We start from the raw sequence: 57,671 nt of genomic DNA on the forward strand, positions 1-57,671 counted from the left end.
CTTACCTTGTGAATACAGAATTAGAACCATTTAGGTTTTTCTACGATACCGTCCAGCCTATACTTTTGAGCAGTTGTGTTAAAAGTCAATAGAAAAATTGATGTAGCTGTGAATAAATACTTAAAGTTGTGTGGACGTATTTATTCACAGCTACGCTAGTACTAGATAAAAGCAGAATTAGGACTATATTCCTTAGTGAACACTCTACCATCTCTTACTAAAGAGTTAGCAAGAATAAGTAATTTTCTCATGGCAGCAGTAGAAGCAACTTTATATGGTTTTTTGTATTGATCATATAGTCTATCAAAGAAGATTTTTATATAAGAATTGTACCTTTGTGCACTAAGGATACACATATACAAAACTGTTCTAATTTGTGATCTACCGCCTTGAATACACCTTTTTCCTTTACTAAAACCGCTGTCTCGATTAAATGGCGCAATTCCAGAAAGGCTAGATATTTCTTTATGTTTAAGAATTCCTAGTTCTGGCATGTAACAGATCATAGTAATAGCCAAGGTTTTACCGGCACCTGGTATACTAGTTATTGACATGTATTTTTTTTTAAGCTCTTGACTTTGATCAATTAATACCATCATTTCATCTTCCAAGATTTGAATTTGATTTTGCAAAATTACAAGCAATTCTTCTATTTGTTTGATTATGGATACATCGGTTATCTGGTGAGCTTGGGTTTTCTGTATCTTTGCCATTTCCACTAGTTGATTTCTGCGAGATAGTTTTTGCTTCAAACAATCAGTATTATTAACATTTAAAGGAGTAACACGCATGTCTGTATTATTAATATAACGTGAGATGATACTACAGTCTATTTTATCAGTTTTAGTACTAATACCAAGGCTTTTTGCGTAATCTCTAACCCATCTAGGTTGAATGACATATACTTCAAAACCATTGCTTAGTAAAGTGTAAGCGCATAGTTTTTCGTATCCACCAGTAGCTTCTAATCCAACTTTTGTTACATTATGCAAGTGTAGAAAGTCGAGCACTTGATCAATAGCTTGTACGTTATTTTCAAACGTTTTATAATAACCAAGTGGATGAATGTGGATGTCTAGTTTAGTTTTGCTAACATCAATGCCAGCAATAGTATTTGGTGAATTCATAATTCCTCCATAAAATAATATTGAATACTGCATTTTCCACCCTTATATACGAGCCTAAAAGCTCAATCAGTTGTTCGGAACTTTCAGTATATAAAACAGAGAAGAGAACCTTGCTCAAAAACGGTTCTTATAACCAAGAAGGGAAACGGTTCCTCTTCTCCATATGTCCTTATATTGCCATTCTATAACATTTATAAAGACTTGTTTTTAACATATAAGAAGGGATCTCTTATCTCTTGCACAGATTTTGTATCTAAGGCAAATGCCAGAGTTTTTCCCTTCTCCATCTAATGCTTAAGCTTAAAACATTAGATGCTTTTCTCAAGATACAAGGCAAATGCAATGATAGAGGACAACCAGAAATTAATAGATAAACTTTGCGATTTCATATCTTAATTTATACCAAGCAAAATTCAACTGAGCCAAAAAAGTTGGTTAGCAAATTCTGTTGGTTAAATCATTAACTAACTTTACTTATATCTTAAACACATTCAATTTTCACACTCATCAGCAGTTAGGCCACTTGCTCGCACAATAATATCAATAGCAACACCTTCCTTAACTAGATCTTTTGCAATCTTGATTTTCTCTGCTTTTTTAACCTTTTCTTTACCAGTTTGCATTCCTTCAGATAAAGATCTGGCTACCGTATCCAGTAATTCTTGATCCTCAATTTTTTCGCATTTACCTATAAACCCAAAAACTGGCTCATTTTCATATTCTGTTAGTCCAAGAGCTTTAATGTTAACTGATAATGTCTTTGCTATCTTATATAATATTTCAATTGGAATGTCTGTATATCCTCGTTCATAGTCGTGTATTTCTTTAGGTGTTGAACCGATTTTATTTGCCAAGTCCTCCTGAGTGTATTCCCGTATTAATCTCTGCTCTTTTATCCTTTTCCCCACTTTGTAGAGTATAGAATCAGTACAAATTTCTTTCTCTATATCATCATATTCATAAGTAGATAAGCGAGTCACTTGGGAAATAATATCAACTGAAACTCCTTCTTTCACTAGATTCTTTGCTACTTCTATTTTCGCTTCTTCTTGGCTAATTTTCTCGCTAATATATACAAACCTTACTAATGGATACAGCTTCTTGCGTAATTCCTGATCCTTAATTTCTCTATGTATTTTTGTTAGATAGACTATTTCTTTATCCTCATCTTCATACCAACTGTTTTCTCTTAGTACTGTTGGTTCTGGAAGTAGATCTATAACATTAACTGACAATGCTCCTGCTATTATATACGATTCTTTGATTGTAATAGCCTTGCACCCTAGTTCAAAGTTATGTATTTCCTTATGTGTTAAACCAATTTTGCTTGCTAATTTTGCCTGAGTATACCCTTGTACTATCCTACAACCTTCTATTTTTTTCCCCAGCTCGTAGCTTGCTGAGCCAATATGCTCTGAATTATCATAGATAAATCCTCTAAAAGCTGTTTTTCCTACAGAAGCAAACATATATTCTATCACAAAAAAATCCACTATTGGCTAAGTTTTTATGAAATCACAAAAATTTCTCAATCATATAATTTGATAAGCCTGTCGTTTGCAAGATAATATCAACAGAAATTCCTTCTTTCACTAAATTCCTTGCAACTTCAATCTTCTTTTCCTCTCTGACCTTTTCTCTACAAACATGTATACCTTTAAATAAAGACTTGATTAGCATATCGCGTAATTCTCGACTCTCAATCTTTTTGTATTCTTCTATCAAGTTTGATAGCTTTTCTTCCGCTTCACTATCCTCATCTGATTCGGGAAGTAGATCTATGATACTGATTGATAATACCTTTGCTATTTCATCTAACATTTCAAGTGAGACAGCAGCTCTCCCTTGTTCATACTCGTATATTCCTTGATTTGTTATGCCAACTTTATTCGCTAAATCTTTTTGTGTATATCCTCGTATCAATCTCCACTCTTTTATCCTTTGCCCTACTTTGTATGGAATGGGAATTTTGTTCTCCTCATACTCACCAATAGATAAGTTAGTTGTTCGAGAGATAACATGAGCAGAAACTCCTACTTTCATCAAACCCCTTGCTACTTCCATTTTTACCGCTTTTCTGCTTCTTTCCTCACTCAAACGAATAAATTTGGTTAATAAATAAAATACCTCGCTTAATTCTTTATCCTTATACCCCTTTACTAAATTTAATATTTCTTCATCTTCAAAATATCTTTTTTTATTTGGTAGTGTCTCTCCACAAACTAGACCTTTAACATTTACTGATAATGCTTCTGCTATGGCATATAACTTCTTAATTGGAATTTTACGGTTCCCTTTCTCATATTGCAGTATTACCCAGTACTTTACACCAATTTTCTCAGCTAAACCCTTCTGAGTATAACCTCGCTCTAACCTCCAACTTTTTACTTTTTGTCCTACTTCATAATCTAGACTTTTTTCCACGCAAAAAACCATATATATAATATTTTCTACTATAGCTCAAAGGCTCCAGTAAACTCTGGAACCTTAAAATAAATGAATTAAAGTTCCCTAAAGGTTTCTTTACTACCTCCACATACCCTATTTACCCATGAAGACAATACTTCATCATTGCCAATCTCTTTTATAGCATACTTTTCATTCCATATGCCACATCTAGTGAAATTACCTTTCTCTACTGCTTCTTGAAGTTTCACTCCCCCAAAAAGGCAGTTTTTTCCTATTTCTTCGCCTCTTTTTTGTAACTCAGCCCACATTTCCTTGTTTTCTACTCTGACTTGTACTTGATCATATTTTTTTACATCGTGGTACAATATAATATTTAGCTGACCAATGCTTGTAGGAAATTGTAATATAATAGAGCTTTCATCTGACATATCGATATAGTTTCTTATACCTCCCTTCTCGCTTTTAACCTCAACTGCATCATTACCAATTTTTAAAATATTACTTCCTAACTTTCTGTTTGCTTCCAGTATTTTGGCTACCTCTACCTTGCTATTATCAGAAAATTCTATATACGATGTTGTATTGTCTATCTCGATATCTATTAATTCTCCTTCTTGAACAGCACTTTCGCCAGCTTTTTCTAGTTCTTCTAGTTGCTTCTCTATCTGTGGCTGAACTTCTGGTTGTAGCTCATTATAGATTTCACCTATCAATTTATTCTCCAATAAAGTATCATGAAACTCTGCACCGCTTAGCATTAATTTACGCATTATCTTTTTTCGATCACTTTTTTCTAATTTATGAAAATGTGTACCCAATACTACATATTCAGCAAAGCTCCACTCTCCATCATTACATGCATTTAGCCTTCCTCCAGAAGCTAGTACTTTGTCTATAACTTTGTGCAATTCATTTACATTCTTTGCCTCTACCACTTCACTTTTAAACCAGCTCAAAGTTTCACTTTCACCTGCACTTGGCTTTATTTTTTGCAAAGCTGAAGCAAATGGATTCAACCCTTCTGGATAATCTGCTTGATTACTCAAAGGTTTTGTGCCATATATGTAGTCAAGCCCTTTTCCGTAGTTGATTTGAACGTCTCTATTAGGGAAGGGCACTTCTCCAAACTTTTTAGCCTTATTAATTTTGCTTACAAAGGTGGATTGCTCCTTAGTACGGCCAATTCCTATAATCGCATTTAACATCTCACCTTTCGATAATCTATCAAGATCAATGTTTAACTCGTAAGTACTTCCTTCTTGATCATCAAAAGGTACAATTATTTTATTACTCATATTAGCCTCCGCTATTAAATATACTTTACTAAGTCTACAACCGACTTTATTACTTTATTATTAATTCAATATATACTTTCTCATTAATTATAAGCAACAATTAATGTATTTGCAAATACTTTCTTCATTCAAGTAGTTAAACAGCTCATGAAAATCTTCAAACATCTGCTTTATAACAGTCCTTGCTCTTTAAAGCTAAAATACCCAACACTTGTGATGATAATGTGATCCAGCAACCTAATCCCTATAGTCTGACAAGCTTTAGCCAAGTCTTTAGTTACAGCTTCATCCTCATCAGATGGCTTTAACCTTCCTTCTGGGTGGTTATGCGATATTATTATTGACGTCGCTTTTCTTATTAATGCCTTTCTTGTTACTTCTCTTATGTAAAAAGGTACCTTATCCACTGTACCAGTGAACACTTCTTCCCCCTTTAAACGGCACTTTTGATCAAAATATATTATTTTCATCTTTTCCTCCTCTGAATAACCAATACTCACCCTCAAATATTTTACTATGGTTTCCAAGTTATCCATTACAGGTCCTTTCTTTAACTCTTCTCTTGGTACTCTCTTTGCAGCTTCCTTTAGGCATAAAATTACTGCTACTGTAGAGTCAGTTATCCCTTCTATAGTTTTCAAGTCATCTATTTCCTGGCCTAAAACTCCTCCTATTCCAAAACTATCTATTAGCTTTCTAGCAATAATTCGAGCTTCTTCCCTGTCATGCACTGCACTTAGAAACGTTTCTATTACTTCACGATCAAGTAGTGCTTTACCGTTGCTTTCTAATGCTCTGAATTCTATTTCTTCTCTACGATCTTTCTTATTATTCATAAAAATTACCCTTCACTAATAACAAAATGTTTTTATATATTTACTGCTGTTTTTTGTCAGCATTGGCATAAGGCCATAGCTTTTGAGTGAAGTCAAATCAATTTTTCAATCTTTTTTACTTATTTTTTCATCAAAAAGTAAAGATATTAATAGATACTGATTTTTTATTTTAAATTTGTTGAATTTCGTCTAAAGAGATGCCCACTGTTTTTAAAATAATATTGATAGAAATTCCTTCCTTAACTAAATTCTTTGCAATTCTCATCTTTTCTACTCTCTTCACTTTCTCTTTGCAAACTTGTATGCTTTCAAACAGAGATTTTATTAGTACATTACGTAGCTCTTGGCTTTTAATCTTTTTATATTCTTCTATTAACCTTGATAGCTCTGCTTCACTATTCTCATTTTCTCTTGTTTCTGGAAGTAGGTCTGTAATACTAATTGATAGTACCTTTGCTATTTCATCTAACATTTCAAGTGAAACACCAGCTCGTCCTTGTTCATATTCATATATTCTTTGATTTATTATGCCCACTTTACTTGCTAAATCTTCTTGTGTGTATCCTCTTCTCAACCTCCATTCTTTTATTCTTCGACCTACTTTATACGGAATAGAAATTTTTTTTTCATCATTATCATATTCATCAATAGATAAACTGGTCGTTTGAGAGATAACATGAGCAGAAACTCCTTCCTTAACCAAACCCTTTGCTACTTCTATTTTTACCGCCTTTCCACTTTCTTCCTCACTAATACGGATGAATTTAGTTAATAAATAAAACGTTTCACGTAATTCTTGATCCTTAATCTCTTTATGTCTTCTTACTAGATTTAGTACCTCCTCTTCCTCATACCTTCCCTCATTTGATACTTCTTGTCCGCAAGCTAGATCTCTAGCAGTTGTTGATAATGCTTCTGCTAATTCATATAACTTCTTAATTGAAATTCTGCGTGTTCCTTTTTCGTATTGAAGTATTACCTGATATGTTGTTCCGATTTTTTTTGCTAAATCTTTTTGAGTATATCCCTTTGCTAATCTACGATTTCTTACTTCCTGTCCTATTACTTTGTAATCTAAAAAATTAGAGCATTTATTCTCTTTTTTCACATTTTATACTCCATAACCAGAAGAGCTGTTACGTATACTTAATTGGGAACCTTTTTGACAAACTGAACTCATCTCCTTTCAAACAATTTTTCTATATCACTTAGTTTCATTTCTATATACGTTGGTCTTTCATGACCAGGATATGGAGTTTTCTCAATTTGTCTTAGTATCTCATTCATCTCTTCCAATTTCATTTTTCTTCCTGCTCCATGGCAAGCGATTGTGGCTGATATTTTATTCACCTTATCCTCTATTGGCAACGTATCTTCCATTTCCATTAACTTATCTACTATATCAACTAGCATCTCTTTTATATCTATTGTTCCCAAGATTGCAGGTATTTCTTTTATCGTTACTTTATCTTCTGATTGTATTTCAATATCAAAACCCATTTCAAAAAGCTCATCTTTATAAGTTTTAACCATCCCCATTCCAGCTTGGTTTTTAATTTCAACTGTTTCAGGAAGAAGTTTTTGTCTTTTTATGCTTGATTTTTGCTTTAAGCACTCGTGTATTAATCTCTCATGGGCTGCGTGCTGGTCTACTATAATTAATTTTCCTTTAGCCTCAGCAATAATGTAAGTATTGTAGACCTGACAGCGTGCATATCCTAGAGGATGATCCGCTATTAAATCAATTTGCTTCCTTTCTAAAACCATCGTTCCCTTTTGGGGTAGAGATTCTCCATATTTAAACGTTTCTGGTAAGCTTCGCCTTCTTTCATCTGGTGCATTGAATTCTTTCATTAGACGATTTTCTAAAAGACTTGGCCTCTTCTCATAAAACTCTTTTTGATTTTTTTTCTCTTCACTATTAACCTTCTCTTGACTATCAAACTCTTCAATACTTTGAGACTTAACATCACTTGCTGCGAACGTGCCTATTCTCGTCGATAATGCTTTTATTAGCCCTCTTCTCACTATTTCATATACTAGCCTCTTGTTCTGAAACCTTACTTCTGATTTATTTGGATGCACATTTACATCTACTTGATCGTATGGTATCTCTAAGTGCAACACTGCAAAAGGATACCTCCCACTTAGAATAAAATCTTGATACGCATATCTAATTGCACCAATAAGTAGATTGTCTTTTATTGGCCTTCCATTAACAAACGTATAGATCTGAGTTGAATTGCCACAACTAATAGTTGGTTTACAGATGTGTCCCGTAAGTTTGATTCCTTCTTCTTCCTCTTTAACTTCCAGCGAATTGCTCTGAAATTCTTCTTCTGTTTCACATAGTCTGTTAAAGAATGAAGTTTGTTTAGCATATTTTAAGAGCTTTTTATTACCGGAAGTGAGAGTAAACCCAATACTGTAGTTAATCATTGCTAAGTTATTTACAATGTCAACAATGCTTTGTGTTTCTGCCCTCTCGGTTTTTAGAAATTTTAGTCTATTTGGTGTGGCAAAAAATAAGTCACGAACTTCAATATATGTACCCTGTAATAAAGAACAAGGGATAACCTCTTCTATTTTTTCTCCTCCCTCATACCTTATAGACCATGCTTCCTTTGCTCCACTTGCCTTAGACGATAATTTCATTCTACTTACTGCTGCAATTGAAGGTAAAGCTTCTCCTCTGAACCCAAGGTGCTTGATTTCTATTAACTCACTATCGCTTAATTTTGAAGTAGCGTGGCGCATAAAGGCAAGTTCCAAATCTTCCTTTTCTATTCCATTTCCATTATCTGTCACAGTTATAAGATTGCGCCCACCACTTTCTATTTTGATCTCTATCTCTGAACTTCCAGCATCTATTGCATTTTCTACTAATTCCTTTACTACACTCGCTGGCCTTTCTATTACCTCTCCCGCTGCTATACGATTTATAGTTTTTGTGTCTAAAAGAATTATTGCCATAATACCCCACCCAATCTATGAAACTTAGAGTTCCCTCTATTTTTTGGTGATTTTTTGACCTCACAATCTCTATATTTTAGCTTTTTAGATTCCTTTCTAGCAAGTCTATTTTCCTCCTCGTTGTACATATTACCGTTGTGAGCTCTAACCCACTTCCAATTAATATCATGCTGCAAAGCAACTTCATCTAGTTCCTGCCATAATTCCTTGTTCTTTACTGGCTTTTTATCAGCTGTCTTCCAACCATTTGTTTTCCACTTGTTGATCCACTCTGTTATACCTTGTTTAATATACTGACTATCAGTGTGTAAAACAACTTTGCAAGAAACTTTCAACATCTTTAGCCCGTTAATCACAGCCTTTAACTCCATTTTGTTATTCGTTTTCACCTCCAGAGATACGTTTCTTGATAAAGACACTTTTATTTTCATACATCACCACGGCTGCCTATCCACCAGGCCCCGGATTTCCATCCATCTGTATATATTGTAACCTTCTTTTTTTCGCCCATACTTACAGGATATAGATTCAACGTAAATTTGCTACCGAAATATGTTGATATTATTTTTTGAATATTTTAAAATGTAAGGTGTGAGAGATTGACAAACCTGTCCTTGTATCTTGAAAAAAGCATCTAATGTTTTAAGCTTAAATATTAGATGGAGGAGGAAGAACTCTGAAACCTGTCCAAGATTAAGAATCTGCTCGTGAGATAAGAGCTTCCTCCTTATATGTTAAAAACAAGTCTTTATAAATGTTATAGAATGGCAATATAAGGACATATGGAGAAGAGGAACCGTTTCCCTTCTTGGTTATAAGAACCGTTTTTGAGCAAGGTTCTCTTCTCTGTTTTATATACTGAAAGTTCCGAACAACTGATTGAGCTTTTAGGCTCGTATATAAGGGTGGAAAATGCAGTATTCAATATTATTTTATGGAGGAATTATGAATTCACCAAATACTATTGCTGGCATTGATGTTAGCAAAACTAAACTAGACATCCACATTCATCCACTTGGTTATTATAAAACGTTTGAAAATAACGTACAAGCTATTGATCAAGTGCTCGACTTTCTACACTTGCATAATGTAACAAAAGTTGGATTAGAAGCTACTGGTGGATACGAAAAACTATGCGCTTACACTTTACTAAGCAATGGTTTTGAAGTATATGTCATTCAACCTAGATGGGTTAGAGATTACGCAAAAAGCCTTGGTATTAGTACTAAAACTGATAAAATAGACTGTAGTATCATCTCACGTTATATTAATAATACAGACATGCGTGTTACTCCTTTAAATGTTAATAATACTGATTGTTTGAAGCAAAAACTATCTCGCAGAAATCAACTAGTGGAAATGGCAAAGATACAGAAAACCCAAGCTCACCAGATAACCGATGTATCCATAATCAAACAAATAGAAGAATTGCTTGTAATTTTGCAAAATCAAATTCAAATCTTGGAAGATGAAATGATGGTATTAATTGATCAAAGTCAAGAGCTTAAAAAAAAATACATGTCAATAACTAGTATACCAGGTGCCGGTAAAACCTTGGCTATTACTATGATCTGTTACATGCCAGAACTAGGAATTCTTAAACATAAAGAAATATCTAGCCTTTCTGGAATTGCGCCATTTAATCGAGACAGCGGTTTTAGTAAAGGAAAAAGGTGTATTCAAGGCGGTAGATCACAAATTAGAACAGTTTTGTATATGTGTATCCTTAGTGCACAAAGGTACAATTCTTATATAAAAATCTTCTTTGATAGACTATATGATCAATACAAAAAACCATATAAAGTTGCTTCTACTGCTGCCATGAGAAAATTACTTATTCTTGCTAACTCTTTAGTAAGAGATGGTAGAGTGTTCACTAAGGAATATAGTCCTAATTCTGCTTTTATCTAGTACTAGCGTAGCTGTGAATAAATACGTCCACACAACTTTAAGTATTTATTCACAGCTACATCAATTTTTCTATTGACTTTTAACACAACTGCTCAAAAGTATAGGCTGGACGGTATCATAGAAAAACCTAAGTGGTTCTAATTCTGTATTCACAAGGTAAGCCTTACTTTTCATTTTAATAGTAACGTACGGGGTTATATATGATCAACAATTTTTTAGGCATAGACATTTCAAAAGAACGTTTTGATGTCTTTCTTTCATTCATAAGCAAAAAAGGAAAACGTGAAGCTAGGAAAAGGAGCTTTAAGAACGATGATAATGGGTTTCAAGGTCTACTGAGCTTTCTACAAAAACATAACGTAGAACAAGTGAAAGCTTGTATGGAAGCTACTGGTTGTTATAGCGGAGCTTTGGCTGAATTTCTGCACAATACTGGGCATTTTGTTAGTGTTATAAATCCTTATTGTATTAAATCTTATGCGAGGAGTAAGCTTGTACGACAAAAGAATGATCAGACTGATGCAGAAATTATTGCTGATTATTGCCAAAGACAGGAACCTTCTCGCTGGACACCGCCTTCTTCTGAATTGAAAAAACTAAAACATCTTTATCGCTGCTCGGCTGCGTTAAAAGATGAATTGACATTAGTAAATAACCACTTAGAAAAAAAAGAGAGACTGCCAAAAGAAGTTGCAAATGCTTGGGAAGACCTTGCAATGAACATAGAACAAAAAATAGAAACAATAAAAAACTCTGTACGTGAACTACTAAAACAGCACAAAGAATTGTTGGAAAATTTTCAACTTTTATTAACTATTCCAGGAATAGGAGAGGAATCAGCAATAGCTATTTTAGCTGAAGTTCCTGACATAAAGGCTTTTAGAGATGCCAGGCAATTGGCAGCATATGCAGGAGTTATACCACGAAACATAACGTCAGGTTCATCTGTACATGCCAAGCCCAGATTAAGTAAAGTTGGTTCGCGAACATTATGTAAGGCACTTTTCTTTCCTGCTATAGTAGCTAAGAATCACAATCCTATCATTATGAGCTTTTGCCAAAGATTAAAGGAAAAGGGTAAGCATAATATGGCCATCGTTGGTGCTGCAATGCGTAAACTACTCCATACTATTTTTGGTATCCTGAGATCCAAAAGTGCTTTTAATCCTGACCATATTAAAAACTACAGGGCTAGGAGGTTGACTGAAGTTTTAGTAATTTAAGATGCTACCATCTAATATAAAATAGTATTTTATATAAATTCGTTTAATGTAGTTGGTTAATGTATATGTTGATAAGTAAATTCCTGCTGTCTTATATATAAAACTAATTTACTTATCAACATATACATTAACTATAATAATCTTTATACCACTAAACAGTTGGCAGTATTTTGTGATTTTACAATACAGCTTAAGGTTCAATTTTTATAATTTTTTTGTTGACTGACGAGACGGTATCTCTCGATATTAGGTAAATCGTAATTGAGCTTTTGGGCTCTTATTTTTATTAGGAGGTTAATCTCTCACACTGAAAATAAATATTTTTAAGCTCTTCACAGCTCATTAATTCATTTGCTGGGGTTTTAAGGTGCTTTATAAGGCAGTTATAGAAAGATGATCAAAACACCTACATCTAAAGCCTAAAATGCAATTTTCGGATGATCTCTGACAGCCGTTTTTTCTTTAACATATCCTAAAGTTAAAAAAAGTAAGGTTTTATAAACTGAATGTAAAAAACTTGAATATTTTTTCAAAATTGTGTATAATTATTAATACTTTTTAAGTGGATTTTCTATGGCTTTGTCTAAATTTCTTGATGCGCGCAATGATTATGCCTTCAAAAGAATATTTGGCACCGAGAAGAATAAAGATATTCTCATTCATTTCTTGAACGATATTTTAGGCTTTACTGGCTTAGCTGCTATTCACGATGTTGAATTCTTAGCTACCATCTTGGATCCTGAGATTGCCGCTAAAAAGCAGAGTATTGTCGATGTTCTTTGTAAAGACTCTCAAGGTTCAAGATATATTATAGAAATGCAGTTCACTAAGACCAAGGGCTTCGAAAAACGTGCTCAATATTATGCTGCTAAAGCCTACTCAAGTCAAGCTGATCAAGGTGATAATTATCATAATCTCAAGGAAATTATCTTCATAGCTGTTGCTGATTGTATTATTTTTCCAGATAAGTCTGAGTACAAATCTAATCATGTCATTTTAGATCAAAATAGCTTTGAACATGACTTAAAGGATTTTTACTTCGTATTCATAGAATTACCAAAATTTACAAAGACGAAGGAAGATCAATTAGAAAATATAGTAGAAAAATGGTGTTATTTTTTCCGATATGCAGCAGAAACAAGCGAAGAGGACCTAGATAAAATAGTTGGTAGTGACGTAATAATAAAACGAGCTTATGAAGAGATGAATAAGTTTAATTGGTCAGAAGAAGAGTTACTAGCATATGAACAAATGAAAAAACGCATAATGGATGAGATTGCTGCTTTTGCTCAAAAATTTGATGAGGGTCTTAGGGTAGGTCAAGAAAAAGGTAGACAAGAAGGCATCCAAATTGGCCGTGAAAAAGGTAAAATTGAAGGTAAAATTGAAGAAAAAATCGAAGTAGCAAAAAACTCACTCAAGGCCGGTGTATCTATTGATGTTATAGCTCAAATTACCGGTCTCTCTCTTGACGAAATCAAACAATTACAAAATAGATAAAACGAAACAAAAAGGTAACCTAAAAGCTGGCCACATAATAACTGCAAAACAGCAAAATGAATTGAGGCCAGTATTTAAAGCTACTGGTCCCTCGGTAGATGAAATTAAACAAGCACATTTTGCCTTCATCTTCACTCTTTAGAATTCTATTACCTCTGTAAATGGCTACTCTCAAGAATCTATCGAAAACAACAATAAATAGCACAGATAACATTATACAGATTGCCTTCATACTACTCTATGTGTAACCATTACAATCCTCCTCCTCTACCTCTAGAAGAACCATCATGTCTTTCTACTGTTGACCTCTCCATACTACTAGAAGGATCAATTCCAGAATCATTTGATAAATCAAAGGATGTGAGAAGACTTTTCCTAGATAGTTTTTCTGATTGGAATGTTGATCTGCTATTGTTTAAGTGATCATTAAATAACTTTTCCATCTCACAACTATCAATCAATTCCCTAGGTGTCTGATGACTAAAATTGGTACAACCAACAGTAGCCCCTTTTTTCAGGAGTAATTTTGCAATGGAAAGATTATTTTCCATAACAGCTAAGTGTAAAGGTGTATTTCCTTTTTTGTTGCGACTATGAACACTAGCTTCTTTTGTCAAAAGTAAACTTGCTACATCATAGTTATCATGTAGAATAGCTAAATGTAAAGGTGTGTTTCCCTCTGAGTTGCAAATAGAGAAATCAGCCTTTTTTTCTATAAGCGATATTGCTATATTAGTGTGCCCATTTTTAATAGCTAAGTTTAAGGGTGTTTCCAACGACACACTGTCGCGCTCATTAATATCAATCATTTGCTCTAGAAGTATTTTTACAGCAACACCTCTACCATTTTCAGCAGCCAAGTGCAAAGGTGTCTTTCCTTGATTATTTTTATCCCTGACACTAATAAAATTATCTATAAGTAGCTCTATTACATCGGCCTGACCACTAAGACTTGCCAAATGCATAGCTTTATTGCCTTCAATATCTTTTTGAGAAGCAAGATTACAAAAAAAATCCTTTCCTTTTTCTTTGATAATTAGATTCAATACATCATTTTTACCAAGTCCAGCAGCAAGATGTACAATTGTACAGTATTTAGTAGATAAGTCAGGGATGGTAAATTTACCATTTGTTTCCGGTAAGAGCTTTTTTATAACAGGCAAGTCATTTTTTTGGATGGCATAAACCATATCCCTCTCTTTATTATCAAATAATTTATTACTATGGCAACCTAAATCCTGAAGTTTTTTTACAACATCCATGTGACCATTATTATCCGCTAACTCTAAAGGTGACTTGTTTAACAGATCTAAATTATCAATATTAGCACCTATCTTTATCAAATCTTCTAGTATATCCATGTTACCGATGGAAACAGCATAATGTATAGGTGCCTTACCATATTGATCATGCTTATTAATCGATTTTTTTTCAGAAAATATATTATTAGACTTTAAAAGCAGTTTCACTGCATCTATTTTATTATTCCGTAGAGCAAAAACAATAGGTTCAATATCATCGCTCGTTTTCATGTTAATATCAACTCCCTTAGAGATAAGTAATTCTATAATATCATTTTGATCATTTTCAATAGCTAATTCAAGAACGCTTTTTCCGTGTTCAGTTTTAGAATTTATCCTCTCATTCTTATTATCTACAAGTAGTGCTACTAAATCTTTGTGACCATTGATAGTAGCAATATGTATAGGTAAGTTGCCGTTTTCTTCAAAAAAATCAATATTAGGAATTACTTTTATCATTCTCTGTAATCTCTGTAATTGACCTAAGGTACAAAATGAGTGAATACCTTTATTCATAGTGTCGGGGTTTAGTTGACCTCTTGACAAATGGTATTTTACCGCACGAGAATCTGCCTCCTGAAAGGCCTTCTCTGGAGTAGAATAACGACTTGGTGTCTTCTCTAGACTCTCACGATAAAAATTCTTATTCCTCGGTGTTCGAACAGTAGAAGTATTTGAAGCTATTACACCAACTGGTCCCTTTGAAGTTGCATTAGTAGGAGTATTTGGAGCTGTTGCACTAACTGATCCCTTTGAAGTTGCATTAGTAGGAGTATTTGGAGCTGTTGCACTAACTGATCCCTTTGAAGTTGCATTAGTAGGAGTATTTGAAGCTGTTGCACCAGGCTGATCCAACAAATCTACAAGTTCGTTTTTCGCTTTCATGTACCGATTAATTTCTTCACCTCTACCTAAATATTCACAAGTTTTTATAAGTTTTTCGACATAGGATAGTGCTTTATCAAAAGACTTTTGATTATACAATTGATGAGCACAAATCTTGAGATGATCGGCATATTTCTTGTGGTATTCCTTATCAACTCCTGATTTACACAGTTGTTCATAAAGCTCTAATACTTCAATATGTAATTTAGTACTTTTTAACTCATCATAAACGATATCTTCTGTTAATGATCTTAGAACCTGTCTTGAAAGGTAATGAAGAAAAGAGTATGATGAGGTAAGCAAAAAATAGGAGGGTAAGTTGTATCCAAGTGATATAAGTGACAAGGAATGGGAAATTTTAGAGCCCTATGTTGCACAAGGAGCGATAGGACGACCAAGAAAACATAACATAAGAACAATTATTAATGCAATAAGGTACATAATGAGGGGTGGTTGCCAGTGGAGAATGCTACCAAAAGATTTTCCTCCATGGAAAACGGTGTATGACTATTTTCTCAGGTGGCGTAATAATGGAAAATTGAAAAAAATACATGACATGCTAGTAAAAGAGGTAAGAAAAATGGTTGGCAAAAATGAAACACCTTCAGTAGGTATAATTGACAGTCAATCAGTGAAAACGACTCAAAAAGGGGATCAAGAGGATATGATGCCGGTAAAAAAATAAAGGGTAGAAAACGTCATATTATTGTAGATACACTAGGTCTTGTAATTACTGCAGAAGTACACAGCGCAAGCATTCAGGACCGTGATGGTGCTACCAATCTTTTTGTTCAAGCTAAATGCAAAGCTCCAACATTACGTAGGTTTTTTGCTGATCAAGGGTATAAAGGTAAATTACAAAATCGATGTTTGTTGGAAACTGGATGTTTGCTAACGATTACCAAGAAATTGGTTGATACAGGATTTCAAGTTATTCCTAAACGTTGGATTGTAGAACGAACCTTTGCCTGGCTTTCCAATTTTAGACGCATGAGCAAGGATTACGAACATTCTCCTCTTACTTCAAAAAACAATATCTTATTTAATATGATTACTTCTATGCTTACTAAATTAGCCAATTAACTCCTTTCAAGACAGGTTCTAAGCCCTCCTTTTCACCACCTCATCTATCATCTCATTTACTTGGCTCATTATTTTGCTTGCTAAATTTTCACATTCTTCCTTTATTAGCGATTTGTCTCTCTTCCTTATTTCTCCTATCTCTATTATTTTTAGTTCCGGCATATAGCTTCCATTCAACATGTCTGCTATTTCTCCCACTAGCCCCTCTATTCCATAGCACGTCAGTTCTCTACTTTTTGTTATTCCTCCTTTTTCTCTCAAAAATTTATAGCCCTTCCCATAATAGTCCAAAAAGGTCATAAGAAAGAAGAATCGACAGCATGACGAAAAGATTTGAATAAAGGAATGTTTTTCCTGGTTCTGTTTTTTATAGCAAACCAATAATGTTCAATTTTGTTAAAATCTGGAGAATATGGAGGAAGATATAAAATTTCTGCACCAACTCCTTTAGCAAATCTTATTAGACTTATGAAAAGTAGCATTATCAAGGATAACAGTTTCTCCACTCTCTCCTTCATCCAATGCTTCCATTACCTTTTTTCTTAAGTCATAACTATTTGCTACTGGCATCCTTACCTTCCACTACTATCAATCCATATCTTACTCTTTTTGGACTATTATGAGAAGGGCTATAAATGACCTAAAGGAGAGAGGAGTAGATGATATTCTGATAGCTTGTGTTAAAAAGCTTTCCTACAGCTATAAATAGCGTATTTCCTAAAGCAGAAATGTATAGTACATCAGATAAGAAATTCTCTGAAATATGTATCGAGTGAAAGTTTTCATGAATGATCTGAAAAAAATATATCGTGCTTCAAGTAAAGAAATTGCTGAGAATTATCTTCTTGAGCTGGAAGAAAAATGGGGAGAAAAGTATCCTTTAGTTATAAAATCCTGGCAGAACAATTGGGAAAACTTATCCAGTTATTTTAAGTATTCTGGGCCAGTTAGGAAGCTGATTTACACCACTAATCCAATTGAGGGGTTGCATAGACAAATCAGGAAATTTACTAAAACTAAGGGTTCATTTACTAGTACAAATGCCTTGTACAAACAGGTATATTGTGCTATAAAAAAGGTAGAGCAAAAGTGGATTATGGCTCTACCTAATTGGGCTTTAACTATGTCTCAACTTGATATTTTCTTTCCAGATAGATTGAAAATTGAGTTGAACTAAAAATGCGGCTTGACACACTTTTTTGAACATTCCCTTTTATAGATAGCAAACTCAACCCTCCTGCTATTTCTCCTTACCTTGAGTTATAATCGTTCCACTGTTATTTGATTCACTATAACTTCAGCATTGCTATTCTCAAGTAACTTTGAAGGCTTATTACAATAGTATATGATTTCAGCAGCAATTAGACAAAAAACTCCAACTGCTATTCCTACCGCTAACATTCCTGAGTAAACTGCAATAGCTATTCCTGAAACAATTCCAGCTATTGCTAATGTGAAAGCACATACAGTAGGCAGTTTATTTTTTTCTTTACTTCGTGGAGCATCATTATTTAAATTACTCGGCTGTTGATTATTATTTTGAATACCATTTGTTTGATCTGTTGCTACAACTGAAGTTTCTGAGTATAACCTTTCTGGAACTAACGGTTCTTCATCTGTGTTGCTCTCTCTAATAGTTGCATAATTATTACTATTATCTTCTGCATTAGACTGCTCTTGAACTGCTATTGCAAAGTTTTTCATTACCGCCACTTTTAATAGTCCATCGATGATGATGCGATATTCATCCCTATTTGGTATATTTCTATTGTAATTAGGTAAAACGTTTTTAATACTTACGCTAAAGTACTTATTTATCTCTGCTAAAATTTTTTGCTGTTCAAACGTAACTTTCTCAGGATGATCAACATCTATATGTTTAAAGTATGATAAGTGATCTTGCAAAACCTCTTTCAACTCTGGGTTATCCTTGACATATTGAATTAATCTGTTGGCTAAATCTTCCATAAATGGCTCAATGTTCTCTTCTGTAATAACATCTTTTTGTGCTTCTAGCTTTTGTTCTTCTTTTAAATAATGATCATATTGTTCCAAGATCTCAGAGCTAATTTCGTCTATACTATTAATAATTTGGGTCCATGTACCTTGAATGCAGGCACTGCGACCTTCACCATATGTTGTTGACGCTATATATATTCGTTTTAGAAGAATGAACTCTTTTTGCTCTCTCCAGACCTTTTCTATGTCTAGACCACTGATTTCTTTAAATAACTTATCTATTTTTTTACTATCATCTATACCATTTAACAATTCATGTAATTCTCTTTTATCAAATTGTTCTTTATCAAAAATTCCGCTATTTCCAAGTTCTTTTTTTATTATAGGTAATTTTTCTCTTACTAGTTCTGGTTTTTTTTCCATAAGAGTAACTAGCAACTCTTTTTTCTCTTCCAGTGGAATGTTGAAATTATCAATGAGTAGTTTTATACGGCCTATAGATTCGGGTATAGTAATTTTTGCATCATCTTTTGTATAATCATATTGTAATCCTTGTGTAGGATATCCTTGGTCATATTCATCGTGGGAGTTCTTTTTTAAATAATTCTTTTTTAGTGCTTCCTTAACTTTATCAATAATATCCCCAATAAAATCTTTATCATTCGGCACAGGATTATCACCTAATGTTTTCTCCATCACATCTCTTTTTTCTTTGTCATTTACACTAAGAAGATTTAGTCTTATTGGATCATTCTGATATTGTTTAAGTAGTTCTATACTTTCTACGTAAGAAGTCGCTGCTTGCTTTAACTGTTCTTCATCTGCTTTCGTCGATGCAACCAGTTTTTTAGCAAGAAAGTTTGTTTTTTTAACTACTGGACTTGCATGGACAGATTGGCTATCTCGTGCAATGCGCAAGTCATCTCTTTTTTGTTCAGGTCTTTGTTTAGGTATCATACCACGTTCAAAGAAAAATCTTTGCATTCCAGGGTCGTGATTATAGAAATGAGATAGTGTGTGTCCTTGCTCATTTCTTGAATTAATTAGAAAAGGATATTTATCATAGTCATCCAGCAAAACCTCTATTCCCCCTGTATAACCGTGTTGTGCAAGATCAAAAAACAAACTTCTTATAGTGCTTTCATCTAGCTTGCGAACATTACTCTTAGATTTTGCTCTTGCTTGAGACCATGATTTTTTCAGACGTTTACAAAAACCCATAGGTTCGTTATTACCTTTTATATGAGTAATTTTATCTATGAATTCGCAGTATTTCTCAGATTCGGCTAAAGCTTTTGCTCCTTTTGCATCAATATTATTGTCATTTAAATAAAGTCGAGTAAGCTTTGTAAGATTACCATCAGCTAAAGCTTCTACTCCTTCTGCACCAATATTATTGTAACTTAAATAAAGTCGAGTAAGCTTTGTAAGATTACCATTAGCTAAAGCTTCTGCTCCTTCGTTAGCAATATTGTTTTTAGTTAAATAAAGTCGAGTAAGCTTTGTAAGATTACCATCAGCTAAAGCTTTTGCTCCTTCGTTACCAATATTATTATCCGCCAAATTAAGTTGAGTAAGGTTTTTAAGATTACTATCAGCTAAAGCTTTTGCTCCTTCTTTATCAATATTATTGAAACTTAAATTAAGTTGAGTAAGGTTTTTAAGATTAGCTAAAGCTTTTGCTCCTTCTTTACCAATAATATTGACACTTAAATCAAGTTGAGTAAGGTTTGTAAGATTACCATCAGCTAAAGCTTTTGCTCCTTCGTTACCAATCTTATTGAAACTTAAATTAAGTTGAGTAAGGTTTTTAAGGTTACTATCAGCTAAAGCTTTTGCTCCTTCTTTATCAATATTATTGAAACTTAAATTAAGTTGAGTAAGGTTTGTAAGATTACCATTAGCTAAAGCTTTTGCTCCTTCTTTATCAATATTATTGTAACTTAAATTAAGTTGAGTAAGGTTTGTAAGATTACCATTAGCTAAAGCTTTTGCTCCTTCGTTACCAATCTTACACGAACTGAGAGAAAGTTCTTTAATATTTTTGTTCTCTTGCAAATAGCTTATCAAATTATTGATATCTACTTTTTTATCATACAAATGTAATCTGTTGCCTTCAACATACTGACTGAAAATCATTTTTACCTACTAATGTTATTTAATTAACAATTATAACAAATTATTTTACAATTATCAACTTTACTAATATATTAACTGAACTATATTATAGTTTGCAGAAAATACTGGATTCTATAGCGTTACAACAAATTTGATCATTTACTCTTTTAAAAATCGCAAAAAAGTACATACATTTGTGAGAGCAGCTCAAATAAAAGCAGGATTGTGAAAATAAAGATGTAAAATTTTGCAACAAAATCAGGCAAATTAGTTCGTATGTAGATTTAGCGAAAGTGAGCCAATATGGTTAGTTTTAGCGTATAATGAAATCACTATATTAAAAAGTTCGTATGTATCGTTTGGTAGACCATGAGATCCCAAAACAAACTCTTCTCTCATTAGCTGATTTTGAGTGCTAAAAATAGTTATTTTGCTTGATATCTTAATAATATGTTTTGCTAAATTAATAGCATTTTACTTGCAGAAGAATTAATAAGCGTATGATAAAAACAGAATTTAAAAAAATGAAAGATCAGATTGACCTTATCAAGAGGCTTTTATTGAAAACTATTTCAAGTCTAAAATTTTCTACAATATTATTGGCCCTTTAATTTAACCAACAAGTAACAAAAACTTTTATAGGGATCACAGCAAGTAATCCTTTTTTTACCTTTTAATAGACTTATTCACTAATATTAAATTTTGCATTTCTTATAATATTATTCACAGTTTCAATATCATCATTAAAAGAGCGATATACATTTTGTAAAAAATATACATCGTCAGTAGTGTCTAAGTAGTTATAAGGATTTGTCATACGTGAGTGAATGTCAAAGAAAACGCACTTGCCATCAATCATACCTCTGTATATATATGTACCATAAGCGGTACCTGCTGCACCTTCACCTGCATAAAGATATATAAAGTGATACCCATCTATCAATATTTTATCTGGTAACACTTTTCCTGTACTGTTAACATGACGTTCGTAATTCATACATGTTGGGTAACTACTATAACATGTTTCTTCTGAAACATCACCCTTGCTAATTAGCACATCTCCTCTTATGTAATAGTGGCAGATATCAGACTTATCAATTTCGAATGAGACAACTTTTTTTGAGTTTTTTATGAGAGAGTCATTTTCGTAATGAGCTATCAGGGCAGTACTATCATCATCTATAATCATATTACCAGTTATTGGTAGCTGCAAATCACTTTCTGGATCGTAAAAAACACCCAGCTTTTCTTGTGCAAGAAGTGGCAAATAAAAAAAAAGAGCGAAAATAAAAATTCTAAATAAAGAAACACTATACATCTGTAAAATTATGATGAAATAAGAAAAACCTTTCTATTATCACATAGATTACTTTAATTTTCGTCTACTCTATTTACTGATATACGTTGGACTTATAGTTTGAAAAAAAATAAAACCAAATAGTCTATCAATCCAGTAGTTCCATTTACTTGACTCATGTCAAACCTGCATTTTTATCTCAATTATATTTTACTTCTCGGTTTGACACACTTTTTTGAACATTCCAGTAATTAATTTAAAATTAATGATAATCTTCTACTTCAAATAGATAAAGTTTTTCTCTGCTATTCTTTTCAAAACAATCTACCTCTACTAGGAAATTTACTCGATCCAGAGTGCTGTTGTAACGATACATCCGTCACTTTTGTAGTACTTAACATACTTGCAATTCCCATACGTCCAGTTTCTCTAGCAAGATCTAAAGGTGTTTTACCATTATTATCTTTAATTTGAGTATTGGCACCTTTATTAATTAGAAACCTTGCAGTGCTTTCTTTAAAATACCCATCAACACCAGCAGTATAGTGTAGCAGAGTCAAACCATTTGCATCAATTTCATTAATGCTTACTCCCTTGTTTAAGAATAACTCTATAACATTAGGGGTTGTGCGTCCTCCTCCACGAGCTGCAAGATGTATAGGCTTTTGACCATCAACAGTTTTAGCATGAATATCAGCCCCTTCATCTATTAGCAGTTTTACAGCCTCCAATTCAGCATGTTTGGCAGCATAATGTAGCGGAGTCAAACCATTTGTATCAGTATCATTAATACTTACTCCGCTGCTTAAGAAGCACTTTACAATATTAGCAGTATTAGCAGTTTTGTACCCTCCACGAGCGGCAAGATGTATAGGTTTTTGACCCTTAATGGTTTTAGCATGAATATTAGCTCCTTTATTAATTAGAAACTTTGTAAGATCTAAGTGATCAAATCGAGCAGCATAGTGTAGTGGGGTTAAACCATTTTTATTGGTATTTTCAATGCTTACTCCCTTACTTAAGAACAAATCTATAATATTTACGTGCCCTGCGTAAGCAGCAAGATGTATAGGCTCGTGACCATAAGTATTATTAGCATAAATATTAGCCCCTTTATCAATTAGAAATTTTGCTATATCTAATGTATCCTCAGATGCAGCATAGTGTAATGTGGTTCTACCAATTTCATCAGTATCATTAACACTAACTCCCTTGCTTAATAAGAACTCCACAATATTTTTATGACCTCCAATGATAGCACTATGTATGGGTTTTTTGCCACCGATTCCATCCTTAAAATTAATGTTAGCTCCTTTGCCTACAAGAAACTTTACAGTATCTAACTGACCATATCTAGCAGCAAAGTGTAATGGTGTACTGTCATTACTGTTAACATCATCAATATTCATTTTTTTGCTTAAAAAAAACTCTATAATATTATTACGACCAAACTTGGCAGCTGAATGCATAGGCTTTCTGCCACTTACATCTCTAATGTGAAGACTTGCTCCATTTCTAATAAGCTCTTTAACCTCACTAAGATTATTTTGTTCTATTGCATTATGCATAAACCCTCCTAAAATATTGTATATTACTAAAATAAGATCTTTTGAAATAGTAAATCTAAGATCTTACACTTTTTGCTCATAAAGAATTTAATATCCCCTGACGTTGATTTGATTCTTGTATCCTCTCTACCCAGGTCTTAGGTGTACTAGAAGATCTTGCAAAATACCCCTGTTCAATCGCATTATAAACCGAATATTTACCAAGTAAACAATTCTTACCTAATTCTTCTTTACAATTTGATAATTGCTTAAATAGATCTTGATTGTTCACTTTGACCATTATTAGATCTTTATTCTTCGTATCAGGAAATAATCTCACTTCTAACTCTCCCTGGCTGGTATAGAAGGTTAATACCATGTCACTATTATCTGCAAGGTTAGCGTAATTCCTTATACCATTTTCTGTTATAATCTCTACTTCGCTTTTTCCGATCTTTATTATATTTCTGCTATATCCTGCTTCTTTCTGATTTAGCTCTAGATCTCTTGCTCCATCTGTAACTTTTGCAACATTTATTGTACTGTTCTCTGAATATTCCAAATAAAAAATAGCGTTATCCATTCTTACATCATTCAGCCTACCATTGGTGGCACTTCTCGCAACCTTAATAAATTTATGAGCATTATCGATGTACTTCGCATAAGCATCGAAGATATTATCTTTATGATGCTTAAATTCTAATTCCAGCTTGTCAATTACATCAATACTATTTCTATTGCGGAAAATTGCTCCTCTTGATACCAAGCTACACACCATGTCACTAGCAACTTCAGGATTTCTTTTCAACTTACTTAACTCGCCAATTCTTTTTAGAGTCCAATCTGCTAGACTATACCAATTAGATGCAATAGGGTCTCCTGGAGAAAAGTCTTTGTTAAAATTTAGCTGCACTCCAAATCTGATGGCCTCATCTATGACTTTTTCTAGTTTGTCCATATCTTCAGCTTTAGATACCATATTAAAATATTTATCTAATTCTCTCTGTTGATTTAACGTTAAATTATAGAATAAACCAAAATCATGTTCTGCTTTTGCTGTCGAACGAGAAACATCGTATGATGCTCCTGCTTTCAAAAATAAGTTTCTTATTTCTACACCAATAGCTTCATTAACATCAGAGATACCTGCATTACTATAACAAATAATATCAGCGTATTTAAGAAATGAATCTCCTAGAATACTTAATACCACTTTTAGGTCTGGGTTACTCTTATGTTCATCTAAAAACTTTTTTACAAGCTCTTTTAATTTATTTAAGGCAAAAAGATCTAGATGATTGAACAAAATGTTATGTAATTCTTGTCTCAAATCCTCTTGTTCTTTAGTTAAAAGGAGGTATGCCACATCGTAATGACCACCATCGATTGCAACCTGCTGTGGAGTTTTTTCTTGTTTATTACAACATATATTTGTTTTCCGAAGTAGTGAAATTACACCCTTACTATTACCACTAGCAGCAGCATAGTGCAAAGGCGTCTCTCCTTCAATATTTTTTGCGTTAGGATCTGCTCCTGCTGCCAAGAGCAAACTTACAGCTTGATCTTCCTGATTGCGACCTACTTCATATATATGAGCCCCTGAAACCGCATTCAGTACTGTTGCATCAGATTCTCCTCTTTTAAGGTTAAGAACAACTTTTAGAGCAGGATTGCTTTTATTATTTTTTAAAAATTCTTCAAGCTGATCAACACTACCATTATCATAATCAAAAAGAGCACTTTCATCATACCAGTCTAGATACTTTAAAATATTTAGCAGCTCTTTGTTTAACTCCTCTTCACTTTCTGTAAGATGATGATCTTCCACAAACCAAACGCACACTTGTTTACGTAGTGAACTTCTACTATCCATTAAAGATGGTGGTGCTCTATTCTCAAATGTTGGAATGGTTGTTTGAGTATACCAAGAATCACCCTTACCCACTTCCTCACCTACTTCTTTCAACATTTCATCTATCTCACTTTCTAAGTACCCTCGCTTTCTCAGGATTTCTAACGGATCATTACACAGAACTTGTGATAGATGTTCTGATTTAACTAACTCATATTCATCATCAAATGGTTCATCTGTTTCAAAATACTCTTGCTCAGTACTTAATTCCTCTCCTTCTTTTATTGTTTCTAACCTTTGCTTGAATTTTAAAAAATGTTCTTTTAACTTTGTAGAAGCCATACCATTCCCTAGCCAAAGCGGATAATGTATTATGTACAATATATAATATAAGTCAAACTAATTTCAACATAATATTTTTACAATTTTTTAGTTTTTGGTAAGCTCAGGTTTTTACATAAACTTTCCTTAAATATGTTATCTGCGCAGTAAAGTAAGAAAAACAAGTAAAAGGGATTATTGTATTTATTTCTGAATTGTTCGGCACCCTTAGGTTTTTACCACTTGATAGCATGTAAATTCCTTACTAGAAACCTTTTAAAAGAACCCTAGCTACCATTAAGCACATAAAATATTATATATGAATAAAAATGGCAAAAGAACAGATCTAAAAAGCATCCTACGCTTGATTCTTTTTGCCTTTCCAACAATTATGCTTAGTATAATTTTTTTATTGTCCCAAATTTGGGAGAACAAAACTCAACGTAAGTAAAGTAAATATCTTTTCCTCCTCTAACTTCTATAATACCAGCATGGAAATTATTTGAATTTGCTTTCACCAATTTCAGAAGTTGACAAGATACAAGATTATATTCAAATTACTCTTTACAGTAAATATTATTTTTTATTTGAGGTAATTCTATGCCAAATACTCTCCCTTCCAAGGTAGGTGAATCATCTAAAACTGTCAAGAAGACTCAATCATCCTCGAAAAGGACTAGTAGTGAATCTAGCAAAGATTCTGATAGATATGAAACATCGGTTGTAACTTCTACAGGAAGAAAAAATTGGTATGAGTTATTACAAGAAAAAATAGGTTTTGATGTTACTGCAAAGGAGTGGATGACAAACCATCCAGAATTGGTTAACGAAAACAAGTCTGAAGTACTAATAAGACTAGCATGCGAAGTATGTTTAGCTAAAAATACAGAATATGATCCAGAAAACGAAAATGAAGAGCAGAAAAATAAATACATAAGATTTGATACACAAAGGATATTTGAAATATTTAAAGTGGCTAGTCCTATGATAGAACAATCAGATCGTAAGAGTTTTGTAAAATTTGTCTGCCAAAAGGGCAATGTGAAATTATTGGAAATGATTTGTAAAAAAGAGAAGAAAGATAAAGTAAGTTTTGGTCTGAATAAACAATATTCATGGAAAGGAAACTTCAGTGGTTATTCAAGGCTAATTGAGTTATTACAATATGTAATTGACAATCGGTGCTCTCCTGAAATAGTACTATGTCTTGCAGAAAAAACGTATGGATATGCACATATTCTCTATAATGGAGAACAGTATTTTAGTAAACGTAAGATTGCAGATCTAAAGAAAAAGTTTAATTATCAAGATTCAGATATAAAAGATCTTTTAAAGCAAGCAGTTAAATTAGGTTACAAAGATGCAGTATCAGTAATGTTAAGTGGTGATATTTATCACTGTATTCGCTCAATGAAATTGGAGACATTTCAAGAAAAGGAGGAATTTGTTCAAGCTTATGATATAATAAAAAAATAATAGCAGATGTAATAAGTTCATGGAAAGAAAGTTGTAAAGATGATGTACGACGTTTATTAGGCCAAGGAATAGAGATTGATATAGATCAAATGAAGAAACAAGATTTAATCCTTGAAATAGAAGATCGAGGAATAAATGTACCTAAAATTATACACAAAAAATTAGATCAATTACAGAAAATACTAAAGAAAGAAGTAGGACAAAAGAATGTGAGAATAAAACTAAGATCAACTATAGTAGGTGCTGTAATAGCAACGTTGTTTTTTAATTATCGAGATCAAGTATTAGAAGGCAGGTCATTTACAATAAAAATCTCAAAGCAGGATAGTAGTAGAAAAAAAGAGAAAATAGATCAATTAAATTCAAATACAAAGGACACAGTATTAGAATTAATAAATGTGTTCAACTCAGCTTCTCATATCAATAATACCTGGTTCTTTAGAGAAGTATTAGCAAAAGTTGTGAATGAGAATTTAGATAAGTTAAAGGCAGTTTGTGCTGCTATCTGTAAAGAGCCAATGGAAGAACTGCTAAAGGATGAGGAAGTTCATGAGAATGTGACTCATGTTTTACAGTTTTTTGGTGTTGAAGTATTAACTAATCAAATTGTAAAGTCAGAAATTCCAAGTAGTTGTGCTAGTATTGCTGATCAATTTATGGAAGATATAAATGTCTATTCTGAAAAAGAAGCAAAAGAGGATTGTAGTAGTGATGAACTAGCTTTTAGTGGATTAACAAGAAAGATTATACTTGACCTCGAAGAAAAGGGGGGTCTTACAGACAAAGAAAAAAAGGATTCAATACTTAAGGTAGTGAGTAAGATAAAAGAAGGAATCAATATTCTTGCTGATAATACTGCAGCTAATATAGATATACAAGATATGTTTCTAAGCTTTGAGCTTATTAATAGCAAAATAGAAAATGAGCAAAAAAAAGAAATTGTAGAATTTGCCTGTCAAAAGGGCAATGTGAAATTATTGGAAATGATTTGTGAAAAAGAGAAGAAAGATAAAGTAAGTTTTTGTCTGAATAAACAATATTCATGGAAAGGAAACTTCAGTGGTTATTCAAGGCTAATTGAGTTATTACAATATGTAATTGACAATCGGTGCTCTCCTGAAATAGTACTATGTCTTGCAGAAAAAACGTATGGATATGCACATATTCTCTATAATGGAGAACAGTATTTTAGTAAACGTAAGATTGAAGATCTAAAGAGAAGGTTTAATTATCAAGATTCAGATATAAAAGATCTTTTAAAGCAAGCAGTTAAATTAGGTTACAAAGATGCAGTATCAGTAATGTTAAGTGGTGATATTTATCACTGTATTCGCTCAATGAAATTGGAGACATTTCAAGAAAAGGAGGAATTTGTTCAAGCTTATGATACAATAAAAAAAACAATAGCAGATGTAATAAGTTCATGGAAAGAAGATTGCAAAGATGATGTACAACTTTTATTAGACCAAGGAATAGAGATTGATATCGATCGAATGAAGAAACAAGATTTAATCCTTCAAATAATAGAAGATGTACCTAACATTGCACACAAAACATTAGATCAATTAAAGAAAATACTAAAGAAAGAAGTAGGGCAAAAGAATGTGAGAATAAAACTAAGACTAACTATAGTAGGTGCTTTAATAGTAACTTTGTTTTTTAATTATCGAGATCAAGTATTAGAAGGCAGGTCATTTACAATAAAAATCTCAAAGCAGGATAGTAGTAGAAAAAAAGAGAAAATAGATCAATTAAATTCAAATGTAAAGGACACAGTATTTGAATTAATCAATGTGCTCAACTCAGCTTCTCATATCAATAATAACTGGTTCTTTAGAGAAGTATTAGTAAAAGTTGTGAATGAGAATTTAGATAAGTTAAAGGCAGTTTGTGCTGCTATCTGTAAGGAGCCCATGGAAGAATTGCTAAGGGGTGAGGAAGTTCATGAGGATGTGATTGATGTTTTACAGTTTTTTGGTGTTGAAAAAGATTTTTTATTACTACGAAAAAATACAACCAATGTAGCGGGAAGTGTATCAGTTAAAAGCATTGATAAGAGTTTAAGCGATACCTCAGAGAAAAGCGTTAGTTCATCAAGTCAACAATCACTTGCTGATGATAGACCAAAAAATGCATCTGCTTTACAAACAAGAGGATCAAAATCTTTACCTCATCCTTCTACTGAATCAAGAGAAACTCAAGAGCAATCAGGTATAAGAAAATCTGTACCTACATTAAAATCACAAAAGAGCCATCTTGCATCTAGTTCAAAACTAACAGAGAAAAATAACGAAGGTGCTATGCAAAAAAATTATGGACAGAATAAAGGTGATAGTTATACTGACATTGATAATTTTTGTTATCAAGATGAAACAGTTAGTCGGAGGTTAGTTATGCCAAGAGTGGATCTTCAGTCTGCCCGTGATAGAAGGAAAGAAAGAGAAAATGTAACGTTACAAAAGGTTAGCAAACAAACTTTTCTTGATCCTCCAAAATTCAAAGACTTATTCAAAGCTAATCGGATGATGTACATGAAGAAAACGCTTGATGATTTTGTGCTTAGTTATGATCCGTTGTCTTATCATAGCGCATATGGAATTAGTTCCTTGCAGTGGAACCTTAATGAAAGTGGAAATAGCAGTAGGTCTTCTGAGGGTGATGAGCAAGAATTCAATGAATTGTTTATCAATAATGATTACTTTCATAAGTATGAGGATGCAATAAATAAATTAATTAAGGATGATACCTCAGCAGCTCAAATTTTACTACTTGAGCTAGCAGAACAGGCTGTTGAGCCGGCATGTTATGCACGTGCATTATCACTTTTTAAAGAGTTAATGAAAAAGTGCGATGTTCAAAATAACAAGGAAGAAAATGATGAGGTGATGGAAAAAGGTAAAGATGATATTAAAGAAGCTGTCGAACTTTTAGAATTTTGTATGGATACAATGAATCCTGCTAGTAGCTTTTTACTTGGAATAATGAAGGCATTTAATATAGGTAATTGCAGTCAATTTATAAAAGGACCATGGCAAAAAGACTTAGCTAATGTTATTAATGTTGGTCAAGGCTTTGGTGGTGATTGCAATCTGGAAGAATCTATCTTACAAGCTATTAAGAGAGGTAGTTGGGATGTTCAAGGTAGTGTGGGCTTAGGCATGAAAAATAAAACGGAAGATGTGAAAAAGATGTTCAAATATTCACTGTATGAATTTGTTCACGAAATGATATCAGAAAAGAACATCAATAGGTCTGCAGTAAATGATGCATTTGCAGTTTTGTCTAAGGATGATTTTCCTGAGGGATTATATGCTCATGGATCTATGATAATTCAGGGTAAGATTGGTGGCAATTCTCAGGACAAAGTGGCTATAAAATTACTTAATCGTGCTAATGAGCTTGGGCATAAAGGAGCGAAGTTTATGCTTGGAACATTGCCTCTACAGAAAGGGGTTTATTGCAAATCACAAAAAGAAATAATGTCTTACATTCGTATGTTAGAAAGTTATCTGAATGAAAGTGATGATTCCTGTTATTTGAATAAATCAAATGTAGACAAGGCAGCACTTTGTCTTGTTGCGGAATATTCTTCAAAAAGGAGCGTTTTTTTAGAGTATGATGCAGCAAAGGTTAAAGAAATATTAGACATGAGGAATTTGCATCAAAAATGGGCAGATATTCAGCATGAATCAATGATGTCCTTTGGCAATGATAGTTTTCTCCGTGCTCAACCTATGCAATCTTCTACTCCGCAATGTTCGGCTGTAAATTCACCAGAACTACCAAGTTTTTCAGGTGAGCTTAGTGATATTAGTGAAGTACCTGATACTAAGCTGAGTGAACCGTTAGCAAAAAATCAGGGTGCATCACAAAATTTGCGACAGTAAATTTAGTATCGTACTTTGTTGCTACTTGTTTCGCTAGCGTTAGTTAGGGAAGTCGTTGTGTTTTTGGTATAGAATTTTGGTGTGCTTGAGTTATTTAGTAGAGTTATAGGGGTTCGATGTTAAATTCAAAAGCTAGGACTCAAGCACATATCTGGCTTTCAGTATTGTTAATTTATTTGAAGATGGATACACTTACAGTAGCTGTAGTAAATTTTTGCAACCTCTTTTAAACTTCTTAAATCTTCATTTATCACAGACTTTATTGAATGTCTGGAGATTTACTATAGTTTAACTTTTACTTTCTTTGATATAAACTCTTTGTTATATTCACTTTTGTTGCTTTATACTTTTCTTGATAAATAAAAATTCATAATCTAAAAAAGTTATTGAATATTCAAAATTTTATGTTAACTATACCCTAGCGCTTCAATAACATACAAATTTTAATGAAGTTGTTGGTGCCATGGTACAATATTTTGATTAATGAGGAGGTTTTTATGCAAGGAGTGAAAGAAAAGTTGGATAGAGATGAAATAAAAGAGATTAATTTTCTATTAGAGAGTCTTAAAAAGAAGATTCTGGACTTAAAAGAATATCAAAAAATGGATAAGCTTAAACTACATAAACAGAAAGCCGAGCTTTATGCTCAACTATTCAATTCAGAGAATGATGTAAAATATAGGAAGGAAATGTTGAAAGAATACGAATTCATTTTTAATATAGCTTCTGATCTGAAATCTTTAGATACAGCACTACAAAGCATTGCAAAAATTATAAAACTTTACGATAAATTAGGTGAGAGTAGTAAAGTTGAAGAATGGAAGAAAAAGGAAGAAGAAGTTAAAAGTTGTTACTCTGGACAGCCTGGTATAATTATTAATAAAATAAATAAGATTGAAAGGGATATAAGAATGTGTCTGGTATAGACCAAAACATTAAAAATAATCAAGGTAAAACTCCACTCGATATTGCTAAGCAATCCAATAAGGAAAAGATTATTGAAACTTTAGAAGAACATTTAACAGAATCTTCTAATCAAGCAGAAAGACTTTCTGCGCAAGAAAAGGAAGTGCATGAAAAGCTCAGAAAGTTTGTTGAAGATTTTGTTTTTATTTATGAACGCTCTTTATCAGAGTACTATGAGAGACTAGAAAATCAAATAGGAAAGCCAGGTAAATGGGCTGAGTTTGCTAATAAAATAATGGATATAGGAAAAAGTGGAACAGAAGACATAAAAATAAAGGCCTTTTCTCTTATTGGAATTAAAGTTCTTCAAGAAGCAATATTCAGCATTGGTAGTAGTTATAATAGAGCAGAGCTGGCTTTGTTGCATAGCGAGTAGAGATGGGAGAAAAAAAGGGAGAAAATCTAAAGAAAGTGGTTACTCTATTAAGAAATGAACATTTTGTAGAGTATATGCCACAGAAGATGAAATTCAGTAATCATAAAGAGTATAATCAATTTTTAGAAAAAAGAGGAAATGTCTTTCATTTTATCGATGAAGCTATAGAAAACTGGTACGAAAGTTCAGAAAAAATTCCTGGAGATTTATAGCGATAAGGTTGTTATTGCAGTACATATAGTTGTTAATCTATTTAGAATAGGCTTAAGGCAAGCAGTTGGATTTATAAAAGGATATTTACAAAGTATAGTGAAGAATCTCCAAGTATTCACAAGCTTCTCGTCAAACTTAATTTGAAATTATGTGACCACAGAACAGATAAAAATGACATAGAGAATATTGAAATTGCTATAGATAGTACTGTAATCCATATTTATAGTAACAGTACTTAACATAACAAAGATAACGCCAAGATAAGGAAGTATAATGGTACAGATCAAATAAGAAAGCTACATGTTGCTTTGGACGAAAACAGCAAAAAGGCAATAGCAATTCGATATACTAATTTTCTTTCACATGATAGCATCTAAAATACTAAAGGAAATGGGTGATATCTATAAGATTAAGTCTCTGCGTGCAGATGGAGCTTATGATACAGATAATTTATATAAGTTGTGCAATCAATACAATTTGAAACCCATCATAAAGCCAAGAAAAAATCTGCAGCAATATAGATTATCTATCAGAAAGAAACAACAACATTAGTATAAGGAAAACTTACAATTTAACCCACTGGAAAAAGAAGACAAGGTATGAAATACGTTCACGTATCGAGAGTTTTTTCCTGAGGCTCAAAAAAACATTTGGATTTAGTTTTAAGAATAAATCTGAGGTAAATCGCTCTCAAGAGGTGCTTTTAAAATGCTATTTGATTAATAACTTTACTGATATAGGTATGCCTATTTTCAAATTTGCCTCGTAAATTCCTTTCATTACTCCTCCTCATTCCTTGCCATTCAACAAAGCCACCCATCTTGAAAACTTCAGAAAAACTTACTTGTCGCTTTTAACCTGCTTAAATTTCCAAAACCAATCTATTTGGATCTTCTATGTAATTTTTGATTTTCACAAGGAAAGTAACTGCTCCTTTGCCATCAACTATTCTGTGATCGTAAGAGAGGGCAATGTACATCATAGGTCTGATTTCAATTGAGTTACTCAGAGCAACTGGTCTATTTTGTATTGAGTGCATGCCAAGTATTCCAGATTGCGGAGGGTTTATTATCGGAGTAGAAAGAAGTGAACCATACACACCACCGTTTGAGATAGTAAATGTTGCACCTTCCATTTCCGATACTTGCAGCTTACCTTCTCGTGCTTTTTTGCCAAGGGCAACTAAAGTTAGTTCAATTTCAGCAAATGACATTTGATCAGCATCACGAATAACTGGTACAACAAGACCTTTGTCAGTGCCAACAGCAACACCTATGTCATAGTAATTTTTATATACAATTTCATCACCTGAAATCTCAGCGTTAATCTCACGAATTTCTTTTAGTGCTTGCACTGCTGCCTTTATAAAAAACGACATGAAACCCAGTTTTATTCCATATTTCTTTTCAAAAGTTTCTTTATACTTTGCCCTCAGATCCATGACGTTTTTCATGTCAATTTCATTGAACGTGGTCAGTATTGCAGCAGTATTTTGCGATGCTTTCAAACGAGCAGCTATTACTTGCCTTATTTTGCTCATTTTCACTCGCTCTTCTCTTCTCTCTCCACTTACTACACTTTTTGGCGATTCATATTGTTTTACCGGAGGTTGTTCAGCTTTACTAATATGGTCTATCACATCCGCTTTAGTTATTCTGCCTCCCATGCCAGTTCCTTTTACATTTTCTGCACTAATTGCATTTTCTTCCATAATTTTACGAGCTGAAGGGGCATCTTTTTTATCAGGGCTTTCGCCTTTATCTTCTTTTTTCACTTCTTCTTTTACTTCTCCTACAGCAAGTTTTGCCAGTAATTGATCAGGGCTAATTACATCATCTTCTTTCACAAAAAATTCAGTTATTTGTCCTGAAGCTTCTGCAGTTAGTTCTAGCGCCGTTTTATCAGTTTCAATTTCAAAGATCAAGTCATCTACTTTTACTGCTTCGCCGATATTTTTCTTTATTTTTACTATACCTTCCGTAACTGATTCACCACCAAGAGTTTTTGGCGCTCTGATTTCTATAATTTTGCTCATAAAATAACTTCTACATAAAACTTTCTATAAATTTATACATGAAAAGAAACATAAATAAACTAATAAATTCATTAGGCCTTTTATCATAATGCTTGATTATTTCCTCCTAATACATGCAAAATTAAAATACTAAGTAAATTGAAATAAGATTATGGATTTTGATAAGGCAGGCAATGCAGAAGACTTATATAATGAAAAACTTCAACTGATATGTAAGACTTATAACAGAGAATTACTATCAAATCAAAGAGTTGTTGATGGCATCAATTCAATGGATTACAGTAAGCTTAAAATCTTATGCAAGTATCATAATAAGTTTAGTCACAAAGGTATTGAAGAATTACTATTAGATGAGAGCATTGTTAATCACATCAACGATTATGATGATGAAATGTTTAGGTCCATGCTAAATAATGCACCTGCGGAGCACAATATTCTAGAAATACTAAAAGGTGGGAAGGTTTGCAATATCAACAATGAATTCGAAAGTAGTGATAGTGAGGAGAATGAAGAAGATTATGGATATTATGATTACGAGGAAGATGAAAAAAATGATCCGAATAACTTCGCTAAAGAAGCACTAGGAAATAAAGGAATTAATGAAAAACATGTTGATGATGTTCAGTTTTGCAACGATGCAGATGTGGGAATACCACTAGAAAATCAAAATGCTATTAGGAATATCCGTTTTATTCAATGGATGATAGTTGAGAGTGATGGTAAGCTTAGTGAGCAAAATGTTACAGAATTACTAAAAGATTCGAGTTCTATTGATCGAATTAACTCTCTTGATGATAAAAAGCTTCAACTTATACTCAAGAGTGATAAGTTTAGTGGTGAAAATATTATAGAGTTATTAGGAAATCAAAGAGTTGTTGAATACCTCTATTTTATTGATTATGAAAAATTTGAACTCATTCATAATAGTGATAAGTTTAATAGTAGCAAGTATGCTAGTAGCAGTCACAAGGTTATAAGGTTGCTAGAAAATCAAGAGCTTGTTAAGCACATCAATTTTATTGATTATGAAAAACTTCAATTCATACTTTGTAATGATAAGTTTCTTCTTAGCGATATTATAATACTACTAAAAAATCAGGAGGTTGTTGAGAATATCATTTCTTTTAACATTGAAAAATTTCGACTCATATTTTATAGTGATAAGCTTAACTGTGTAGATACAATAGAATTACTAGAAAATCAGAAAATTGTTGATTGCATCGATTCGATTGCTCTTAAGAAATTAGAACTCATGTTTAATAATGGGAATTTTAGTTTTGAAAATATTATAAAAACACTAAAAGATCAAAAAATTGTTGATTGCATCAATTCAATTGCTCCTGAGAAATTAGAACTCATATTTAATAAGTTTAGTTCTCAAGATATTATAAAAGTACTAGAAGATCAAGATGTTGTTAAGGGCATCAATTCTGTTACCACTAAAGAGCTAAAAGCAATAACAGATAATGTTACTGGTAAGGTATTTGTCAATATATTTAAAAATTTTAAACCTAGCGTAAAGTCGACTTTGAGGCTTGCTATACTCCTGCGTAAAGCTGGTAAAATTACAGATATTAATATCGATTACTTGAACAACAAGGAACGTATTTACGAAGATATAATTAAATATGTTCCCCAAGAGCTGGACATAAATATAGAGTCACTTATACCACTCCCTACATTTAAAAGATATACTGAATGCGAAGAACCTGTGTCAAAATTATATAATTTATCTTTAGAGCAGGTTATTGAGAATATAAATCCACATAAAAGAGCCAGGTATTCCTAACACCACTAAATTCATTTGTTTATAATAATTTCACTATATCGTAAAACCATCTATATCAGACTATTTTTACTATATTTTCTTGGTAAAATCACTGGCAGCTGACACCGAGGTTGAGAAAATTTTTGTAATATAGACTATCAATGATTTTTCAGTAATAATATAGTTTTAGGTGGATATAGTGAACGTTTCATACAGAGATATAGACATTAAGCTAATTAGAACAGGTTGAATTCAAATGTTGAATCTAGAATCTCTGCCAAAACATCTAGCAATTATTATGGATGGTAATGGTAGGTGGGCAAACAATCAAGGAAGGGTAAAAATTGATGGCTATAGAAAAGGCAGTGAGGTTGCATTTGATATTGCTAAGCATTGCACAGTCCTGGCCATACCTTACTTAACTTTGTATGCATTTTCCATGGAAAATTGGCTCAGATCTGAAAACGAAACAGACTACCTATTTAATTTATTTTACTCCACTTTAACTAATGAAGATAAAATGAAATTCATTTACAATTGTAACATTAAGTTAAATTTTATTGGCAATTTAAGTCTATTGCCCAGTAAAATATTCGATCAAATCAAAAAAGCAGAAGAAGTGACACATAAGAACGATGGTCTATTACTCACTGTTGCAGTTAGTTATGGAGCAAAGCAGGAAATTATACATGCTATCAACAACGTCATAAAAGGAAATATTGATTGCGTATTGGAAGAGGAATTTGAAAAATTTCTGTATACTAAAGATTTGCCAAAATTGGATTTATTAATTCGCACTGGTGGCGAAAAAAGGTTAAGCAATTTTTTATTATGGCAAGCAGCTTATGCTGAATTGTATTTTTGTGATACTTTGTGGCCCGATTTTTCTTGTCAAGATTTGACCAAAGCACTAGAAGATTATACAAAAAGAGAAAAAAAATATGGTAGATAATAACTTTATGGTTAGAATATTGTCCTCAATAGTAATATTACTCATATTTTCTTTTGCTACATATTTCAGTGATTTATCATTTTATCTACTAATTTTTTCAATTGCAGTTTTATCTTCTTTTGAATGGTATAATCTAACTCAGGGCAATAGAATCTTATACATTTTCGCATTACTATTAATCGCACTACCAAATGCCTCGCTAATATGCCTATATAATCTACCACAGGGAAAATATGCATTAGTATGGCTTATCTTAACTATTTGGAGCATCGATATTGCTGCCTATTTTTTCGGCAAAAATTTTGGTAAAACTAGAATTTGTCCAATCATTAGCCCTGGGAAAACTTGGTTAGGACTTTTTGGTGCAGTCTTAGCTGGAATAGTGTGTGCAATTTTTGGCTCAATATTTTTGAGTTTATTTCCAATTTTTTATTCTCCAATAATTGGTTTGATAGTTGCTATTCTAGCCCAACTTGGAGATTTCACTGAGTCACTCATCAAAAGAGTTTACAATGTTAAAGATAGTGGAGGTATTATACCAGGCCATGGAGGAGTACTCGACCGTATGGATAGTTTCATTTTTACTGCCCCTCTCATTGCTATTTACATAAGCTAAAAAAATGAAGTACTATTAACCTTTGGTTCTTTCCTTCTTGCTTATTACTTTCACCTCAACAGATTGAAATTCTTCGGCACTCACTATTTCATCCATTGACTTATTACAATAAGGACAATACATTTCTCCTTCTTTGTGTAAGTATACTATTGGATGACCAGAACCATCATCATTCTCATCACCACGGCAGCAAACTATTACATTATTATCCCTCACTTTTAACATGTCTCTCCTTTAGCTTACAATATTTTACACATCTAACATACTCGTTTAGAAATAAAAAAGACAACAAATACTTATTCTCCATTTTCTACCCTATTTAGATTAATCAATTCACTTTGGACACTTTTTGACACAAAGTTGCTAACATCTCCTCCTAATCTCGCTATTTCCTTTACAAAACTTGATGAGATAAATTGAGTATCCTCAGATGCAGGAAGAAATATAGTTTCGATTTCAGGAAAGAGCTTATAATTTACCCAACTCATTTGAAACTCGTAATCAAAATCCGATACTGCTCTCAGTCCTCTAATAATAACAGAAGCATTTTGCTCTTTGGCAAACTTCACTAGCAACCCATTAAAGGATATAATATCTGCATCAATTCCTGCTCCTTTCACTTCATTTTTAGCCATGCTTGTGCGCAGTCTTATGTCAAAATTAGTATGTTTATTAACATTCTCTGCAACACCAATTATCAACTTATCGACTAGCTTACATGCTCTTTTTATTATGTCAAGGTGCCCAAAAGTTATGGGGTCAAATGTACCAGGATAAATTCCTATTTTGTTACTAATGTTCATTCTTTGTTTCTATACTTCAAAAACTTTTGATGGACATGATAACGTTTTTTATCTAAAAATGAAAGTACGTAGTTGGCCTGATAGCTCAGTTGGTAGAGCAAAGGACTGAAAATCCTTGTGTCGCTGGTTCGATTCCTGCTCAGGCCACATTCTTTTTCTTAATGTTCTATAATATATTATAATATTAATATAATTATTTAGGAAATAATGTATAAATGTTACAATAGAATATTTAATATACTATTAATTACATTTCTACTATTAAGTAATATCGCTTATAGTGAAAAAGTAAACAAAGAATTATCTGCTTTGACAGTGGAAAATGCAGTAAATTATAATATAATTGTTGGTTTATTGCAAACAGATGAATCTCAAAATATCTATGAGATATTCAATAATTTTGGGGTTAAAACTGTATTCATTGACTACGACAAAATAATTAATCTAAAAGAAATCCAAGAAGAGTTCGCAAAACAAGATGAAATATTGGCAAAAAAGCTGATACTAGATCGAATAAAAGTTGAAGTTGCAAAATTTATCAAAGAGCAAAAGATAAACAGAATATTTATTTCAGATAACTTTCATTCAGCTCTTAACCCTTACCGCCAGCTTGTGAATGAAGCAATTGTAAAAACAGTAGATGACAATCCTACAATTCATTTGCTTGCCATATGCGGTGGTTTACAAGACATTATGCATGCAAAAGAAATTGAAATAACAAATGTTGTTAATGATGAGAAGAATCATTTAAAATCATCATCCTATCCACAAAAAGAGAATATATCTCTTCAGCAGATAAAAATTGTTCCAGGTAGTCGTTTGGAAAAAGTGGTAGCTAGATTTTTACTACCTAATCAAAATGGCTGGTTTTCAACTTATTTTCCGAATGCTCATTCAGGTACAGTAAGTAATACTACAGAGAATAGAAGAAGGCTAGAGCTACTTGGATATAAAATTGCAGCATTTGCCAATGACGGGGTAATAGAAGCTATCGAAGATAAGCATGGTAATATTTACTTTCAAAGTCATCTAGAAGCCCTTGTTGTCAAATCAGATAAAAACTCTCGTTTGTCAAGCCAAAAGGTACGTCAGGTTTCAACACTAGTTGCTATAGCGATTATAAATGATTTTCTTCATCGCGTTTAATGCTAAAATAAGGAAAATCATTTAATGTCATGCCAGTACCCTTTTTCTTGTCATTCCAGTGCGTGACGCTGGAATTCAGTTTTTCATTTCATCAAATTTAGCATAAGCTCAAATTTGCTTATAAATTTTTCTGGATGCCAGTGTCTGGGCACTGGCATGACATTATGGAATTTGGGCTCCAGTGTCAACTACTCTAATGACACCTGATTATGATGAAAGAAATCTAATGATTTATATAAACCCCATAGCATGTCGAACGAAGCTTTTTTTAAGAAAATCTGAATTTTCAACTACCATTAAACCAAGATTGCTCAGAACTTTAACGCAAAGTATTCTGTTGGAAAATATTCTATTTAGTCCATCAGTTGCAAGTGCCATAGTAAAATTATCAAAGTATCTATCACGTGAAATTTTCTTCAATAGATAATTACTGCCAACATCAATGCCAGAGGATTTTGCAGCAGTTATTTGTCTAATAACACTCTCTACATCTCTCATTCCAAGGTTAAGTCCTTGACCTGCAACCGGGTGGATTGAATGTGCTGCATCGCCAATCAGCAAAATTCTGCTTTTATGAAGCTTTCTCGCAAAAGTAAAACTCAAAGGGTAAGATTTTCTTTCACCCTCTAATTCAATTTCTCCCAAATAAGAACCAAATCTTTTTTTGAGTTCTATGATAAACTCCTCTTCAGATAAGCTCATCAGCATTTTTGAAATTTCGCATTTTTCTGTCCAAACTATTGAAGAAGTATAGCCACCTTTCATTGGCAAAATTGCAAATGGACCACCAGGAAAAAACCGCTCTACAGCTAAGTTTTGGTGATGTAGTTCATGTTTTACATTAAATACCATGCTATTTTGTTTATAATCAAATTTTATTATTGTTATAGAAAACAACTCTGGCAGCTTAGAGTTTTTACCTTCAGCGCAGATAAATAGCGATGATATCAATTTTTGATCATTATCAAGAGTAACTTCCACGTATCCTTCGTCACAAGCGATTGTTTTATAGAAACGTGGAGAATATATATTGAGTTTATGCAAAAAATTATTATTAATTGCATTCCATATAATAGCGCTCTTGATTACATAACCCATTGGCTCTTCACCAACCATTTTATGGTCATAATGAACAGTAAATGGGCTATCTCCATCTAATATGCATATATCAAGTATTGGTTCAGCTTCATCTTCTAAGAACTGCCAAATCCCTAATTTTTCTAGTATTTTTTTTGACCCTTGAGAAATGGCAAATGCTCGATTATCATCAACTGCACGTGGTAAACTATTTTTCTCAATTACGGCTACAGATACAGAGTCATTACTCAGGCCAATAGCAGTAATAAGACCAATTAGCCCACTACCTGAAATGATTACATCGTAATTCATTTTATTTACCTAAAATTACATTTTATTCGTTTTGAAAATAGTTTAAACAAACTTTGTAGATGCTGGACTTCTTATCACTACCTTAGTATACCTCAGATTAGTAATAAAGTATTAATTATTTTATTAAAGGAAACAGCTTATGACTACAGATTGCAAAAAAGAATTATCAAATTGCATTTCTAGGTACAGAGAAGAAATTGTAAACAACAAAGAAGCAATTGAACAAATCATAACTGGCAATAATAAAATCAATATAAGCGATTACTTTTATCAGGGTAATACAATCTGTAATGAAGAACTATTTAATGTAGGAGGCGAGTGTCAAGATACACAACGTGGTAAATATACGTATGATGAATGGAAGCAAAAAATTGAAAAATCTCACGCTAACGAGTTGTTAAAAGACAAAAATTTGCAAGAAACGTTAAAAAGCAAAGATTCGCAAGAAGAGTTAAAAGGCAAAATATCAAAGAGTCTTGAGGATTATAAACAGTATCATGAAAAGGTTCTGTCGCATTTGTAGGGAAGTAGAAAGAAGAATGATATAATTGTCTAAAAAAAAAGCAAAGATGTTTCGTATCAATCAAAAATTGTTGCCATATTTCAAAGGATTTAGCTTTTCAGCGGATGTTATCTGTATACATGAAATGTCGATTCTCTTTGAGCTATCGAGATTTGGAAGAAATGATGAGTATAAGGGGAGCAAAATGCTACGTTACAAAGGTGGGTTATCACCACTGATAGATGAGGCAGTAAGGAAAAGAAAGAAGCAGGTTGGTAGTAGTTGGAGAGACTTACATTAAATTAAACGGTAAATGGGTTTATTTATATACTGTAGACTTGTGTGTTAGTAGAGACAAGTCTGCAGCACTTGCATTCTTTCGTAAAGCCTTCAGGAGTAACTATCTTCCTGAGAAAATTGTAATTGATAAAAGCGGCAGTAATACTGCTGCTCTTGATGATTTGAATGCAGAAATTTCTGAAGATTACAGTTCTTCAAATAAAATATCTAAATAATATTGTTGATAGATTTATCAAAAAACTAATAAAGCAATGCTTGGGTTTAAAAGCTTCCATTCCGCAAAGATTACCATCACAGGCATAGAAAATATTCGTATGATTCAAAAAAGACAAATTATTAAATAATGTTTCTACTTTTGAGAATTTTGCTATGTTAATAACTCCTATAATCCCACCTTTAATGATCTTCTTTCCTATGGTTTATAGATGCAACAGAACCGTTTTTATAGGATTGGGGCTAAAGAAAACTTGCATGTAAATGTATCAAGGTATAAAATTATAAATATTAAGAATGAATAGGTTAGTTATGAATCTTGTAACAAAATCCGCTATCGATTTTACTGCTTCGGCTGTTCTTGCTAGTGGAAAAATAGTTGATGATTTCTGTTTAAGTAAACATATAAAGGATAAGTATGCTGTCCTTTTTTTCTATCCACTTGATTTTACTTTTGTCTGTCCAACTGAGTTGATATCATTTAGCAACAAAATAGAAGATTTTTCAAAACGTAATGTTGAAGTGATAGGAATAAGTATAGATTCAAAATTTTCACACTATAAATGGCGAAACACTCCAGTTAATGATGGTGGTATTGGAGAGGTTAGCTACAATTTAGTGTCTGATATCAAAAAGTCTATATCAAGAGACTATGGGGTCTTATATGATGACTCAATTGCACTAAGAGCAACTTTTGTTATTGATGATAAGTTTGTTGTACGTCACCAATCGATAAATGATTTTCCTTTAGGGCGTAATATCGATGAGTTTATTAGAATTATTGATGCAATAAAACATAATGAAGAGCATGGTGAAGTATGTCCAGCAGGGTGGAAAAAAGGTAAGCCAGCAATGCAGGCAAGCGATGAAGGAGTGGCTGATTATCTAAACTCACACAGTGCAGAATTATAAATTGAGTACAAAAGTTCTTATTATTGGATCTGGAGCAGCGGGTTATGCTGCTGCTATATATGCAGCACGTGCAAATTTAGAGCCAATTGTAGTAACAGGAATGCAACCTGGTGGTCAGCTTACAATTACTACGGATGTTGAAAACTATCCAGGTTTTATTTCTATACAAGGTCCAGAACTCATGGAACAAAAGAGGTTGCATGCAGAGAAGGCGGGAGCAAGAATAATAGACGATGAGATAAAAAGTGTAGAACAACTTGAAGGTTCTGGTGAATATGGATTTAGATCTTGTGGTAATGCTAGTGACTACTATTCAAATGCAATTATAATTGCATCTGGTGCACAAGCAAAATGGCTTGGCCTGGAGAGTGAAAAGAAATTTCAAGGTTACGGAGTTTCGGCATGCGCAACTTGTGATGGTGCATTTTTTAGAAATAAAGTTGTAGCTGTGGTTGGTGGTGGAAATACTGCTGTTGAAGAAGCAATATTTTTAACTCGATTTGCTAAGGAAGTTATACTGATACACAGGCGTGATAAGTTAAGAGCAGAGAAAGTAATGCAAGACAGGCTCTTTAAAAATGATAAGATAAAGGTAATATGGAATCATACCGTAGAGCAGATTCTTGGAGAAGAAAATCCTAAAAAAGTTACTGGCATTACAATTAAATCGACAGACATCAATAAAACCCAGGAATTGAAAGTAGATGGAGTGTTCATTGCAATTGGGCATGCACCAAATACAGGTATTTTTAAGGGCTTTGTTGAAATGGATCAGCAAGGTTATATAATTACGAAACCTGGAACAACTCTAACCAGTAGGGCAGGGGTGTTTGCTGCTGGTGATGTTCAAGATAAGGTATATCGCCAGGCAGTAGTTGCAGCAGGTACAGGGTGCATGGCTGCACTTGATGCAGAAAAATTTTTGGAATCATAATTAGTTCTAAAATTTTTAACTAAATTACTTGCAATTTTCTTTGTTTTTTTTATAATTATGTTAATAAATTATAGATTGAGGAGAATTTAGTATGCTTTCGCAAAATAATGTAGATTTTGGAAGAAGGGTTGTTAGTGATGTAGGATTACGAGCTCAAAATCAAACAACTTCAGGACAATCAACAAAAAAATTATTTAAAGCTATTGATGATGAAAATCTAGGAGATTTTGAGCGAGCTCTGGCAGAAGGTGCGAATGTTAATGCGTTTGATGAGGGATATACACCATTAATGACTATTATCATGGGTGGTGATGATAGTCCTACAAACTTAAAAATGATGACTTTGCTTTTACAGCACCAGAATTTAAATGTTAATATTCAAGAAGCTAAAGAACTCAATACAGCTCTACATCTAGCTTTTCGTATGGAAAATAGGAGTTTCGTACAGATGTTACTTAGACATCCTGAATTGAATCCAGTCATTAGAAATGATTATGAAGATCGTTATGGGAGCAGAAAAAGTTACACTCCTAAAGAATATATTGAACAAATTGGGAGAGAGCAGGAGAAAGATTTTTCACATCTTACAAAAGAAATACAAAAAGCACAAACAGGAAAACAATTATTGAATGCTCTTTCTAACAGAAATATTGACCAAGCAAAAAGACTATTAAATCAAGAACTCAACCCTAATTGTTGGAAAAGAAATTCAAATGGAGAAATAGAAACACCACTTAGCCTGATTATCAAATCATGTTTACAAGGAATAACAGAGGAAAATAAAAAAGAAGTACTGACTAAATTTTTAAAACATAAAGACCTAGATTTTAGTCAAATAAAACCAATACCAGCTATAGAGCAAAATTCAAGATTGAAGCAAATCATTGAACAAGCTATGAAAGAGCGATTAACTGATGCTATTAATAGAAAAGATTTGGGTGATGTAAAAGAATTAGTAGAAGATAATTGCTTTATGAATGATCAAATTGTTATTGAGGTGCTTAAAAGTTTTAATCCTGTCAGAGAATATCTAAATGAAAAATTCCCTACAAGTGCAGAGCAACCTGTAGCAAATGCACATAATGTTGCTCCGGAAATAAACGACGATTTGATTGCTCAAGAATTGCAGCAGCTCGAAAACCTTAGAAATGAGCTTGAAAGAACAAAGGCTCAACTTACAGAAAAAGAGCAAGAGCTGAATAGGACCGTAGATGAAAGAACAAGAGACACTGACAAAATTTCACAGTTAGAAAGGGATTTTAGGCAAGAGAGATTAGAACTTCAAGCTCAAAATCAAGACTCAAAGAACAAAAACAGAAAACTTTCAGAAGCAAGCATTTATAATAGAAGGCAAAGTAACTATGCCTCTGCCTCTTTTGTGTTATCTGGAGCGTTTGCTATTGGTGCATGTTTAACAATATCGAATTTAGAAATATGTATTTCACTTGCTGTAGCTGCACTTGTTTTCATTGCAATTGGGTGCTACTGTTCATATAAAGCAAGTACAGTACTGAGTGATGTGACAAGCACTGAATTTGATAATGTTATCAGTTTAAAATAGAGTTAAGGTTTTTACTTCTTCTCTAAACTCTGCTGAAAGTTTTATACATCCTGAAAATACCTTGATAATTCGAGTGAATGTGAACCTGAGTGGTTTCAAGACTTAAATAGTTGTTGTAAACTTGCTTTTATTATCTTTTAGTTCAAGAAATTAAAAGTTTAACGATGAGAATTATAATTACAGACCAAAGTAAAAAGTAGGCTTTTCCATTTGATCTATTTTTCACTTGTAATTTTTTGTCAGCTATTAGGTTTAATTTTTCTATAAGGCTAAATATTCCTTGGATTGTTTTGATGGGATAAGAGCTTTTAATTTTTTCCCTATACCCTATTTTACTTTCATGTTGACTGTTTATCCATGTTTCAACTACTTTCCACATATTGATTTCTGGATAGACTTTCCTACATGTTCCTTCTAATAAAATCATAGTTTTCTGCAGCAATAACAATTGTGTTTGAACTTTCATATCAAAATCACCAGTTATTTTTAGTAGCTGAGTAAGTAATCGAGCAAATGAAATCTTCTGTATAGGCTGTCCAACAATGGGCTCACCTATTGCTCTGCAAGCTGTAACAAAATTTCTATGCTGTGATGGAACATAACCAGCTTTAAAGTGCATTTTTGCAACGTGATCGTAATCCCGATTTAAAAATCCCTTGAGTATCTCTATAACGTAATAGCATGTCTCACGATCTATTCTACCCATGATTCCACAATCCAGGGCAATAATATTGTTATTACTATCGATCATTAAATTTCCAGGATGCATATCAGCATGAAAAAAACAATCCCTATATACCTGATTACAAAAAGATTCTATAAGATTGATAGCTATTTGCTTTCGGTTATTCAGCTTTTCAACTTCGTATATTGGTATAGCTTCCATCCATTCTAATGTTAAAACCTTTTTTGAAGTTCTACTCCAATCTATTTCAGGTACGTAGAAACCTCTGTCATGTTTAGTATTTTCCTTCAGTTCCGAAGAGTGGGCAGCCTCAAAGCGTAGATCTAACTCTAATCGGCAAATTTCAGCAAAAGTTTTGACTAATTCAACTGGCTTCAGCCTTTTTGATTGTTCACTAAATTTTTCTGCAATTTCTGCAAGCCAAGAAAGCATTTTTATATCCCTTGAGAATGTTTTCTCAATATTTGGCCTCAAAACCTTTACAGCAACTTCCTTACCCTCAATTGTAACTGCTCTATGCACCTGAGAAATTGATGCTGCTGCAATTGGCTTTTCAGAAAAACTTGAAAAAATGTCGCTTAATTTACAATTAAACTCACTTTCTATAGTTTTAACTGCTATTTTATACGAAAATGATGGCAATCTATCACATATCAATAGCAAGTTATTTGTTATGTCCTCATTTAAAATATCAGTGCGTGATGAAATGGATTGCCCAAATTTAATGAACACCGGACCTAATCTTTCAAGAGCACGCTTTAGTTTATGACCTTGTATTTTATTTATTGATTTTTTTGATGGTGGAAGTAAATAAGGTAACACATTGTAGCGTGTTAGCACTGTAGTTATTTGCAGAAGACGTAGAATATTTTGAATCATTTCGCTGCGTAACTGCCAAATATTTCATTTATCTCCATAATTTCATCAGGTTTACCTTGATAATAGATAGTATTATTTATGCAAATTATGTAATCTGAGGATGGTAGAGCAGAGTTAAGGTCATGAGAAGTCATGAGAATCGACACTGATCGTTCTTTTGCGATTTTATTTATAATATCATAAAATTTAGATCGTGCGTTAATATCCATTGCACTGACTGGCTCATCTAAAATGATCAAATCAGATTCTGAAATTAAACAGCGTGCAAGCAGCAGTAATTGTGTTTGTCCTGCAGAGATTTCTAATACTTGATTTTTTAGGATGTTACCGATACCAACCAATTCTATTGCTTCTGTAACAATGGGTTGATTTTTCTTCAATTTCTTCGAGGAGCTATTGAAAAGGAAAGACTCAACTGTTATTGGCATCAAATTACCAATACTAAAATTTTGTGGCATATAGCTAATTTTTATATTGTCAGCGAATACAATACTGCCAATAAAACCTTTATTTATACCAGCAACTGCTTTCACTAAAGAGGTTTTACCTCCGCCATTTGGACCAAGTATTGTAACTATATCTCCTCTTTGTACTGATATGTTGATATTATCAAGAACTTTTTTATTACCGTATGAAAGAGTAAGGTTTTCTATTTTTAGAATGCAGTTATTGACACTACTTAATTTTTTGGCAAAAATTGACTTCTTCTCAATATTTATATGAGACATTTACTGATTTTTTTTCTATTACTTTCACTTACACTATACTACAATAGTGCCTTTTCATCCAATTTAAAAATTGTAGCTACAATCAAACCTATACACTCACTTGTAGCTTCTGTTACAGATGGAATTTCAAAGCCAGAACTACTAATGTACGAAGTAGTGTCTGAACATAACTACATGCTCAGGCCTTCAGACGCAAGTAAATTAGAATCTAGTAATATTATATTTTATATCGATGATTCTTTGGAAACATTCATTAAAACTTTCGCTAAAGAAAATAAGAAGTTAATACCGCTATCAAGTGCAATCGATCTACTTCCTGCTCGACCACATTCATTTTCTAGTCACATTCAAGATGAAAAAGATTTGCATATTTGGCTGAGTCCTGAAAATGCAAAAAGTATGATACTTTCTATCAGTGCAACATTATCTAATATAGATAAAGAAAATGCCTATCGATACAATACTAACGCAGAGGAGGCTATAAGAAAGATAGACCAAGAAGTAGAAAAAATTACGAAAGAATTGGATGAGTTAAAAAATCAAAAATACATAGTTACTCACGATGCTTATCAATATTTCGAAAAATATTTTGATTTAAGTTACCCAAGCGCCATTCTTTCTATAGAAGAGGATTCTTACATAGGTATGAAGAGTTTAATGAAATTAAAAAAGGTAATGAAAGAGGAAAACGTTAAATGTATTGTTTCTCATTCACGAGAGGATAGCATAAAGCCTAATGTCTTTTCTAGTGACGTAAAAATGGTGATTCTTGATCCTATTGGATCAGATGTAGAGCCTGGAAAGGATGCATATCTAGATATAATCAGCAGCATTGCACAAAATTTCAAGTCTTGTTTCACTGAGTAATGAGTTCTTTTATCTATTCAGATAGCATTGCAAACTTAGTGCTTTCTATTCCAATCACAACTATACCGACATTATCTACCAGAAGTATATCATCCCAGTATCAAGTACTGGGATGACACCTTCTACTACGCAAATTACCACAATGTCCGCACGGCTATACACGTGATGCTGGAATTCTTAGCACACCTTTTGATTTATGAAAAATCAGTGTCTGCATTTACTTCTATTTTTTTATCTATTTTATTTTGCCATTTTACTGCTTACTCTGTATTCAAATTACATGAACCTTTTTATATTAGGCAAGCTCAGGTTATTTTTACGTTTATATATTGATCCGATCTAGTCCAATAAACCATACGCGTCAAGTTAAGAGATTGTGAGCAAATTTAGAGAAGTTAAGGTGGATACTCTAGTTTTTCTGTACTTGTCTTTTAATGAAAACTGCGACCAAGTTATGGTAAGCTTTTTGAGAAAAATATTTAAGCCTTTAATTTTATTATTTAGTGCTAAAAATAACTCTCTAACCCGTCTTTTTAGCTCAATAAATGCCTTTGTTAAGCTAAGCTCCGTATTTTTTTTCAGTTCTGTGCAACCCACTATTCCATGAAATATAAGAATTGCACACAATTTGGCATATAGCTCACATAATACTCTGTATGGCTTTCCTCTCAGCTTATCAAGCCTTATATTACTCTTATATAATTTGAACAATAATTCAATTTGCCATCTTATTCGGTAAACTACTAGTATTTGCTCAGCATTAATCTTACTTTTTGGAACATTAGTTATAAATATCGACCAATTTAGTAACTTTTGGTTCCTTTGAGAAGATGTGTATCCATGTGATCTTGCTAACCTATTAGCCTTTCTTCTTCTAGCCATAGCTTGTTCTTCAGTTAGTTTTTTAAATATAATTCTTACTTTAACCCTTGTCTCTTTTCCTAACAATACCTCCTGTTCTAGAAAAGATCGATCTCCCAAATGTTCTAGTAAATCTATTTTTTGACCTGTCTCTATATCATATATGTTAGTATCGGATTTATAACGACTTATGAAATAAGCTCCTATTTCATTGATTTGTTTAAAAGAACTTGGCACAAAATAACCCAAATCAGATATTAGTAAATCGTTGTTCGATATATTGCTTAAATGGCTTCTATAACCCTGATCTGACCTTATTCCCTCAGTTATATTAAGCTGGTCTAATGTCTGGTTTAGGTAGTCAAAAACTAATTGTAACTTTATTCCAGACTTAGTATTGCTTTCATAACCACTGTAGCTGGTACCATAACCTTTATACATTTCTTCCATACTGTTAGGTAAGCTAATGTAGCTGCTGTCTAATAATTTAACACCTCCAAAGTGCTTCAAGATTCTGCAATCAACTTGTAAGGTATTTTTAAGTAACGTTAAAGATTCATTATACATTCTTTTCATAAATTCCACTGCTTCCTTGGTAAATCTAAAGTCCAGACCTTGTTTTGTTATATTTATCGAGTCTTCATTCAATAATTGACACACTGTCTCTATACTACAATTATCAACCCCTATATTACCCAAAACGATGGCTTTTATGAACGACGAGCCTTTTAGCTTCCTCTTTCTTTTTATGAACCCTGTTGTAGCTGAGATTTTATCTGCTTTTTCATTAAAAAATTCTTTGAGCTTTTTTGAGATGCAAACTATTCTTTTCATTGTATAAGTTCTCCGTTTTCTTTGTTAGATTTAAGAGAACTTATATCTTTTTTTTCTCTTCCTTACACTAAGTTTATTACCACAGTTCCTTAACTTGACGCGTATGGTTTATTTAACACTCCCGAAAGGAACAATGGATCCCAGTGTCTGAGCACTGGGATGACAAGGTAGGAAGTACTGGGATGAAACCTTTTTGCTTCAATATTTTGCACAGTAGCCATGCAACTTAACAGATACTTTTCTCTTCATTTATCCTAAGGTTTTTATGGGTTAAAAAACCCATAAAAACCTTATATAAAACCCCTATTGTGATTAAAAATACACTAAATCTTGGTTTTCACATGTTTCATTTTCTGCCATAAGCGACAATAATTTTGTGCTCTCAAGGAAACTGTTTGCACTAGCTTCTAAGAACCTGTCTTGAAAGGTAATGAAGAAAAGAGTATGATGAGGTAAGCAAAAAATAGGAGGGTAAGTTGTATCCAAGTGATATAAGTGACAAGGAATGGGAAATTTTAGAGCCCTATGTTGCACAAGGAGCGATAGGACGACCAAGAAAACATAACATAAGAACAATTATTAATGCAATAAGGTACATAATGAGGGGTGGTTGCCAGTGGAGAATGCTACCAAAAGATTTTCCTCCATGGAAAACGGTGTATGACTATTTTCTCAGGTGGCGTAATAATGGAAAATTGAAAAAAATACATGACATGCTAGTAAAAGAGGTAAGAAAAATGGTTGGCAAAAATGAAACACCTTCAGTAGGTATAATTGACAGTCAATCAGTGAAAACGACTCAAAAAGGGGATCAAGAGGATATGATGCCGGTAAAAAAATAAAGGGTAGAAAACGTCATATTATTGTAGATACACTAGGTCTTGTAATTACTGCAGAAGTACACAGCGCAAGCATTCAGGACCGTGATGGTGCTACCAATCTTTTTGTTCAAGCTAAATGCAAAGCTCCAACATTACGTAGGTTTTTTGCTGATCAAGGGTATAAAGGTAAATTACAAAATCGATGTTTGTTGGAAACTGGATGTTTGCTAACGATTACCAAGAAATTGGTTGATACAGGATTTCAAGTTATTCCTAAACGTTGGATTGTAGAACGAACCTTTGCCTGGCTTTCCAATTTTAGACGCATGAGCAAGGATTACGAACATTCTCCTCTTACTTCAAAAAACAATATCTTATTTAATATGATTACTTCTATGCTTACTAAATTAGCCAATTAACTCCTTTCAAGACAGGTTCTAAGAAGGCAAAAGATAAGTTAATGCAGTGTAAAAAAGATGCTGTGGAATCACAAAGAGAAATTACAAAATTAGAAGCAGAAGCTAGTGAATTAAAGTCACAGGTTCAAGAAGAGAAAGGGAAGGTAGAACAAACTAAGAATGAAGCAAAAGCAGAAGTTGATAAGTTAAAATTACAGGTTCAAGAAGAGAAAGGGAAGGTAGAACAAACTAAGAATGAAGCAAAAGCAGAAGTTGATAAGTTAAAATTACAGGTTCAAGAAGAAAGAGAGAAGGTAGAACAAACTAAGAATGAAGCTGAGGCAAAAGTTGATGAGTTAAAATTACAGGTTCAAGAAGAGAAAGGGAAGGTAGAACAAACTAAGAATGAAACTGAGGCAGCAAAAGCAGAAGTTGATGAGTTAAAATTACAGGTTCAAAAAGAAAGGGAGAAGGTAGAACAAACTAAGAATGAAGCTAAGGAAGCAAAAGATGAGTTAATACAGTGTAAAAAAGATGCTGAGAAGATGAAAGAAGGCTCTGAACAGGCAATTAATCAGGCAAAGTATGATGATGCTCAAGCAGAAGCTAAACAAGCAAAATTAGAAGCTAAGCAAGCAAAATTGGAAGCTAAGCAAGCAAAATTGGAAGCTGAGCAAGCAAGAATAGAAGCTTTGAGGTGCGAAATTGGACAAGAGAGAGAAGAAGTTATGCGGTGTAAAATTGACAAGGTAAAAGAAGAACTTATGCAGTATAAAATTGACATGGCAAAAGCAGAGAATAAGTGTTATAAAAAAGCAGCTGAAGAATGTAAAAAAGAGAAAGGAAGTGATAAAGAAGAACTTATACAGTGTAAAATTGACACGGCAAAAGCAGAGACTGAGTGGTATAAAAAAGCAGCTGAAGAATGTAAAAAAGAGAAAGGAAGTGGTACAGATAAACCTTGTCCCAATGGAGGAGGTGGAACTAATGTAGTCAAACCTGTTACTAATGGAGGAGGAGATGAAACTAATGTAGTCAAACCTGTTACTAATGGAGGAGGAGATGAAACTAATGTAGTCAAACCTGTTACTAATGGAGGAAGGGATGAAAATAGAGAAATTACGTCTCAAAAAATAACCCCAGATTGTAGCAAGGAAGAAATTTGTGGATCTTATGCTCGTTTTTATGGAGAAAATGGAAAGATAGGTTATCAAGGTTTTAATACATCTGATTTATTAAAGAATTTGTATTCTGAGATGTACGGTAATCCTAAAATTGCACCATATATAGAAAAGGGAGCAGAGGGTGGTTATGGTGCAGTAAATTTTAAATTTGCCTTTACTGATACTCTTAGTTCAATAGGCTACTTTAGTGATATAAAATGTGATAAATGCATTAATAGTCCACAAGAGTTAGCGTGTCAAGAAGAAGGGATTAAGAGTTTCTGCTACTCTAACGACTACTATGCTACTAAAGAATGCAACAAGAATTTTTTTTCTAGAGAATCATGTCCTGATCTCGTTAAAGAGTTCGGTGAAATAAATGTTATGAAAGCAAAACAAGTTGCACCATTGATACTTGTTAATAACTCAGGACAAATGATAGATAAAGAGGGCAATAACACTCAAATACACTATAATTTATTAAAGCCTTATCTAAAGGCTAATGGTAAAATCAAGGACTGTGGAAATGACCAAAAGTGTAAGGATTATATTCCAATCATGAAGAAAGTTGCATGGGATACTGATAAGGAAGTACTGTTAAAAACTGTTTTTGATGATATGCAAAGAGCGAGTCCTTACTATGAAGATAATCCTGTTTCTGATGATACTAATTTTATATAAGACTAAATGTTTTCTGGGCTTTTCAGCTCAGAAAACACTTTTTTAGAAAAATAGAATTGGTGACCTTACTCAAAAAAAAGTAGAGAAGAAGTTTTTGTTGTGAGAATAAATTTAGCAGAGTTTATAATATAATATTTAAGTTATTTATGATAAAAAATAGATTTCTTGCATAACTAAGCGTCATCCCAGCTGGGATTTAGCAAGAAAATCTAGATTCCAGCGTTACGCGCTGGAACTCTTTAAATTCCAGTAGTGCAAGAAATCTAATTTCTACGTGTTTAAATATGGAAGTTCTAGTTTGTTGAACAGAACGTTGAGAAGTATCAATAAGAAGCTCCCTTTTGAGTAAACTTTTCTGCAACGGGGGAGTGTTAAATAAACCATACGCGTCAAGTTAAGGAAATATCGTGAAATATAGCAACATTTGAGATGGGCATTTTATTTGTTACATTTATTTTTTTAGGGAGTTCTTATCTAGAAGAAGATGATTTTTTCAGAAGAATCTATAAATTAATAACTTTATTACTTAATATATAAAATAGTTTTTTTTCGTTTCCTTTCTTCCTTATACCACTTTTCCTTAACTTGACGCGTATGGTTAAATAAACTGTGTCAAACCGAGAAGTAAAGTAATAAATTGATAAAAAAATGGAGGTTTGACAATGAGTCAAGCAAACACAACTACCGGTTTGGTAGACTATAAAGAATTAGAAACAAATATCTTATCATCTATACGAGAAGGAAGACCATTGACAGGAAGAGATGGAGCATTAACACCATTTATAAAAAAACTGCTAGAGGGAAGGCGAGATAGAAAACCATTTGTCGGCTGAAAGCGAAGAAAACAACCGAAGAAATTCAAAGACTTTACGGACAAGTATTTGAACTATTGACACCAAGAGATAGAGAAGGAAGTTTCGAGCCACAAGTAGTCAGAAAAAGGCAAACAACCGAACTTGAAGCAAAGGTTTTAAGTACATATGCCAGTGGCATGGGATATAGCATCGCATGTAGAAGAAATATAAAATATCTGCAGCAGAGATATCAAGTATTACTGACAAATTGTTACCGGTAATCAACGAATGGCGCAGTCGTCCGCTGCAATCTGTATATCCAATAGTGTTCATGGTTTTTTAAGGTCAAGGAGATTGTGTAAGCAAATGTATGTATAACATATTAGCAAAATGGCAGAAAAGAAGTTTTGGGTTTTTATTTGGCTGAAAGTGAAGTTCTGGTTGGGAGTACTAAATGACCTAAAAGAGAGAGGAGTAGATGATATTCTGATAGCTTGTGTTAAAAAGCTTTCCTACAGCTATAAATAGCGTATTTCCTAATGCAGAAGTGCAGCTGTGTATAGTGCACCAAATACGCAACTCATTGAAGTACGTGGCTAGCAAAGATGTAAAGAGCTTTTTAAGTGATTTGAAGAAGGTATATCAAGCTTCAAGCAAGGAAGTTGCTGAGAATTATTTATTGGAATTGGATGAAAAATGGGGTGCAAAGTATCCTATGGTTTTGGCAGAACAATTGGGAGAATTTATCTGGTTATTTTAAGTATTCAGGCCCAGTCAGAAGGGTAATTTACACTACCAATCCCATAGAGGGGCTGCATAGGCAAATTAGAAAGTTCACCAAGACCAAAGGCTCATTTACCAGCATAAGTGCCTTGTATAAACAGGTATATTGTGCTATAAAAAAGGTGGAAGAGAAATGGACTATGCCTGTACATGATTGGGCATTAACCATATCCCAGCTCGACATTTTCTTTCCTGGTAGATTGAAAATTGAGTTGAGCTAAAAATTAGGTTTGACACAGTTTATTTAACCATACGCGTCAAGTTAAGGAACTGTGGTAATAAACTTAGTGTAAGGAAGAGAAAAAAAAGATATAAGTTCTCTTAAATCTAACAAAGAAAACGGAGAACTTATACAATGAAAAGAATAGTTTGCATCTCAAAAAAGCTCAAAGAATTTTTTAATGAAAAAGCAGATAAAATCTCAGCTACAACAGGGTTCATAAAAAGAAAGAGGAAGCTAAAAGGCTCGTCGTTCATAAAAGCCATCGTTTTGGGTAATATAGGGGTTGATAATTGTAGTATAGAGACAGTGTGTCAATTATTGAATGAAGACTCGATAAATATAACAAAACAAGGTCTGGACTTTAGATTTACCAAGGAAGCAGTGGAATTTATGAAAAGAATGTATAATGAATCTTTAACGTTACTTAAAAATACCTTACAAGTTGATTGCAGAATCTTGAAGCACTTTGGAGGTGTTAAATTATTAGACAGCAGCTACATTAGCTTACCTAACAGTATGGAAGAAATGTATAAAGGTTATGGTACCAGCTACAGTGGTTATGAAAGCAATACTAAGTCTGGAATAAAGTTACAATTAGTTTTTGACTACCTAAACCAGACATTAGACCAGCTTAATATAACTGAGGGAATAAGGTCAGATCAGGGTTATAGAAGCCATTTAAGCAATATATCGAACAACGATTTACTAATATCTGATTTGGGTTATTTTGTGCCAAGTTCTTTTAAACAAATCAATGAAATAGGAGCTTATTTCATAAGTCGTTATAAATCCGATACTAACATATATGATATAGAGACAGGTCAAAAAATAGATTTACTAGAACATTTGGGAGATCGATCTTTTCTAGAACAGGAGGTATTGTTAGGAAAAGAGACAAGGGTTAAAGTAAGAATTATATTTAAAAAACTAACTGAAGAACAAGCTATGGCTAGAAGAAGAAAGGCTAATAGGTTAGCAAGATCACATGGATACACATCTTCTCAAAGGAACCAAAAGTTACTAAATTGGTCGATATTTATAACTAATGTTCCAAAAAGTAAGATTAATGCTGAGCAAATACTAGTAGTTTACCGAATAAGATGGCAAATTGAATTATTGTTCAAATTATATAAGAGTAATATAAGGCTTGATAAGCTGAGAGGAAAGCCATACAGAGTATTATGTGAGCTATATGCCAAATTGTGTGCAATTCTTATATTTCATGGAATAGTGGGTTGCACAGAACTGAAAAAAAATACGGAGCTTAGCTTAACAAAGGCATTTATTGAGCTAAAAAGACGGGTTAGAGAGTTATTTTTAGCACTAAATAATAAAATTAAAGGCTTAAATATTTTTCTCAAAAAGCTTACCATAACTTGGTCGCAGTTTTCATTAAAAGACAAGTACAGAAAAACTAGAGTATCCACCTTAACTTCTCTAAATTTGCTCACAATCTCTTAACTTGACGCGTATGGTTTATTTAACACTCCCTTTTTATTCTGGATACTAGGTTAAAAATAGAACGTTTAAATTTCTTGTTTTTATTGTTATCATACTTAGATTTCCTAAGAACTTATTTACTACAAAATACAACAAGTTCTATTTATTTGAGAAAGTTGTGCGTCTTGTAGAACAGATTTTGTTGTAGGTTTCTCTGTAGCTATTTCAAGGTTTTCTTCTATGCTTTTTTGTTCTCTGTAATCTTTAACTTCTTGAATGAAATCTTCAAGCCACTTCTCACTACCTATCTTGGCATGTCGTTGTTGCTCACCTTTAAGAAGTTTTATTACAGCTGCATCTTGATTTTTAGGCACTCTTTGATATTTAAGCCACAAGTCACGAATATCAGGAGGAGCTTTTTTCAAATGAGCTTCAAAGGTTGCTTTTGTGTCTTTTGTACTTTCTTCTTGTTGATCTTGATGGAATTTAAACCAGAAATTGCGAATATCAGGAGAAGCTTTATCCCAAAGAAGTTTAGTAATTTCTTTTATATTTCTCAGATCTTCTTGTTTCAATCTTTTACCATCACCTATATATCGTTTATTAAGACCAACTTGCAGAGGATAAAGTAAAAAGGTAGTTTTGCTCTGTGAATGTATAGGTCTATTTAAAATCATTGCTAGATTTGTATCACAATCTTCTAATACTGCTTTAACTTTTTTAACATCTAGATAATCTATTGCTTGACGTAATTTATGGTGAAGATCACTTGTTCTCTCTAAATTTTCCACTTTTTGTATAGCTCTACCACAAATACCATTTTTCTGA

At 32.9% G+C, this 57,671-nt stretch carries 46 protein-coding genes, 1 tRNA gene and 6 pseudogenes (1 of these 53 only partly in view); 30 read left to right on the forward strand and 23 right to left on the reverse strand.

The features are described from left to right. Nucleotides 1-161: 161 nt before the first annotated feature. The 8 genes and pseudogenes from ABWU56_RS02870 to rnhA form a co-directional block, all read right to left on the reverse strand. Entirely contained in the window at nt 162-1,160 is a 999-nt protein-coding gene (locus tag ABWU56_RS02870) for an IS110 family transposase (RefSeq protein WP_353281245.1), read from the reverse strand. 458 nt (nt 1,161-1,618) lie between these two features. Then, nucleotides 1,619-2,596 carry a helix-turn-helix domain-containing protein gene (locus ABWU56_RS02875; protein WP_264377706.1) on the reverse strand — a complete coding sequence of 326 codons (978 nt, stop codon included), beginning with the start codon at nt 2,594-2,596 and terminating at the stop codon, nt 1,619-1,621. Nucleotides 2,597-2,642: 46 nt separating this feature from the next. Then, the gene (locus ABWU56_RS02880) at nt 2,643-3,563 is read right to left on the reverse strand and encodes a helix-turn-helix domain-containing protein (protein WP_353281234.1); all 921 of its coding nucleotides are present in this window, start codon (nt 3,561-3,563) and stop codon (nt 2,643-2,645) included. 65 nt (nt 3,564-3,628) lie between these two features. Next, a complete protein-coding gene (locus ABWU56_RS02885) occupies nt 3,629-4,831 on the reverse strand; it encodes a hypothetical protein (protein WP_353281236.1) in 1,203 nt (400 codons plus the stop codon). Nucleotides 4,832-5,001: 170 nt separating this feature from the next. Then, a complete protein-coding gene (locus tag ABWU56_RS02890; protein WP_262986252.1) occupies nt 5,002-5,667 on the reverse strand; it encodes a RadC family protein in 666 nt (221 codons plus the stop codon). Nucleotides 5,668-5,836: 169 nt separating this feature from the next. Continuing rightward, nucleotides 5,837-6,775 carry a helix-turn-helix domain-containing protein gene (locus ABWU56_RS02895; RefSeq protein WP_353281237.1) on the reverse strand — a complete coding sequence of 313 codons (939 nt, stop codon included), beginning with the start codon at nt 6,773-6,775 and terminating at the stop codon, nt 5,837-5,839. Between the two features lie 68 nt (nt 6,776-6,843). Beyond that, nucleotides 6,844-8,640, reverse strand: a complete 1,797-nt coding sequence (mutL, locus tag ABWU56_RS02900; RefSeq protein WP_353281239.1) for a DNA mismatch repair endonuclease MutL — start codon at nt 8,638-8,640, stop codon at nt 6,844-6,846. 92 nt (nt 8,641-8,732) lie between these two features. After that, nucleotides 8,733-9,151: pseudogene (gene rnhA, locus ABWU56_RS02905) on the reverse strand (ribonuclease HI); the annotation flags it as partial. Between the two features lie 401 nt (nt 9,152-9,552). Between rnhA and ABWU56_RS02910 the strand changes: the two are divergent. The 3 genes from ABWU56_RS02910 (at nt 9,553) to ABWU56_RS02920 (ending at nt 13,274) form a co-directional block, all read left to right on the forward strand. Further along, on the forward strand, nt 9,553-10,551 hold the full coding sequence (locus ABWU56_RS02910) for an IS110 family transposase (protein ID WP_353281245.1): 999 nt from the start codon (nt 9,553-9,555) through the stop codon (nt 10,549-10,551). A gap of 200 nt (nt 10,552-10,751) precedes the next feature. After that, nucleotides 10,752-11,774, forward strand: coding sequence for an IS110 family transposase (locus ABWU56_RS02915; protein ID WP_264377700.1), 1,023 nt, complete (start codon nt 10,752-10,754; stop codon nt 11,772-11,774). Between the two features lie 573 nt (nt 11,775-12,347). After that, nucleotides 12,348-13,274, forward strand: a complete 927-nt coding sequence (locus ABWU56_RS02920; RefSeq protein ID WP_353281814.1) for an Rpn family recombination-promoting nuclease/putative transposase — start codon at nt 12,348-12,350, stop codon at nt 13,272-13,274. A gap of 251 nt (nt 13,275-13,525) precedes the next feature. On the opposite strand, the gene ABWU56_RS02925 is transcribed toward ABWU56_RS02920, so the two are convergent. Next, entirely contained in the window at nt 13,526-15,763 is a 2,238-nt protein-coding gene (locus ABWU56_RS02925; RefSeq protein ID WP_353281815.1) for an ankyrin repeat domain-containing protein, read from the reverse strand. A 16-nt stretch (nt 15,764-15,779) separates the two neighbouring features. Between ABWU56_RS02925 and ABWU56_RS02930 the strand changes: the two genes are divergently transcribed. Further along, a protein-coding gene (locus tag ABWU56_RS02930) for an IS5 family transposase (RefSeq protein ID WP_353281091.1) occupies nt 15,780-16,543 on the forward strand; the annotation gives its coding sequence in 2 pieces (ribosomal slippage) (nt 15,780-16,134 and nt 16,134-16,543; 765 coding nt in all). Nucleotides 16,544-16,561: 18 nt separating this feature from the next. Here ABWU56_RS02930 and ABWU56_RS02935 read toward each other — a convergent pair. After that, nucleotides 16,562-16,819, reverse strand: a pseudogene (locus tag ABWU56_RS02935) (ankyrin repeat domain-containing protein); the annotation flags it as partial. Nucleotides 16,820-16,839: 20 nt separating this feature from the next. Beyond that, nucleotides 16,840-17,053, reverse strand: a pseudogene (locus tag ABWU56_RS02940) (transposase); the annotation flags it as partial. 121 nt (nt 17,054-17,174) lie between these two features. On the opposite strand from ABWU56_RS02940, the pseudogene ABWU56_RS02945 reads away from it, so the two are divergent. Further along, nucleotides 17,175-17,720 (forward strand): annotated as a pseudogene (locus tag ABWU56_RS02945) (transposase); the annotation flags it as partial. An 83-nt stretch (nt 17,721-17,803) separates the two neighbouring features. Here ABWU56_RS02945 and ABWU56_RS02950 read toward each other — a convergent pair. The 4 genes from ABWU56_RS02950 to ABWU56_RS02965 form a co-directional block, all read right to left on the reverse strand. Continuing rightward, the gene (locus ABWU56_RS02950) at nt 17,804-20,641 is read right to left on the reverse strand and encodes a hypothetical protein (protein WP_353281817.1); all 2,838 of its coding nucleotides are present in this window, start codon (nt 20,639-20,641) and stop codon (nt 17,804-17,806) included. 661 nt (nt 20,642-21,302) lie between these two features. Continuing rightward, nucleotides 21,303-21,887 (reverse strand): hypothetical protein, encoded by a 585-nt coding sequence (locus tag ABWU56_RS02955; protein ID WP_353281818.1) that lies wholly within the window; start codon nt 21,885-21,887, stop codon nt 21,303-21,305. Between the two features lie 344 nt (nt 21,888-22,231). After that, on the reverse strand, nt 22,232-23,485 hold the full coding sequence (locus tag ABWU56_RS02960; RefSeq protein WP_353281820.1) for an ankyrin repeat domain-containing protein: 1,254 nt from the start codon (nt 23,483-23,485) through the stop codon (nt 22,232-22,234). A gap of 76 nt (nt 23,486-23,561) precedes the next feature. Beyond that, nucleotides 23,562-25,658, reverse strand: coding sequence for an ankyrin repeat domain-containing protein (locus ABWU56_RS02965; protein WP_353281821.1), 2,097 nt, complete (start codon nt 25,656-25,658; stop codon nt 23,562-23,564). 579 nt (nt 25,659-26,237) lie between these two features. On the opposite strand from ABWU56_RS02965, the gene ABWU56_RS02970 reads away from it, so the two are divergent. The 6 genes from ABWU56_RS02970 to ABWU56_RS02995 all read left to right on the forward strand — a co-directional run bounded on the left by ABWU56_RS02970 (nt 26,238) and on the right by ABWU56_RS02995 (nt 33,107). Continuing rightward, nucleotides 26,238-27,113: a hypothetical protein gene (locus ABWU56_RS02970; protein ID WP_353281823.1), complete on the forward strand. Its 876-nt coding sequence runs from the start codon at nt 26,238-26,240 to the stop codon at nt 27,111-27,113. A gap of 89 nt (nt 27,114-27,202) precedes the next feature. Further along, nucleotides 27,203-31,000 carry a hypothetical protein gene (locus ABWU56_RS02975; RefSeq protein WP_353281825.1) on the forward strand — a complete coding sequence of 1,266 codons (3,798 nt, stop codon included), beginning with the start codon at nt 27,203-27,205 and terminating at the stop codon, nt 30,998-31,000. 497 nt (nt 31,001-31,497) lie between these two features. Further along, nucleotides 31,498-31,926 (forward strand): hypothetical protein, encoded by a 429-nt coding sequence (locus ABWU56_RS02980; protein ID WP_353281827.1) that lies wholly within the window; start codon nt 31,498-31,500, stop codon nt 31,924-31,926. Further along, nucleotides 31,914-32,342 carry a hypothetical protein gene (locus tag ABWU56_RS02985; RefSeq protein ID WP_353281829.1) on the forward strand — a complete coding sequence of 143 codons (429 nt, stop codon included), beginning with the start codon at nt 31,914-31,916 and terminating at the stop codon, nt 32,340-32,342. Before ABWU56_RS02980 ends, ABWU56_RS02985 begins: the two co-directional genes overlap by 13 nt. A 2-nt stretch (nt 32,343-32,344) precedes the next feature. Beyond that, nucleotides 32,345-32,554 carry a hypothetical protein gene (locus tag ABWU56_RS02990; RefSeq protein WP_353281831.1) on the forward strand — a complete coding sequence of 70 codons (210 nt, stop codon included), beginning with the start codon at nt 32,345-32,347 and terminating at the stop codon, nt 32,552-32,554. 364 nt (nt 32,555-32,918) lie between these two features. Then, nucleotides 32,919-33,107 carry a transposase gene (locus tag ABWU56_RS02995; protein WP_139686480.1) on the forward strand — a complete coding sequence of 63 codons (189 nt, stop codon included), beginning with the start codon at nt 32,919-32,921 and terminating at the stop codon, nt 33,105-33,107. A 310-nt stretch (nt 33,108-33,417) separates the two neighbouring features. Here ABWU56_RS02995 and odhB read toward each other — a convergent pair whose 3' ends face one another. Beyond that, nucleotides 33,418-34,590, reverse strand: coding sequence for a 2-oxoglutarate dehydrogenase complex dihydrolipoyllysine-residue succinyltransferase (gene odhB, locus ABWU56_RS03000; protein ID WP_353281833.1), 1,173 nt, complete (start codon nt 34,588-34,590; stop codon nt 33,418-33,420). Nucleotides 34,591-34,741: 151 nt separating this feature from the next. On the opposite strand from odhB, the gene ABWU56_RS03005 reads away from it, so the two are divergent. The 3 genes from ABWU56_RS03005 (at nt 34,742) to ABWU56_RS03015 (ending at nt 37,926) form a co-directional block, all read left to right on the forward strand. Further along, nucleotides 34,742-36,379, forward strand: coding sequence for a hypothetical protein (locus ABWU56_RS03005; RefSeq protein WP_353281834.1), 1,638 nt, complete (start codon nt 34,742-34,744; stop codon nt 36,377-36,379). Between the two features lie 235 nt (nt 36,380-36,614). Next, the gene (uppS, locus tag ABWU56_RS03010) at nt 36,615-37,310 is read left to right on the forward strand and encodes a polyprenyl diphosphate synthase (RefSeq protein ID WP_063630495.1); all 696 of its coding nucleotides are present in this window, start codon (nt 36,615-36,617) and stop codon (nt 37,308-37,310) included. Continuing rightward, nucleotides 37,300-37,926: a phosphatidate cytidylyltransferase gene (locus ABWU56_RS03015; protein ID WP_264375531.1), complete on the forward strand. Its 627-nt coding sequence runs from the start codon at nt 37,300-37,302 to the stop codon at nt 37,924-37,926. Before uppS ends, ABWU56_RS03015 begins: the two co-directional genes overlap by 11 nt. 15 nt (nt 37,927-37,941) lie before the next feature. On the opposite strand, the gene ABWU56_RS03020 is transcribed toward ABWU56_RS03015, so the two are convergent. After that, a complete protein-coding gene (locus ABWU56_RS03020; RefSeq protein ID WP_007302836.1) occupies nt 37,942-38,151 on the reverse strand; it encodes a zinc-finger domain-containing protein in 210 nt (69 codons plus the stop codon). Nucleotides 38,152-38,222: 71 nt separating this feature from the next. Beyond that, entirely contained in the window at nt 38,223-38,729 is a 507-nt protein-coding gene (gene coaD, locus ABWU56_RS03025) for a pantetheine-phosphate adenylyltransferase (RefSeq protein WP_007302835.1), read from the reverse strand. A gap of 74 nt (nt 38,730-38,803) precedes the next feature. On the opposite strand from coaD, the gene ABWU56_RS03030 reads away from it, so the two are divergent. Together ABWU56_RS03030 and ABWU56_RS03035 are read left to right on the forward strand one after the other, a co-directional pair. Then, nucleotides 38,804-38,876: transfer RNA gene (locus ABWU56_RS03030), tRNA-Phe, on the forward strand. A gap of 60 nt (nt 38,877-38,936) precedes the next feature. Continuing rightward, nucleotides 38,937-39,875 (forward strand): gamma-glutamyl-gamma-aminobutyrate hydrolase family protein, encoded by a 939-nt coding sequence (locus ABWU56_RS03035; RefSeq protein WP_353281836.1) that lies wholly within the window; start codon nt 38,937-38,939, stop codon nt 39,873-39,875. Between the two features lie 231 nt (nt 39,876-40,106). Here ABWU56_RS03035 and ubiH read toward each other — a convergent pair whose 3' ends face one another. Next, entirely contained in the window at nt 40,107-41,264 is a 1,158-nt protein-coding gene (ubiH, locus tag ABWU56_RS03040; protein ID WP_017531641.1) for a 2-octaprenyl-6-methoxyphenyl hydroxylase, read from the reverse strand. Nucleotides 41,265-41,403: 139 nt separating this feature from the next. Between ubiH and ABWU56_RS03045 the strand changes: the two genes are divergently transcribed. From ABWU56_RS03045 to ABWU56_RS03065, 5 genes and pseudogenes are all read left to right on the forward strand, one after another. Further along, entirely contained in the window at nt 41,404-41,787 is a 384-nt protein-coding gene (locus ABWU56_RS03045) for a hypothetical protein (RefSeq protein WP_353281838.1), read from the forward strand. Between the two features lie 46 nt (nt 41,788-41,833). Further along, nucleotides 41,834-42,450 (forward strand): annotated as a pseudogene (locus ABWU56_RS03050) (IS6 family transposase); the annotation flags it as partial. A 141-nt stretch (nt 42,451-42,591) separates the two neighbouring features. Then, nucleotides 42,592-43,191, forward strand: a complete 600-nt coding sequence (locus ABWU56_RS03055) for a peroxiredoxin (RefSeq protein WP_010401485.1) — start codon at nt 42,592-42,594, stop codon at nt 43,189-43,191. After that, on the forward strand, nt 43,178-44,125 hold the full coding sequence (gene trxB, locus ABWU56_RS03060) for a thioredoxin-disulfide reductase (RefSeq protein ID WP_264375537.1): 948 nt from the start codon (nt 43,178-43,180) through the stop codon (nt 44,123-44,125). The genes ABWU56_RS03055 and trxB overlap by 14 nt, the downstream gene beginning before the upstream one ends. Before the next feature lie 91 nt (nt 44,126-44,216). Next, nucleotides 44,217-45,686 carry an ankyrin repeat domain-containing protein gene (locus tag ABWU56_RS03065; RefSeq protein ID WP_353281840.1) on the forward strand — a complete coding sequence of 490 codons (1,470 nt, stop codon included), beginning with the start codon at nt 44,217-44,219 and terminating at the stop codon, nt 45,684-45,686. Between the two features lie 142 nt (nt 45,687-45,828). On the opposite strand, the gene ubiB is transcribed toward ABWU56_RS03065, so the two are convergent. Continuing rightward, on the reverse strand, nt 45,829-47,250 hold the full coding sequence (gene ubiB / locus ABWU56_RS03070; protein WP_353281842.1) for a 2-polyprenylphenol 6-hydroxylase: 1,422 nt from the start codon (nt 47,248-47,250) through the stop codon (nt 45,829-45,831). Next, entirely contained in the window at nt 47,247-47,978 is a 732-nt protein-coding gene (locus ABWU56_RS03075) for a metal ABC transporter ATP-binding protein (protein ID WP_353281843.1), read from the reverse strand. Before ABWU56_RS03075 ends, ubiB begins: the two co-directional genes overlap by 4 nt. On the opposite strand from ABWU56_RS03075, the gene ABWU56_RS03080 reads away from it, so the two are divergent. Continuing rightward, a complete protein-coding gene (locus ABWU56_RS03080) occupies nt 47,970-48,845 on the forward strand; it encodes a zinc ABC transporter substrate-binding protein (RefSeq protein WP_264682649.1) in 876 nt (291 codons plus the stop codon). The genes ABWU56_RS03075 and ABWU56_RS03080 overlap by 9 nt on opposite strands. Nucleotides 48,846-49,211: 366 nt before the next feature. Here the strand turns inward: ABWU56_RS03080 and ABWU56_RS03085 are convergent, their stop codons facing one another. Next, the gene (locus tag ABWU56_RS03085; protein WP_353281094.1) at nt 49,212-50,540 is read right to left on the reverse strand and encodes an IS4-like element ISWosp7 family transposase; all 1,329 of its coding nucleotides are present in this window, start codon (nt 50,538-50,540) and stop codon (nt 49,212-49,214) included. Between the two features lie 476 nt (nt 50,541-51,016). Between ABWU56_RS03085 and ABWU56_RS03090 the strand changes: the two genes are divergently transcribed. The 8 genes and pseudogenes from ABWU56_RS03090 (at nt 51,017) to ABWU56_RS03125 (ending at nt 56,864) form a co-directional block, all read left to right on the forward strand. Then, nucleotides 51,017-51,780, forward strand: a protein-coding gene (locus ABWU56_RS03090; protein WP_353281091.1) for an IS5 family transposase whose coding sequence is annotated in 2 segments (ribosomal slippage) — nt 51,017-51,371 and nt 51,371-51,780 — 765 coding nt in all. Because the reading frame shifts where the segments join, the coding sequence is not laid out codon by codon here. A gap of 41 nt (nt 51,781-51,821) precedes the next feature. After that, the gene (locus ABWU56_RS03095) at nt 51,822-53,603 is read left to right on the forward strand and encodes a hypothetical protein (protein WP_353281845.1); all 1,782 of its coding nucleotides are present in this window, start codon (nt 51,822-51,824) and stop codon (nt 53,601-53,603) included. Between the two features lie 662 nt (nt 53,604-54,265). Further along, nucleotides 54,266-54,436 carry a hypothetical protein gene (locus ABWU56_RS03100; protein ID WP_010401597.1) on the forward strand — a complete coding sequence of 57 codons (171 nt, stop codon included), beginning with the start codon at nt 54,266-54,268 and terminating at the stop codon, nt 54,434-54,436. 56 nt (nt 54,437-54,492) lie between these two features. After that, nucleotides 54,493-54,678: a transposase gene (locus ABWU56_RS03105; RefSeq protein WP_353281847.1), complete on the forward strand. Its 186-nt coding sequence runs from the start codon at nt 54,493-54,495 to the stop codon at nt 54,676-54,678. Beyond that, a complete protein-coding gene (locus ABWU56_RS03110) occupies nt 54,666-54,740 on the forward strand; it encodes a hypothetical protein (protein ID WP_264375244.1) in 75 nt (24 codons plus the stop codon). Before ABWU56_RS03105 ends, ABWU56_RS03110 begins: the two co-directional genes overlap by 13 nt. Before the next feature lie 47 nt (nt 54,741-54,787). Beyond that, nucleotides 54,788-54,925: a hypothetical protein gene (locus tag ABWU56_RS03115; protein ID WP_010401598.1), complete on the forward strand. Its 138-nt coding sequence runs from the start codon at nt 54,788-54,790 to the stop codon at nt 54,923-54,925. Nucleotides 54,926-54,944: 19 nt separating this feature from the next. Continuing rightward, nucleotides 54,945-55,401: pseudogene (locus tag ABWU56_RS03120) on the forward strand (transposase). Nucleotides 55,402-55,535: 134 nt separating this feature from the next. Next, nucleotides 55,536-56,864: an IS4-like element ISWosp7 family transposase gene (locus ABWU56_RS03125; RefSeq protein WP_353281094.1), complete on the forward strand. Its 1,329-nt coding sequence runs from the start codon at nt 55,536-55,538 to the stop codon at nt 56,862-56,864. A 119-nt stretch (nt 56,865-56,983) separates the two neighbouring features. On the opposite strand, the gene ABWU56_RS03130 is transcribed toward ABWU56_RS03125, so the two are convergent. Then, a protein-coding gene (locus tag ABWU56_RS03130; RefSeq protein WP_353281848.1) for a hypothetical protein crosses the window boundary here: on the reverse strand, nt 56,984-57,671 show its 3' portion. The gene runs 614 nt beyond the window's last position; the window shows 688 of its 1,302 coding nt (coding positions 615-1,302); its start codon lies beyond the right edge, outside the window — the gene reads right to left on this strand; its stop codon occupies nt 56,984-56,986.

The organism is Wolbachia endosymbiont (group B) of Horisme vitalbata (assembly GCF_964028625.1).
Lineage (GTDB): Bacteria > Pseudomonadota > Alphaproteobacteria > Rickettsiales > Anaplasmataceae > Wolbachia.

Coding starts and splice junctions, on each gene's coding strand:
- ABWU56_RS03115 (WP_010401598.1), top strand. CDS start 54,788: ATGGCAGAAAAGAAGTTTTGGGTTTTTATTTGGCTGAAAGTGAAGTTC.
- ABWU56_RS02880 (WP_353281234.1), bottom strand. CDS start 3,563: ATGGTTTTTTGCGTGGAAAAAAGTCTAGATTATGAAGTAGGACAAAAA.
- ubiB (WP_353281842.1), bottom strand. CDS start 47,250: ATGATTCAAAATATTCTACGTCTTCTGCAAATAACTACAGTGCTAACA.
- ubiH (WP_017531641.1), bottom strand. CDS start 41,264: ATGAATTACGATGTAATCATTTCAGGTAGTGGGCTAATTGGTCTTATT.
- ABWU56_RS02870 (WP_353281245.1), bottom strand. CDS start 1,160: ATGCAGTATTCAATATTATTTTATGGAGGAATTATGAATTCACCAAAT.
- ABWU56_RS02950 (WP_353281817.1), bottom strand. CDS start 20,641: ATGATTTTCAGTCAGTATGTTGAAGGCAACAGATTACATTTGTATGAT.
- ABWU56_RS02960 (WP_353281820.1), bottom strand. CDS start 23,485: ATGCATAATGCAATAGAACAAAATAATCTTAGTGAGGTTAAAGAGCTT.
- ABWU56_RS03095 (WP_353281845.1), top strand. CDS start 51,822: ATGCAGTGTAAAAAAGATGCTGTGGAATCACAAAGAGAAATTACAAAA.
- ABWU56_RS02980 (WP_353281827.1), top strand. CDS start 31,498: ATGCAAGGAGTGAAAGAAAAGTTGGATAGAGATGAAATAAAAGAGATT.
- odhB (WP_353281833.1), bottom strand. CDS start 34,590: ATGAGCAAAATTATAGAAATCAGAGCGCCAAAAACTCTTGGTGGTGAA.
- ABWU56_RS02995 (WP_139686480.1), top strand. CDS start 32,919: ATGATAGCATCTAAAATACTAAAGGAAATGGGTGATATCTATAAGATT.
- ABWU56_RS03100 (WP_010401597.1), top strand. CDS start 54,266: ATGAGTCAAGCAAACACAACTACCGGTTTGGTAGACTATAAAGAATTA.
- ABWU56_RS02885 (WP_353281236.1), bottom strand. CDS start 4,831: ATGAGTAATAAAATAATTGTACCTTTTGATGATCAAGAAGGAAGTACT.
- ABWU56_RS03075 (WP_353281843.1), bottom strand. CDS start 47,978: ATGTCTCATATAAATATTGAGAAGAAGTCAATTTTTGCCAAAAAATTA.
- ABWU56_RS02920 (WP_353281814.1), top strand. CDS start 12,348: ATGGCTTTGTCTAAATTTCTTGATGCGCGCAATGATTATGCCTTCAAA.
- ABWU56_RS03045 (WP_353281838.1), top strand. CDS start 41,404: ATGACTACAGATTGCAAAAAAGAATTATCAAATTGCATTTCTAGGTAC.
- ABWU56_RS03080 (WP_264682649.1), top strand. CDS start 47,970: ATGAGACATTTACTGATTTTTTTTCTATTACTTTCACTTACACTATAC.
- ABWU56_RS03005 (WP_353281834.1), top strand. CDS start 34,742: ATGGATTTTGATAAGGCAGGCAATGCAGAAGACTTATATAATGAAAAA.
- ABWU56_RS02990 (WP_353281831.1), top strand. CDS start 32,345: ATGGGAGAAAAAAAGGGAGAAAATCTAAAGAAAGTGGTTACTCTATTA.
- ABWU56_RS03015 (WP_264375531.1), top strand. CDS start 37,300: ATGGTAGATAATAACTTTATGGTTAGAATATTGTCCTCAATAGTAATA.
- ABWU56_RS02975 (WP_353281825.1), top strand. CDS start 27,203: ATGAAGAAACAAGATTTAATCCTTGAAATAGAAGATCGAGGAATAAAT.
- ABWU56_RS03065 (WP_353281840.1), top strand. CDS start 44,217: ATGCTTTCGCAAAATAATGTAGATTTTGGAAGAAGGGTTGTTAGTGAT.
- ABWU56_RS02890 (WP_262986252.1), bottom strand. CDS start 5,667: ATGAATAATAAGAAAGATCGTAGAGAAGAAATAGAATTCAGAGCATTA.
- mutL (WP_353281239.1), bottom strand. CDS start 8,640: ATGGCAATAATTCTTTTAGACACAAAAACTATAAATCGTATAGCAGCG.
- ABWU56_RS02965 (WP_353281821.1), bottom strand. CDS start 25,658: ATGGCTTCTACAAAGTTAAAAGAACATTTTTTAAAATTCAAGCAAAGG.
- ABWU56_RS02970 (WP_353281823.1), top strand. CDS start 26,238: ATGCCAAATACTCTCCCTTCCAAGGTAGGTGAATCATCTAAAACTGTC.
- ABWU56_RS03035 (WP_353281836.1), top strand. CDS start 38,937: ATGTATAAATGTTACAATAGAATATTTAATATACTATTAATTACATTT.
- ABWU56_RS03020 (WP_007302836.1), bottom strand. CDS start 38,151: ATGTTAAAAGTGAGGGATAATAATGTAATAGTTTGCTGCCGTGGTGAT.
- ABWU56_RS03055 (WP_010401485.1), top strand. CDS start 42,592: ATGAATCTTGTAACAAAATCCGCTATCGATTTTACTGCTTCGGCTGTT.
- uppS (WP_063630495.1), top strand. CDS start 36,615: ATGTTGAATCTAGAATCTCTGCCAAAACATCTAGCAATTATTATGGAT.
- ABWU56_RS03125 (WP_353281094.1), top strand. CDS start 55,536: ATGAAAAGAATAGTTTGCATCTCAAAAAAGCTCAAAGAATTTTTTAAT.
- coaD (WP_007302835.1), bottom strand. CDS start 38,729: ATGAACATTAGTAACAAAATAGGAATTTATCCTGGTACATTTGACCCC.
- ABWU56_RS02910 (WP_353281245.1), top strand. CDS start 9,553: ATGCAGTATTCAATATTATTTTATGGAGGAATTATGAATTCACCAAAT.
- ABWU56_RS02915 (WP_264377700.1), top strand. CDS start 10,752: ATGATCAACAATTTTTTAGGCATAGACATTTCAAAAGAACGTTTTGAT.
- ABWU56_RS03085 (WP_353281094.1), bottom strand. CDS start 50,540: ATGAAAAGAATAGTTTGCATCTCAAAAAAGCTCAAAGAATTTTTTAAT.
- ABWU56_RS02875 (WP_264377706.1), bottom strand. CDS start 2,596: ATGTTTGCTTCTGTAGGAAAAACAGCTTTTAGAGGATTTATCTATGAT.